Origin of the sequence: Polaromonas sp. C04, assembly GCF_002002705.1 — a bacterium.
Lineage (GTDB): Bacteria > Pseudomonadota > Gammaproteobacteria > Burkholderiales > Burkholderiaceae_C > Rhodoferax_A.
In genome coordinates this window covers 1-56,227 of record NZ_MUNS01000034.1, presented here as the reverse complement: position 1 = coordinate 56,227, position 56,227 = coordinate 1, and the positions used below count along the sequence as shown (strand labels likewise).

Below are 56,227 nucleotides of genomic sequence, written 5' to 3'. Positions count from 1 at the left end.
GGTTGGCGACGGCGCCACGGTCGCCGCCGAGCAGCTGATCGCCAGAATCGACACTGAAGGCAAAGCGGTTGCTGCCGCGCCGGCACCTATTGCCGCAGCTGCGGCAGCGGTGGCCGTGCCTGCGCCGGTCGCCACCGCAACGGGGGGCGCCATGGCGGGTGTCGCCATGCCGGCGGCTGCCAAGCTCATGGCCGACAACCAGCTGGCGGCCGGCTCCGTGCCCGGCAGCGGCAGGGACGGCCGCGTCACCAAGGGCGACGTGCTCGGCGCGGTGGCCGCAGGTGCTACAAAACCTGTAGCTGCTATCCCAATACCCACGGGGGCTCCGGTCAAATTATTGCCTCAAGTGGCGGCGCCGGCCGTGAAACTGGGAGATCGCCCCGAGCAGCGTGTGCCGATGAGCCGCCTGCGCGCGCGCGTGGCCGAGCGGCTGCTGCAGTCGCAAGCGACCAATGCCATCCTGACCACCTTCAATGAAGTCAACATGGCGCCGGTGATGGAAATGCGCAAGCGCTTCCAGGAGAAGTTCGAGAAGGAGCATGGCGTGAAGATCGGCTTCATGAGTTTCTTCGTGAAGGCGGCGGTGCACGCACTCAAGAAGTACCCCGCGATCAATGCCTCGGTCGATGGCACCGACATTGTGTACCACGGCTACTTCGATATCGGCATTGCGGTCGGTTCGCCACGTGGCCTGGTGGTGCCGATCCTGCGCGACGCCGACCAGATGAGCTTTGCCGACATCGAGAAGAAAATTGCCGAGTACGGCGCCAAGGCGCGTGACGGCAAGCTGTCGATGGAAGAGCTCACCGGCGGCACCTTCTCGATCTCCAACGGCGGCGTGTTCGGCTCCATGCTGTCCACCCCCATCATCAACCCGCCGCAATCGGCCATCCTGGGCGTGCACGCGACCAAGGACCGCGCCGTGGTCGAGAACGGCCAGGTGGTGGTGCGCCCCATGAATTACCTGGCCCTGAGCTACGACCACCGCATCATCGACGGCCGCGAGGCCGTGCTCGGTCTGGTGGCCATGAAGGAGGCGCTGGAAGATCCGGCGCGCCTGCTGTTTGACATTTGACACTCACCCCTAGGCTGCGCGCACTTCGTGTCGCTTCGCCACCCCCTGCAAGGGGGCAACACCAGCGGCCCGGCTGAGCCGGTTCCGCTGTGTTCCGCGAAGGGGTTCGTGGATATCGCACGGCGTGGCAGAAAAATGAAACGGGAAATCTCATGAGTAAACAATTTGATGTGATCGTCATCGGTGGCGGTCCCGGCGGTTATATAGCGGCGATTCGGGCTGCCCAGCTGGGCTTTAACGTGGCCTGCGTTGACGAGTGGAAGAACGCCAGGGGCGGCCCGGCACTGGGGGGCACCTGCACCAATGTGGGCTGCATCCCCAGCAAGGCGCTGCTGCAGTCTTCCGAAAACTTTGATCAGGCCGGGCATCATTTTGCCGACCACGGCATCGAGATCAAAGGCCTCGCCATGGACGTGGCGAAGATGCTGGGCCGCAAGGACGCGGTGGTCAAGCAGAACAACGACGGCATCCTGTACCTGTTCAAGAAAAACAAGGTCACGTTCTTCCACGGCCGTGGTACTTTCGTCAAAGCCTCGGATGCTGGCTACGAGATCAACGTCGCGGGCAGTACGCCGGACACGCTGGTGGGCAAGCACATCATCGTCGCCACCGGCTCCAATGCGCGCGCCTTGCCGGGCGCACCATTTGATGAAGAGATGATCCTGTCGAACGACGGCGCCTTGCGCGTCGGTGCCGTTCCCCAGAAGCTGGGCCTGATCGGCTCGGGTGTGATCGGCCTGGAAATGGGCTCGGTCTGGCGCCGGCTGGGCTCGGAGGTCACGGTGCTCGAGGCGCTGCCAACCTTCCTCGGCGCGGTGGACGAGCAGATTGCCCGGGAAGCGAAGAAGGCCTTCGACAAACAGGGCCTGAAGATCGAACTCGGCGTCAAGGTCGGCGAGATCAAAACCGGCAAGAAGGGCGTGAGCGTGGCCTGGACCAACGCTAGGGGCGAGGCGCAACTACTGGAAGTGGACAAGCTGATCGTCTCGATCGGCCGCGTGCCGAACACGATCGGCCTGGGTGCCGAGGCCGTGGGTCTGAAGCTCGACGAGCGCGGCGCCATCGTGGTCGATGACGACTGCAAGACCAGTTTGCCCAACGTCTGGGCCGTCGGTGACGTGGTGCGCGGCCCCATGCTCGCGCACAAGGCCGAGGAAGAGGGCGTCGCCGTGGCCGAGCGCATCGCGGGCCAGCACGGGCACGTCAACTTCAACACCGTGCCCTGGGTGATTTACACCAGCCCGGAGATTGCCTGGGTCGGCCAGACCGAGCAGCAACTCAAGAGCGCAGGGCGCGCCTACAAGGCCGGCACCTTCCCGTTCCTGGCGAACGGCCGCGCGCGTGCACTGGGCGATACCACCGGCATGGTGAAATTTCTGGCCGACGCCGCCACCGACGAAATCCTGGGGGTGCACATCGTCGGCCCGCAAGCCAGCGAACTGATTTCCGAAGCGGTGGTGGCCATGGAGTTCCGTGCCAGCAGCGAGGACATCGCGCGCATCTGCCACGCCCATCCGTCCTTGAGCGAGGCAACCAAGGAAGCGGCGCTGGCCGTTGACAAGCGCACCCTGAACTTCTGAGGTGGCGCCGGGTATGTCGGTGACGCATTCAGTCAGACTGGCTTACGAGACCGAACTCACGGCGCGGGGTTACAGCAGCGATCCGGCGCAGTTGCGCGCGGTCGAAGCGCTGGAGCGCTGTGCCAGCGAATGGGCCGCCTACAAGGACAAACGCTCGAACGCGCTGAAGAAACTGATCAACCATCCGGACATTCCGCGCGGTGTCTACATGTACGGCGGTGTTGGGCGCGGCAAGAGCTTCCTGATGGATTGCTTCTACAACGCCGTGCCGCTGAATCGCAAGACCCGGCTGCACTTTCACGAGTTCATGCGCGAAGTGCACCGGGAGCTGACCGAGCTGCAGGGCACGGCCAACCCGCTCGATGAGCTGGGCCGGCGCATTGCCCGGCGCTACCGGCTGATCTGTTTCGACGAATTCCATGTCTCTGACATCACCGACGCCCTGATCCTGCACCGGCTGCTCGCGGCGCTGTTCGAAAACGGTGTGGGATTCGTGACCACCTCGAACTTTCGTCCCGATGACCTTTACCCGGGAGGGCTGCACCGCGACCGCATCCTGCCCGCGATTGCGCTGCTCAATGAAAAGCTCGAAGTCATCAACGTCGACAACGGTCTTGACTACCGCCAGAGCACGTTCGGGCAGCTCAAGATGTACCACACGCCGCTCGGCGCCCAGGCCGACAAGGCGATGCGGGATGCCTTCAACCGGCTGGCCGAAACGCGCGATGAAGATCCCGTGCTGCACATCGAGGCCCGGGAAATTCGCGCCCGGCGCAAGGCCGGCGGCGTGGTCTGGTTCGACTTCAAGACGCTGTGCGGCGGCCCGCGTTCGCAGAACGATTACCTGGAGATCGCGAGCCAGTTCCATACCGTTTTGCTCAGCGACGTGCCGCACATGCCGGTTCGCATGGCCTCGGAGGCGCGTCGCTTCACCTGGCTGGTGGATGTGCTGTACGACCGGCGTGTCAAACTCATCATGTCGGCGCAGGTGCCACCCGAGGCGTTGTACACGGAGGGGCCGCTGGTGCACGAATTTCCGCGCACGGTGTCGCGCCTGACCGAGATGCAGTCCGCCGAGTTTCTTGCGCTGGAGCGCCGCAACGTGGACACCAGCCTGACATGAATCGTTTTCTAGTTACTATGATTTTTATAGCTTCCTGCGCAGCAGCGGCGGGGCAAACAGCCACTATTTCTGAGGATCAGGCGGCCGATACCGAACGCGCCGCGATCAGCGCCGAGCGCAGCCGCAGCGAGGCCGCCTACCTGCAGGAGCAAAAGGCCTGCTACCAGAAGTTTGCGGTGAACGACTGTCTGCGCGATGCCGGGGCGCGTCAGCGCAAGATCCAGGCCGATTTGCGGCGCAGGGAGATTGCCCTCAACGATGCCCAGCGCAGGCGCCAGGCGGCGCAGCAGGCGCGCAGCCGGCAGGAAAAGGCCGCGGCCGAACAGCAAAAGCAGGCCGACCAGCAATCCGAGGATCGGCGTGCCAAGGCGGCGCAGAATGTTCAACAGCGTCAGGACCGCGCCGCCAGCAGTGCGAGCGATCGCGCGAAAGCCGCGGCCGGCGAGAGCAAGAACGTGCAGGACGCCAAGGCTCGGCAGCAGCGGCACCTTGACGAGACCGCCTCTCAGGCGGCCAAGGCCGCTGCGGCCACGAAGCAGCGGGCCGAGTACGACGAAAAAATCAAGGCCGCTGCCGAGCGCAAGGCCGACCTGGAGCGGCGGCGCCAGGAAAACCCGAAACCCCCTGCCAATCCCTTGCCGATGCCGCCCTGAAGAGGGGGGGCCTGATCCGAAACGGCCCGGCGCTACGGCGCCAGCGGTTCCAGCTTGACAATCACCAGCGACATGTTGTCGCCGGCGCCGCGTGCACGGGCCCGTGCCTTGTCCACCATGAACTCAGTGGCTTCGCGCGGCGACAGGGCGGACAGCAGCGAGCCCATTTCTTCCGGACTGAAGTAATGCCAGACGCCGTCGCTGCAGGCCAGCAGCACATCGCCCGGACGCAGCTGGGGAATGAAATGCGTGCTTATCGGCGGCTCGGCTTCCGTGCCCAGGCAACCCATCAGGATGTTGGATTGGGGGTGTGAGTCGGCCTCGGCCTCGGTGATCTCGCCGCGATCGACCATCGCCTGAACCAGCGAGTGATCGATGGTTCGCTGAATCATTTTGTCGCCGCGGAAGTGGTACACGCGCGAGTCGCCCGCGTGAATCCAGTGGCAGTCGCCGCGCGGGTTGATCAGGAACGCCGCAATCGTGCTGTGCGGTTCCTGCTCGGCAGAAATGGCGGTCAGCTTGATGACAATGTGGGCCTCCTCCACCAACTGCTGGAGCATGGCAACGGCATCATCGCTCTCGGGCGCATAGCGCTCGAACAGCTGCCTGGCGGTCATCACCACCTGGTCGGAGGCTTTGCGCCCGCCGCTGCGCCCGCCCATGCCATCGGCGATCACACCCAGCAGGCAACCGGCCGCGCGCGGATGGTTCAGCAGGACGACCTGGTCCTGCTGGTATTCGCGGTCGCCCTTGTGCAGGCCTGTCGAGGCGGTAAGCCGGTAACCTTTAGCCATATTGAGTTTTTCAGGCGCGTGGGCGCTCGATTAATCGACGTTAAACACGTATTATCAGGTGAACCCGAACACAGCCCGCACGGGCTGGTATTGATTGAATTTTTGGACTCAAACCTGCATTCCCCGGAACGACGCCTGATCGAGTTGCGCATGGAGCACGCCGACCTGGACGCGCTGATCGACCGCACCAGCCACGAGACGCCGCTCGATGAACTCATGATACGCCGGCTGAAAAAGCGCCGGCTGGCGCTGCGCGACCAGATCTACCGGCTGGAGCTGGCGCTGGACCCCAAAGAGCCGGCATGAGTTTAGAAGCTATGGTTGGTGAGGCATTCGCGCCCGACGGCGTGCTGTCGCGCGCGGCCGAGCATTTCAAACCGCGCGAGGAGCAGGTGGCGATGGCGCTGGCCGTGTCGCGCACCATTGAAAATGGCGGCGCGCTGGTGGTCGAGGCGGGTACCGGCGTTGGCAAAACGTTTTCCTACCTGGTGCCTTCCCTGCTCAGCGGCGAACGCGTCCTGCTGTCCACCGCCACCAAGACACTGCAGGACCAGCTGTTCGGCCGCGATCTGCCGCGCCTGGTGCAGGCACTGGGGTTGCCCGTGCGCAGCGCCCTGCTCAAGGGCCGGGGCAGTTATCTGTGCCTGCACCGGCTGGAGCTTGCGCGCCGCGACGCGCAGTTGCCGGATCGCGGCTCGCTGCGCACCCTGGCCAAGATCGAACAATGGGCGCAGGTGACGCGCACCGGCGATTTGGCGGAATTGCCGGGGCTGGACGAGCGCTCGCCGCTGATCCCGCTGGTCACCTCGACCCGCGAAAATTGCCTGGGCGCGCAATGCCCCCAGTTCCGCGCCTGCCACGTCAACCTGGCGCGGCGCGAGGCACTGGCGGCCGACGTGGTGGTCATCAACCATCACCTGTTTTTTGCCGACCTGGCGGTGCGCGAGTCGGGCATGGCCGAGCTGCTGCCGACCGTGCGGGTGGCGATTTTCGACGAGGCGCATCAGCTCAACGAGACCGGCGTGCAGTTTCTCGGCACGCGCCTGACCACCGGGCAATTGCTCGACTTTGCGCGCGACTTGCTGGCCGCCGGCCTGCAGCACGCGCGCGGGCTGGTCGACTGGCAACACGTGGTGTCGGCGATCGAGCGGGCGGCGCGGGAACTGCGCCTGGCGGTGGGCAAGGTCTATCCGGGCAGCAAATTGCGCTGGACGGGGGCCGCGCCGGAGAACGTCTCTGCGGATGCCTGGGCCCAGGCGCTGCAGGAGTTGCATGCGGCCTGCAGCCAGGCCATGGCGGCGCTGGACACGGTCAGCGAGATGGCGCCCGATTTCGTGCGGCTGCACGAGCGTGCCTGCCAGTTCGCCGAGCGAGTGGCATGTTTTTCCGGCCAATGCGCGCTGGAATCGGTGCGCTGGGTCGACGTGGGCACGCAGCTGCGGCTGGTGGAGTCGCCGCTGGATATCGCCAAAACGGTGCAAACCAGGTTGCTGCAGGAAGACCCCGAGGCGCAGGCGCTCAAGGCCTGGATCTTCACCTCCGCCACGCTGGGCGACGATCCGCAACTGCGCTGGTTTACCGAGCCCTGCGGGCTGACCGGGGCTGAAGTTCTGCGGGTCGGCAGCCCGTTCGACTACGCGCGCCAGGCGGCCGTCTATGTGCCGCGGCATTTGCCCAAGCCGAGCGATCCTGCGCACAGCGCGCAGGTCGCCGATCTGGTGGAGGCGGCGCTGCGCCGGCTCGGTGGCCGCACCCTGGTACTGACCACCACGCTGCGCGCGCTGCGCAGCATCGGCGAGGCCTTGCAAAACCGCTTTGAAGGCGAGGGCCTCGTCGATGTTCTGGTGCAGGGCCAGATGCCCAAGCGCCGCCTGATGGAGCGATTCCGCGAGGGCGATGCCAACGGCTCACCGGGCTGTGTGCTGGTGGCCTCGGCCTCCTTCTGGGAGGGCATCGACGTGCCGGGCGACGCCTTGCAACTGGTCATCATCGACAAGCTGCCATTCCCGCCGCCCAACGACCCGCTGGTGGAAGCGCGTGCGCAGCGCCTGGAGGCGGCGGGGCGCAGTCCCTTCAATGATTATTTTGTACCCGAGGCGGCCGTGGCGCTCAAGCAGGGTGCCGGCCGGCTGATCCGGCGCGAGTCGGACCAGGGCGTGCTGGTGGTGTGCGATACGCGACTCGCCAGCATGGGTTATGGCCGGCGCCTGCTGGCGGCGCTGCCGCCGATGCGGCAACTGCAGTCCGAAGATGAATTCCTGGAGGCGCTGGAGGCCCTGAATGCCGGGCGAGTGGCGGCGGACGCTACCAGATCTTCCACCATGGATCCGAGCTGGACTTGAAGCCGCGGCTCAGGTACTCGCTTTTCGGGTAGCTTTTTTCCATCACGCGTTTGGTATCGTCGCGCAGCTGCGTCATACCCAGTGCGTCATAGGATTTCACCATGATATACAAGGCCTCTTCGAGCGCCGGAACATCGCGGTAGTCGCGCAAGGCCACCTCGGCGCGGTTGATGGCGGCCACATATGCGCCGCGCGTGTAGTAGTAGCGGGCCACATGCACTTCATAGGCGGCCAGCGAGTTGACGATATAGGTCATGCGCTGGCGGGCGTCCGGGGTGTAGCGCGAATCGGGGAAACGGGTTGCCAGTTCCTTGAACGACTCGAACGAATCCTTCGCCGCCTTCTGGTCGCGCTCCGACAGATCCTGGCGCGTCAGGAACGAGAACAGGCCCAGATCGTCGTTGAAGTTGACCAGGCCCTTGAGGTACAGCGCGTAGTCCATGGCCGGGCTGGCGGGATGCAGCTTCATGAAGCGGTCCAGCGTGGCAATCGCCTGCGCCTGCTCGCCGCCCTTGTATTGCGCGTACGCCTTGTCGATTTGCGCCTGCTGCGCCAGAGGCGTGCCGGCAGCGCGGCCTTCGAGCTTTTCAAACAGGGGAACGGCCTTGTCGTAGCCGCCCGAGTCCATATTGTCCTTGGCTTCGGCGTAAATCTTGTTCGGACTCCAGCCAGCGGTCTCGTCCTTGGTCGTGGTGGAGCAGCCCGATACGAGCGCGCCCAAGCTCACCAGCAGCAAGACGGGGACAACCGATAATTTGGCACGAAGCGTCACAGGCAACTTTCTTGAAACAAAGCCAATTGATTATATCGAGCGCCCCTGCGGGCGATGAATCGTCGCAAGCTCTGGAAGACGCCGCGGAAGCCGGGCCCGAGGTCGAACTGCGCAGCCTCGTCATGGGCCCGGCGCAGCATGGCGAGCGGCTGGACCGGGCGCTGGCGGCGCTGGTGCACGAGTTCTCGCGCAGCTACCTGCAGCAGTTGATCGAGGCGGGGGCGGTCAGCGTCAATGACAAGCTGTGCCGCAAGCCCTCCATCCGGGTCAAGGCCGGCGACCGGGGCCTGATCGAACTGCGACCCACGCCGCAAAGCCAGGCATTCAAACCCGAGGCCATCCCGATGGACGTGGTGTTCGAGGATGAACACCTGCTGGTGGTCAACAAACCCGCGGGGCTGGTGGTGCATCCGGCGCCCGGCAACTGGAGTGGCACGCTGCTCAACGGCTTGCTGGCACGCGACGAGGCGGCCCGGCTGCTGCCGCGCGCCGGCATCGTGCACCGGCTGGACAAGGACACCAGCGGCCTGATGGTCGTGGCGCGCACCCGGCCGGTGATGGATGCGCTGGTGCAGTTGATCGCGGCGCGCGAGGTGAGCCGGCAATACCTGGCACTGGCGCACCGCCGCTGGAGCGGGCCGGCCACGCGGCTGGTGGAGGCGCCCGTGGGGCGCGATCCGCGCAACCGCCTGCGCATGGCGGTCGTGGATCTGAATCAAAACGCCGGAAAGTCCGCCAGCACCATGGTGGAGCTGCTACAAAATTGTGAGTCTGGCTGCTGCGTGCGTTGTACTTTGCAAACCGGCCGCACGCACCAGATTCGGGTCCATATGGCCTCCATTGGCCATCCGCTGGTGGCGGACGAGGTGTATGGCGGCGCGCCCGCGGCGGGCCTGCAGCGCCAGGCCCTGCACGCCTTCCGGCTGGCGTTTTTGCATCCGGTGACGGGGCAGGCGCTCGAGTTCCACGCGCCCCTGCCGCCCGATATGGAACAGGCCTTGATGGCCTGGGGCCTAAGTTACAATGCTGCGTCAAGAGCCTAGTGCTCGCGCCTCGCTGACCAGCTTGAGGTGCGCGTTGCCTGAACTGCAGGTTGCCGGCAACGCTCCGAATTGAATCGTCCCTGATTTTTGCGTTTCAAGAAGCGCCTTTTCCCGGAAATTGCAATACATGAATACGGCGGATGCCAAACGCGTCCTCGAAACGGCCTTGATCTGCTCGCAGCAACCGCTGCCGGTGCGCGAGCTGCGCGTCCTGTTCAACGACGAACTGGGCGCCGACACCATCAAGTCGCTGTTACAGGATCTGCAAAACGACTGGACCCCACGCGGCGTCGAACTGGTCAGCGTGGCCACGGGCTGGCGCTTCCAGAGCCGCCCCGAACTGCGCGAGTACCTGGACCGGCTGCACCCCGAAAAGCCGCCGCGCTACAGCCGCGCCACGCTGGAGACGCTGGCCATCATTGCGTACCGGCAGCCGGTGACCCGGGGCGACATGGAAGACATTCGCGGCGTCACCATCAACTCGCTGATCCTCAAGCAGTTGGAAGACCGCGGTTGGGTGGAGGTGATCGGCCACCGCGAGACCGTTGGCCGCCCGGCACTGTTCGCCACCACCAAACAGTTTCTCGACGACCTGGGCATCGAATCGCTGGACCAGCTGCCCGTGTCGGATAACGGATCGGGGCAGGCCGGCATGCTGGACGCCTTGAACACGCTGGACGACGCATCACAGCCGGCGCTGCCGATGGCCGAGCCGCTGGCAGACGCTGTCTTGGTACCCGGTGATGCGCTCGACGCGCACGACACCGCCCACGAATCGGCGCCAGCAACCCTGCTGGCCGACACCCCAGTCGGGGATGAAACCACCCCACTCAACGGGACTCACGCATGAACGATCACAACGCCCCTGAACCGACCTCTCCAGCGGAACTGGATGATGAGGAAAAGAAGGTTCCAGCCCATACTGTGTCTTCGCAGGATGCTACTGATTTGGTAGTGCACGAGAAATGGGACGACGACGAGGACTCCGACGGGACCGATGACGGCTTGCCGGCCCAGCGCAGCAAGCCGCCAGTGAATGCCCCGCCTGTGCCGATCCGCTTCGCCGATGTGGTCTCGGGGCAGTTCGATGCCGACGAAGAGAGCGAAGAGCTGCCCAGCCTGAAGCGCGTGCTGGCCCCGCAGGCCGAGAGTCCCAAGCTGCACAAGGTGCTGGCGCAGACCGGCCTGGGTTCGCGGCTCGAGATGGAGCAGCTCATCGTGGAGGGGCGCATCTCGGTCAACAACGAGCCGGCGCACATTGGCCAGCGCATCCAGTTCGGCGACCAGGTCAAGGTCAATGGCAAGCCGATCCGCTTTCGCGTCGACCCGCCGCCGGCGCGCGTGATCGCGTACCACAAGCCCGTGGGCGAGGTGGTCACGAATGACGATCCGCAGAACCGCCCCACGGTGTTTCGCCGCCTGCCCAAGCTGGTGCAGGGCAAGTGGCAATCGGTCGGGCGACTCGACCTGAACACCGAAGGCCTGCTGCTGTTCACCAGCTCGGGCGAGCTGGCCAACAAGCTGATGCATCCGCGCTTCGGGCTGGAGCGCGAGTACGCCGTGCGCGTGCTCGGCGCGCTGAGCAATGACGAAAAGCAGCGCCTGCTGGAGGGTGTGAAGCTGGACGACGGGATGGCGCAGTTCGGCTCGATTGAAGACGGCGGCGGCGAAGGTTCCAACTGCTGGTACCGGGTGACGATTTCCGAAGGCCGCAACCGCGAAGTGCGCCGCATGCTGGAAGCGGTCGGTCACGCGGTCAGCCGCCTGATCCGCATCCGCTACGGCGCCATGGTGCTGCCGCGCGGCCTCAAGCGCGGCGCCTGGCTGGAACTGGACGAGCGTGACATCCGCGCGCTGGTGCAGGCCGCAGGCTCCGCCAACGGGCAGGGCCGTGGCGAGGCGCGCGGCCCGGGCGCCGGCGAATCGCAGGGGCGTGACGGCGCCGGCCGCGCGGGCGGGCGCAACCGGCGCCGCGGCGGACGCGGTGCGGGCCCGCGCGGCTCCGGCGAGGGGCAGCGCAATGCGGCGCCTGCCGGCGCGCCTGGAAACAACCAGGGTAAAGGTCAGGGCCAGGGCCAGCGGCGCAAGGGCGGCGAGCGCGATGACCGGCAAGGCGGCAGCGCGCAGCCCGATCCGATGAAGACCGCGTTTGGCTACATTGGCGCCGACAGCTTCACCCGCCAGCGCCAGGGACAAGGGCAGGGCCAGGGCCAACGCCGCAGCGGCGGTGGCGGAGGAGGCGGCCAGCGCCGTGGTGGGGGTGGCCGCGGCCGATAACAGGCGCCAGCCGCCGCCCGGACAGGGCGGGGCCACCGGCCCCTTGCATTGATCCTCCCTGACGCAATGCCGAAGGCGAATTCATGGTACCGGTTAAAATGCAAGGCTTTGCCCGTGGGGCGAAAATTAACATACAAGCTCAGGAAAAATACATATGGCTATCGAACGCACCCTCTCCATCATCAAACCCGATGCCGTTGCCAAAAACGTGATCGGCCAGATTTACGCCCGCTTCGAGGCCGCCGGCCTGAAAGTGATCGCCGCCCGCATGGCGCACCTGTCGCGCGCCGAGGCCGAGGCCTTCTACGCCGTGCACAAGGCACGGCCCTTCTTCAAGGACCTGGTGGACTTCATGATCTCCGGCCCGGTGATGATCCAGGTGCTGGAGGGCAAGAACGCCATCCTGAAAAATCGCGACCTGATGGGCGCCACCGACCCCAAGAAGGCCGACGCCGGCACCATCCGCGCCGACTTTGCCGACAGCATCGACGCGAATGCCGTGCATGGCTCCGACGCCGCCGAGACGGCGAAAGAAGAAATCAGCTTCTTCTTCGCGGGCATGAACGTTTACTCGCGCTGATCCATCGATTGATCATGCGATGACGGCCAACCTGCTCGACTACGACCTTGAGGGCCTGGCCGCCTTTTGCGAGCGGCACGGAGAAAAACGCTTCCGTGCCACCCAGTTGTTCCGCTGGATTCACCAAAAAGGCGCTTCCGATTTCGACCAGATGACCGATCTGGCCAAGTCGCTGCGCGAAAAACTCAAGGTGGCGGCCCATATCCAGGGCCTGCAGGTCATCTCGCAGCACGAATCATCGGACGGCACCATCAAATGGCTGTTCGATGTGGGCGCCGGCAACGCGGTCGAGGCGGTGTTTATCCCCGAAGAGGATCGCGGCACCTTGTGCGTGTCGTCCCAGGCGGGCTGCGCGGTCGGCTGCCGATTCTGCTCGACCGGGCACCAAGGCTTCAGCCGCAACCTGACCAGCGGCGAGATCACCGCGCAGCTGTGGTTTGCCGAACATTTTCTGCGCAAGCACCTGGCGCGCGACGAGCGCGTCATCTCCAACGTGGTGATGATGGGCATGGGCGAGCCGCTGCAGAACTATGCGGCGCTGATCCCCGCCCTGCGCACCATGCTCGACGACCACGGCTACGGCCTGTCGCGCCGGCGCGTGACGGTGTCGACCTCCGGCGTGGTGCCCATGATCGACCGTTTGGGGCTCGACTGCCCGGTGGCGCTCGCGGTCTCGCTGCACGCCCCGACCGACGCCTTGCGCGACAACCTGGTGCCGCTGAACCGCAAGTACCCCTTGAGCGAATTGCTCGATGCCTGCAACCGCTATCTGGCCCATGCGCCGCGCGACTTCATCACCTTCGAGTACTGCATGCTCGACGGGGTGAACGACCAGATCGAGCAGGCGCGGCAACTGGTCAGCCTGGTGCGCCAGCATCAGGGGCAGGGCATCTGGTGCAAGTTCAACCTGATTCCCTTCAACCCCTTTCCCGAATCCGGATTGCTGTGCTCGCCGCCGGAGCAGGTGGCCGCGTTTGGCAAAATTCTGAGCGATGCGGGGATCGTGACCACGGTGCGCAAGACGCGCGGGGACGACATCGATGCCGCCTGCGGCCAGCTCGCGGGCGATGTCCGGGACCGAACCGGCGTGGGCAAGCGCATCGCGCGCCAGCGCATCGTGATGTTGAAACCGGTCAAGGCAACCGCTGTTGCCACCAAGGAGATTTGAGGCATGAAGAACCCCGGTGTAGGCAAGCGGCAGGTTGTCCTGTGGCTGGCGCAGGCCTGTTTCGTGGTATCGGCGCTGGCCGGCCTGGCGGGTTGCGCGGCAAATTCAGGCACGACGGGCGCGTCTGACGCCGGTACCGACATCGCCACCGAATCGGATGCAACGCCGGCCCGCAAACGGGCGCAAATCCGGCTGGACCTCGCGGTGGACTACTTCAACCGGGGCCAGACGACGATAGCGCTCGACGAGCTCAAGCGGGCCATCGTGACGGACCCCAGCTATGGCGAGGCCTACAACCTGCGCGGCCTGGTCTACATGCGGCTGGACGACCCCAAATTGGCCGAAGACAGTTTTCGCCGCGCCATGGCCTTGAAGCCGCGCGACGGCGGCATCCTGCACAACTACGGCTGGATGCTGTGCCAGCAGCGCCGCTACCCGGAAGCGGACCAGGCCTTCAAGCAGGCGCTGGCCATCCCGCTCTATGGCGAAAAAGCCAAGACCCTGATGACGGAAGGCTTGTGCCAGATGCAAGCCGGCCACAAGGCGCAGGCGGAAGCCACGCTGTCCCAGTCGTACCAGCTCGATGCCGGCAATCCCATCACAGGCTACAACCTGGCCAGCCTGCTGTTTCAGCGCAACGAGCTCACGCGCGCCCAGTTCTACATCCGGCGCATCAACAACACCGATCTGGCCAACGCGGAATCGCTGTGGCTGGGCATCAAGGTCGAGCGCCGCATGAACAATCGCGAGGCCATGCTGCAACTGGCCGACCAGCTGCAGCGGCGTTTTCCCCAGTCGCCCGAGCTGGTGGCGTATCAGAAGGGGGCTTTTGATGAGTGAGCCCATGCAATCCACCACGGGCGGCTCGTTTTCCGCTGAGGCGGCGGCGGCGCCGGAGCTGAGCGCGGGAACGCTGCTGCGGCAGGCGCGTGAGGCCGCCGGGCTGCATATTGCCGTACTCGCGGTCTCGTTGAAGGTGCCTGTGAGGAAACTGGAGGCGCTCGAAGGGGATCAGTGGGGCGAACTTCCCGATGCAGTGTTTGCGCGGGCCCTGGCGGCGACCGTGTGCCGCATGCTCAAGATCGATCCGGCCCCGGTGCTCGCCAGGCTGCCGCAATCAACGGCGCCGCGCCTGACGCCGGACGACGAGACCATCAACGCGCCGTTTCATGCGCCGGGCGAAAACCTCCGCTCCGGGTTCTGGAACCAGCTCTCGCGCCCCGTGGTGATGGCGGTGCTCGCGCTTTTGCTGGGCGCACTGGTGCTGATCCTGCTGCCCAGCTTCACGCGTGACGCCAGTGTCGCGGACGCCGCACCCGTGACGGCCGCGCCGGTGCCTGCAGTGGCTGCGGCTGCGGCGCCCGGGCTCGCCGCCGATAAGGTGGCCGACCCGCCGGTGACGACCACGGCGGCGCCCCTGCCCATGGCGGCGCCCGGGACTGGCGCCGCGCCCACAACGGCGCCGCCGCAGCCGGCGGTAGCGGCAGCAGTGCCCACCCCGGTGGATGGAGCCCCCGGTGCCGTTGTTGTGTTCAATGCGCGGGCCGCGTCCTGGGTGCAGGTGACCGATGCAAAAGGCAAGGTGGCCTTGCGCAAGACGCTGGCGCCCGCAGAAGTGTCTGAAGTCTCCGGTGCGCTGCCCTTGTCGGTGGTGGTCGGCCGCGCCGATGCCATCCAGGTGCAGGTCAGGGGCAAGCCCCTTGATCTGGCGTCTTCGACCAAAAACAATGTTGCACGTTTTGAGGTGAAGTAATGGCCTGCGATCTCCCTATCGAATTTGCGACGCCCCGGCCGCGTCATTCCCGCCAGGCCCGTGTGGTTTGGGGTTCGCGCAGCGTGACGGTGGGCGGCGACGCGCCGGTGCGCGTCCAGTCCATGACCAACACCGACACGGCCGACGCCATCGGCACCGCGATCCAGGTCAAGGAACTGGCGCTGGCCGGCTCGGAGATGGTGCGCATCACCGTCAACACGCCCGAAGCCGCGCAGGCGGTGCCGCACATCCGCGAGCAGCTCGACCGCATGGGCATCGATGTGCCGCTGATCGGCGACTTTCACTACAACGGCCACCGGCTGCTGACCGATTTCCCGGACTGCGCGCAGACCTTGTCCAAGTACCGCATCAACCCGGGCAACGTGGGCAAGGGCAGCAAGCACGACAAGCAGTTCGGCCAGATGATCGAAGCGGCGATGCGCTGGAACAAGCCGGTGCGCATCGGCGTGAACTGGGGCAGCCTCGACCAGGAACTGCTGGCCAGCCTGATGGACCAGAACAGCCTGCGCAGCGAGCCCTGGGATGCGAGGCAGGTGATGTACGAGGCGCTCGTGAGTTCGGCCATCGACTCGGCGCGCCGGGCCGAGGAAATGGGCATGCCGGGCCACCAGATCATTCCGTCGTGCAAGGTCAGCGGTGTGCAGGATCTGATCGCGGTGTACCGTGAGCTGGCCAGGCGCTGCGACTACGCGCTGCACCTGGGCCTGACCGAGGCCGGCATGGGCGCCAAGGGCACGGTGGCGTCCAGCGTGGCCCTGTCGATCCTGCTGCAGGAAGGCATCGGCGACACGATTCGGGTCTCGCTCACACCGCAACCCGGCGAAGCACGCACCCAGGAGGTCGTCGTGGCGTCGGAGATCCTGCAGGCGCTCGGACTGCGCAGCTTCAATCCCAGCGTGACCGCCTGCCCGGGTTGCGGGCGCACCACCAGCAGCACCTTTCAGGAGCTCACCAAGCAGATCGACGACTTCCTGCGGGCGCAAATGCCGGTGTGGCGCGAGCGCTATCCGGGCGTGGAGAAACTCAAGGTGGCGGTGATGGGCTGCATCGTCAACGGTCCGGGCGAGAGCAAGCACGCCGACATCGGCATCAGCCTGCCGGGCACCGGCGAGGCGCCGGCGGCGCCGGTCTACATCGACGGCGAAAAGAACGTGACCCTGCGCGGCGAACACATCGCGCAGGAGTTCCAGGCCATCGTGGAAAACTACATCGAAAAACGCTTTGGCACCCGGCACACGGCCGAGACGGTCTGAGTCAGGTTTTCAGTTTTTGAATAAAAACAGGCTGTAGCCTGTATCAGTGCTGCGCAGGCAGCTATCACTTAAGTAGCAGACAAAAAATTCAATGGCCGAGAAGTTAACCGCCGTCAAGGGCATGAACGACATCCTGCCGCCCGAGTCGGCGCGCTGGGAGTGGTTCGAAGACAAGGTACGCGCGCTGATGCGGCGCTATGCCTACGCCAATGTGCGCACCCCCGTCGTCGAGCCGACGGCCTTGTTCGTGCGCGGCCTGGGCGAGGTCACCGATATCGTCGAGAAGGAGATGTATTCCTTCACCGACTCGATGAACGGCGACCAGCTCACGCTGCGCCCCGAGGCCACCGCCGGCATCGTGCGCGCGATGGTCGAGCACAATGCGCTGTACAACGGCCCGCTGCGCGTGTGGACCATGGGCGCCGTGTTCCGCCACGAGCGCCCGCAAAAGGGTCGCTATCGCCAGTTCCACCAGATCGACGTCGAGGCCCTGGGCTATTGCGGACCCGACGTGGACGCCGAGCAGATCCTGATGTGCCGCACGCTGTGGCACGAACTGGGCCTGGTCGAAGGCGAGGACGTGCGACTCGAGATCAACAGCCTGGGCCAGGCCGAGGAGCGCCGGCAGCACCGCGAGGCATTGATCGCCCACTTCGAGGCCCATGCGTCGGTGCTCGACGAAGACGCCAGGCGCCGCCTGCACAGCAACCCGCTGCGCATCCTCGACAGCAAGAACCCGGCGATGCAGGCGATCGTCGAATCGGCGCCGCAGCTCATGAGCTTTCTGGGCGAGGCCTCGCTGGCGCACCTGAACGCGGTGCGCGCCATCCTCGATGCCGCGGGCCTGGCCTACCGCGTGAATCCGCGCCTGGTGCGCGGCATGGACTACTACAACCTGACCGTCTTCGAATGGGTCACCGACAAGCTCGGCTCGCAAGGCACGGTCTGCGGCGGCGGCCGCTACGACGGTCTGTTCGAGCAGCTCGGCGGCAAGCCGACGCCGGCCGTCGGCTGGGGTCTGGGCGTGGAGCGCCTGCTGCTGTTGCTGGAGGCCGTGGGCCCTGTCATCGCGCCGCCCGTGCCTGACGCCTACGCCGTGATTCCCGATGCGGCGGCGCTGCCCGTGGCGATGTGCACGCTGCAGGCCCTGCGCGCGGCAGGCGTCAACGTGCAGATGCATGCCGGCACCGGCGAGGGCCGGGGCAGCATGAAGTCGCAGCTCAAGAAGGCCGATGCCAGCGGCGCCCGCCATGCCCTGATCTTCGGCGCCGACGAGCTGGCGCAAAAGCTGGTGGCCGTCAAATCCCTGCGCGACGGCAGCGGCCAGCAGGTGATGCAGCCGCTGGCCGACGTGTCCGGCTGGGCCGCCACCCTAAAACCTGCGCATGCGGATTTCAGTGAAAGCTAACAATTGCCCGTAGGGCTTGTTAGCTGTAACTACAATCGCTGACTTAAACGAATCACACACCATGGCCACACCTCTCGATCTTCAAGAACAGGAACAGCTCGATGAACTCAAGCATTACTGGAAAAAATACGGCGACCTGATCACCTGGACATTGCTGCTGGTGTTTGGTGCGCTGGCCGCCTGGAACGGCTACCAGTACTGGCAGCGCGAGCAGGCCACCAAGGCCTCGGCGCTGTACGACGAGGTCGAGCGTGCCGCGCAGGCGGGTGATACGGCCATGCTGGAGCGCGCCTTCAGTGACATGAAGGACCGATACGGCCGCACCACTTACGCACAGCAGTCGGGCCTGCTGGTGGCCAAGGTGATGGATGAAAAGGGCAATATCGACGGGGCCAAGGCGGCGCTGGCCTGGGTGGCCGACAAGGCCTCCGACGAGGGTTACCAGTCCATCGCCAAATTGCGCCTGGCGGCCGTGTTGATGCAGGCCAAGGCCTACGACGAGGCGCGCAAGCAGCTCGCCGGCTCGTTCCCGTCCGAGTTCGCGCCGCTGGTGGCGGACCGCCTGGGCGATATCGATGTGCTGCAGGGCAAGAAGGCTGATGCCGTGACGCAGTACAGCCGGGCCTACAAGGGCTTCGAGGCGCAGTCGCAATACCGGCGCGTGGTTGAAGTCAAGCTGAACGCCCTGGGCGTGGACCCGCAGGCCGGGGCTGTCTCTGCGGCGCAGGCTGGCGCATCCGCCACTGGGGAGTCCAAGTGAGTTTGAGACGTTTTGTGCCCGCAGCCCTTGCACCTCGGGCGCTGATAGCTATTGTTTTCGTAGCGTCCCTGGCGGCGTGCTCGAGCGGCTCGCCGCCGCCGAAGCCGACGCCCCTGGCCCCCAACGAGGCACTGATCGGCGTGCGCCAGGTCTGGACCGCGCATGTGGGCCCCGTCGACTTTCCGCTCGATGTCAACGTGAATGGCAACACGGTGACGCTGGCCGGCGCAGGCGGCACCGTGGCGGCGATCGATGCGCGCACCGGGCGCGACCTGTGGCGTACCTCGGTGCGCACGCCGATCGCCGCCGGTGTCGGCAGCGACGGCAAGCTGGCCGCAGTGGTGACGACGGGCAACGAGCTGGTCGCGCTGCAGGGCGGGCGCGAGCTGTGGCGCCAGAAGCTGCAGGCGCAGGCCTATACCGCACCCCTGGTGGCTGGCGCGCGCGTCTTCGTACTCGCGGCGGACCGCTCGGTGAGCGCCTACGATGGCCAGTCCGGGCGCCGCCTGTGGCTGCAAAAGCCGCCCAGTGAGCCGCTGATCCTGCGCCAGGGCGGCGTCCTGCTGGCGGTCGGCGACACGCTGGTGGTGGGCTTGTCGGGCCGCATGGTGGGGCTCAATCCCCTGAACGGCAGCCTGCGCTGGGAGGCGCCGATCGCGTCCCCGCGCGGCACCAACGATATCGAGCGGCTGGCCGATCTGGTGAGTCCAGTGAGTCGGGTGGGCAATGAAGTCTGCGCGCGGGCATTCCAGACGGCGGTCGGCTGCGTCGATGCCGTGCGCGGCGCCGTGCTGTGGACCCGGCCGGCGAATGGCGCGCAGGGGCTGCAGGGCGATGACCGGCTCCTGTTCGGCACCGAGATGGACGGCAAGGTTGTGGCCTGGCGACGCGCCAATGGCGAGCAGGCCTGGAGCACCGACAGCCTGAAATACCGCGGCCTGAGCGCGCCCTTGGCGCTGGGGCGCTCGGTGGTGGTTGGCGACAGCGCCGGCTTCGTTCACTTGCTGTCGCGCGAAGACGGCTCCTTGCTGACCCGGCTGACGACCGACGGCTCGGCTGTGGTGGCGGCACCCGTGGCGGCCGGCAATACCCTCGTCGTGGTGACACGCAACGGGGGTGTGTATGGCTTCCAGCCGGAATGACCCGCTAGGCGGCCGCGCGTGAAGCCTGTCCTGGCCCTGGTCGGCCGACCCAATGTCGGCAAGTCCACCCTGTTCAACCGGCTCACCAGGTCGCGCGATGCCATCGTGGCCGACTTTGCGGGCCTGACGCGCGACCGGCACTACGGCAACGGGCGCCAGGGCCCGCACGAATTCATCGCGATCGACACCGGCGGCTTCGAGCCGGATGCGGCCAGCGGCATTTACAAGGAAATGGCGAAACAGACGCGCCAGGCGGTGGCCGAGGCGGATGTGGTCATTTTCGTGGTGGACGCGCGCGCCGGCCTGTCGGCCCAGGATCACGACATTGCCAACTACCTGAGGCGTCTGGGCAAACCCACGGTGCTGGCCGCGAACAAGGCCGAAGGCATGCAGGCGGGCGCGCAGCTGTCCGAGTTTTATGAGCTGGGCCTGGGCGAGGTGTACCCGATCTCGGCCTCGCACGGCCAGGGCATCCGCGGCCTGGTGGAGCTGGCGCTGGAGCCGCTGCATCTGCCGGAGCCGGACGACAGCGCCGCGGAAGTCGACAGCGGCGTCATCAAGCTGGCAGTCGCGGGTCGCCCCAATGTGGGCAAATCGACCCTGATCAACACCTGGCTGGGCGAGGAGCGGCTGGTGGCATTCGACCTGCCCGGCACCACGCGCGACGCGATCACCGTGCCGTTCGAGCGCAACGGCCAGCGCTTCGAGCTGATCGACACCGCGGGCCTGCGCCGCAAGGGCAAGGTGTTTGAAGCCATCGAGAAATTCTCGGTGGTGAAGACGCTGCAGGCCATTGAAACCGCCAACGTGGTGCTGCTGCTGCTCGATGCGACGCAGGGCGTGACCGACCAGGACGCGCACATCGCGGGCTACATCCTGGAGAGCGGCCGCGCCGTGGTGCTGGCGGTCAACAAGTGGGATGCGATCGATGCCTACCAGCGCGAGCTGGTGCAGCGTTCCATCGAGACGCGCCTGCCGTTTCTCAAATTTGCCGCGGTGCACTTCATCTCCGCCCAGAAGCGCCAGGGTTTGGGGCCGGTCTGGCTGTCCATCATTCAGGCCCACAAGGCGGCCAACTGCAAGATGTCCACGCCGGTGCTGACGCGCCTGCTGCTGGAGGCGGTGCAGTTCCAGAGTCCCAAGCGTGCCGGCATGTTCCGGCCCAAGCTGCGCTACGCACACCAGGGCGGCATGAATCCACCGGTCATCGTGATCCACGGCAACTCGCTGGAACACATCACCGACGCCTACAAACGCTTCCTGGAAGGGCGCTTCCGCAAGGAATTCAACCTGGTTGGCACGCCGCTGCGCATCGAGATGAAAACCTCGCACAACCCGTACGCCGACAAGGAGTAGGCCGGCGCCCGGTCACTGCCCCATTTTTTCTTGTGGAATTGCGCTTTGGGGCCGTCGCACCGGTGCGGCGCTGTGGTAAGGTTCCAGTTCCTACAACAACTTCTGAACACGGAGAATATCGTGAGCAATAAAGGGCAGCTACTTCAGGACCCCTTCCTCAACGCCTTGCGCCGCGAGCATGTACCGGTGTCCATCTATCTGGTGAACGGCATCAAGCTGCAGGGCCAGGTGGAGTCATTCGATCAATACGTTGTGCTGCTTCGCAACACCGTGACGCAAATGGTGTACAAGCACGCCATTTCGACCATCGTGCCGGGGCGCGCCGTCAACTTCTCGGCCGTCGAGAGCGCAGCCGCAACCGCCGCGGACGCACCCTGATTCCGCAGGCCAGCATCCGGTCAACGTTGTGCCGACACTGCAACAACCCCTGATCCGCTGATCCAGATTTGTCCGATTCACCCGACCGCCAATTTGCCCCGACCGTCCTGGTCGGGGTGGACTTTGGCTTGCCTCATTTCGACGGCGAGCTGGAAGAGCTCGGGCTGCTGGCCGAGACCGCGGGCTTGAGGCCCGTGGCGCGCATCACCTGCAAGCGCAAGGCGCCCGATGCGGCGCTGTTTGTGGGCAGCGGCAAGGCCGATGAAATCAAGTTCATGGCGGAACAGCTCGGGGCCACCGAGGTGTTGTTCGACCAGAGCCTGAGCCCGGCGCAGCAGCGCAACCTGGAGCGGCATCTGGGCTTGCCCGTGAACGACCGCACCTTGCTGATCCTGGAAATCTTCGGCCAGCGCGCACGCAGCCACGAGGGCAAGCTGCAGGTCGAACTGGCGCGCCTGCAGTACCTGAGCACGCGTCTGGTGCGGCGCTGGTCGCACCTGGAGCGCCAGCGCGGCGGCATCGGCGCGCGCGGCGGCCCCGGCGAGGCCCAGATCGAGCTGGACCGGCGCATGATCGGCGAATCCATCAAGCGCACCTCGGCCCGGCTGGAAAAGGTCAAGCGACAGCGTCACACGCAGCGCCGCCAGCGCGAACGGCGCGACGCCTTCAATATCTCGCTGGTGGGCTATACCAACGCGGGCAAATCGACGCTGTTCAATGCGCTGGTGAAGGCGCGTGCCTACACCGCCGACCAGTTGTTCGCCACGCTGGACACCACCACACGGCAGCTTTATCTCGGCGAAGCGGGGCGCTCCGTCTCGCTGTCGGATACGGTCGGCTTCATCCGCGACCTGCCGCACGGGCTGGTCGACGCCTTTCAGGCAACCTTGCAGGAGGCCGTGGATGCCGACCTGCTGCTGCATGTGGTGGATGCTGCGCGGCCGGATTTTCCCGAGCAAATGGCCGAGGTGCAGCGCGTGCTGGCGGAGATCGGCGCGGCGCGCGTGCCGCAGCTTCTCGTCTTCAACAAGCTCGATGCCCTTGAAAAAGAGCAATGGCCGCTGCAGCTGAGCGATACGTTCGAAGTCGACGGCAGCCGTGTCCCGCGTTTGTTCGTCAGCGCACGCACGGGCGAAGGACTGCCGGGGCTGCGTCAGCAATTGGCCAGCATGGTGGCGGGCAGGGCGGGAGCCGATGCGGCCTGTGCGCAAGCCCCCGAATTTCATGAGGCTGCTCCCTGATTGGGCACAATCGGGGACAACACAAGAAGAGAATTTGCGCATGAATCTGAAATTACGAGTCCCAGGGTGGACTGCACTGCAAGGCCGCATCAGGGGCATGTTCAATCTGAACGACCCGCGCTGGGGGCGTGGCGACGACAAGCCGTCCGACAACACCCGGGCGGATGCACCCCGGCCCGAGGGCGAGCCGCCAGCGCCGCCGCCGCAATCCGGCAACGGCCGCGGACAAGGCCCGAACCAGGGCCCGCCCGATCTCGATGAGCTGTGGCGTGACTTCAACCGCAAGCTGGGCGGGCTGTTCGGTGGCCGCAAGAACGGCGGTTCCGGCAACAACAGCGGCGGCTTCGGTGGCCGCGGGCCGGGCGGCGGTGGCTTTCAGCCGGATGGCAAAAGTGCCGGGATCGGTGCGGGGCTGATTGCCGGTGTCATTGTCCTGATCTGGCTCGGCTCGGGATTTTTCATCGTGCAGGAAGGCCAGCAGGCCGTGATCACGCAATTCGGCAAGTACCGCGCCACGGTCGGGGCCGGTTTCAACTGGCGCCTGCCGTACCCGATCCAGCGCGATGAGCGGGTGTTCGTGACGCAGATCCGCTCGGTCGATATCGGCCGCGACAACATCATCAAGGCCACCGGTCTGCGCGACTCGGGCATGCTGACCGCCGACGAGAACATTGTCGAGATCAAGTTCGCGGTGCAATACCGCCTGAAGGACGCGCGCGCCTATCTGTTTGCCAGCCGGGACCCGGCCGGCGCCGTGGTGCAGGCGGCCGAGTCGGCGGTGCGTGAAGTCGTGGGCAAGATGCCCATGGACGCCGCCCTGGGCGAAGACCGCGACAAGATTTCGCCGCAGGTTCGCACGCTGATGCAAACCATTCTGGACCGCTACGACGTCGGCATCGAAGTCGTCAACATCAACCTGCAGCAGGGCGGGGTGCGCCCGCCCGAGCAGGTGCAGGCCGCGTTCGACGATGTGCTCAAGGCCGGGCAGGAGCGCGAGCGCACCAAGAACGAAGCCCAGGCCTATGCCAACGACGTGATTCCGCGTGCCGTGGGGACGGCCTCGCGCCTGAAGGAAGAGTCCGACGGCTACAAGGCCCGCATCGTGGCGCAGGCCGAAGGGGATGCACAGCGCTTCAGCTCGGTGCTGACCGAGTACCAGAAGGCGCCGCAGGTCACGCGCGACCGCATGTACCTCGACTCCATGCAGCAGATCTACAGCAACGTTACCAAGGTGCTGGTGGATTCGCGCCAGAACTCGAATCTGCTGTACCTGCCGCTCGACAAGATCATGCAGATGACCGGCCAGAGCGCACCTGCGGCGGCAGCAGACACGTCCACGCCACCGGCGCCTGCCGGCGCGGTGGTGCCTGCGGTGCCGTCCGGTTTGTCCAATGATGATGCGCGCGGCCGTGACGGCGCGCGCTCGCGCGACCGCGAAACACGCTAGGAGCACCCTGTGAACAGAGTCGGTTTTATTGTTTCTTCACTGCTGGTGGTGCTTGCGGTGCTCAGCTCCATGCTGTTCGTGGTCGATCAGCGCCAGTTCGGCATTGTCTATGCGCTCGGGCAGATCAAGGAAGTCATCACCCAGCCGGGGCTCAACTTCAAGCTGCCGCCGCCATTCCAGAACGTGTCCTATCTGGACAAGCGCCTGCTCACGCTCGACAGCACCGACGCGGAGCCGGTCTACACCGCGGAAAAGCAGCGCGTCGTGATCGACTGGTACGTGCGCTGGCGTGTGACCGATCCAACCGAATACATCCGCAACGTCGGGCTGGACGAAAACGCGGGCGCGAACCAGCTCAACCGCGTGGTGCGCAACGCGTTCCAGGGCGAGATCAACAAGTACACGGTCAAGGAACTGCTGTCTGCCAAGCGCGAAGCCTTGATGTCGGCCGTCAAGAGCCAGGTGCTGGCCACGGTGCGCGGCGCCAAGCCGTGGGGTGTGGATGTGGTGGACGTGCGCATCACGCGCGTCGACTATGTGAGCGACATCACCGATTCCGTGTACCGGCGCATGGAGGCCGAGCGCAAGCGCGTGGCCAACGAGTTGCGCTCCACCGGCGTGGCCGAGGGCGAAAAAATCCGCGCCGATGCCGATCGCCAGCGCGAGGTGACGGTGGCCAACGCCTACCGCGAGGCCCAGAAAATCAAGGGTGCCGGCGACGCGCAGGCCACCCGCATCTACGCCGAATCGTTCGGCCGCGATCCCCAGTTTGCGCAGTTTTACCGCAGCCTGGACGCCTACAAGTCCAGCTTCAACAAGAAGAGCGACGTGATGGTGATCGACGAATCGTCGGAGTTCTTCAAGGCGATGCGCGGCTCCGGTGGCAGCACCAGCGCAGCTCCTGCCGCCAGGCCGGCCAAGAAGTAAGCCGCGGACGCCCGGGCCTTGGACAGCGGTACGTTCTGGGTGGCGCTTGCCCTGGTGCTGGTCATCGAGGGCTTGCTGCCGTTGACGTCGCCCGCGGCGTGGCGGCGCATGTTCACGCAAATCCTGCAACTGCGCGATGGGCAGCTGCGTTTTTTCGGCCTGTGCAGCATCGTCGCGGGACTTTTCATGCTCTGGCTGCTGACATGAAGCGGGACTGGCCGGCAAGCCCGGTAAAATCCCTGTTTTAACAGCCTCCCAAAATATTCATGTCCGCTTGGGTCCTGCCGGATTACATCGCCGATGTTCTGCCTTCCGAGGCCCGGCACATCGAAGAGCTGCGCCGCTCTCTGCTCGACACGGCTCGCGGCTACGGCTACGAGCTGGTGATGCCGCCGCTCCTGGAGCATCTCGAATCACTGCTCACCGGCACCGGCGAAGCACTCGATCTGCAAACCTTCAAGCTGGTGGACCAGCTGTCGGGGCGCATGATGGGGCTGCGCGCCGACACCACATCGCAGGTGGCGCGCATCGACGCGCATCTGCTGAACCGCAGCGGCGTGACCCGTCTGTGCTATTGCGGTCCGGTGCTGCACACCCGGCCCGACCGGCCGCATGCCACGCGCGAACCGCTGCAGTTCGGCGCCGAAATCTACGGCCACGCGGGCCTGGAAGCGGACCTGGAAATTTTGCTGCTGTCGCTGGACTGCCTGAAGGCGGCGCAGGTGCAGGGCGTCAGCGTTGACATGGCCGACGCCCGGATCGTGCGTTCGCTGCTCGCGGACGTGCCGCTCGACGCCGCCGGCTCGGCCCGGGTGCATGCGGCGCTGGCGGCCAAGGACGCCAGCGAACTGGCGGCGCTGACCAAAACCTTTCCGGCCGCGTCGCGCGAAGGCCTGCTGGCGCTGGTGCAGCTGTATGGCGATGAACGCGTGCTGATTGAAGCTGAAAAGACCCTCAAGCCCTCGCCGGCTCTACGCGAGGCGCTATCAAATCTGAAATGGCTTGCGAGCCACCTGGCGGGCACGCACGTCACGTTCGATCTCGCCGACCTGCGCGGCTACGCCTATTACAGCGGCGCGCGCTTTGCCATCTATGCGCAGCATGCCAGCGACGCGCTGGTGCGCGGCGGTCGCTATGACGAGGTCGGCGCCGTGTTCGGCCGCAACCGGCCGGCCGTGGGCTTCAGCCTGGATGTGAAGCAACTGGTGGCGGCCGTGGCCCCGCGCGCGCTGCGTGCGGCCATCCGCGCCCCATGGGGTGATGCGCCCGAGTTGCGCGCGGCCATCGCGGCCCTGCGCGGTCGGGGCGAAACCGTGGTCTGCGTGTTGCCGGGCCATGAGAGCGGCGTCGATGAATTCCACTGCGACCGCGAACTGGTCCAGGCCGCGGGGCAGTGGATTGTGCAAGCTATTTGAGAAACATCCGAGATGAATACAAGCAAAGTACAGGCGCCAGGACGCAACGTGGTCGTGGTCGGCACCCAATGGGGCGACGAAGGCAAGGGCAAGCTGGTCGACTGGCTGACCGAGAGCGCCCAGGGCGTGGTGCGCTTCCAGGGCGGCCACAACGCCGGCCACACGCTGGTGATCAATGGCGTGAAGACCGCGCTGAACCTGATCCCGAGCGGCATCATGCGACCCGGCGTGAAGTGCTACATCGGCAACGGCGTGGTGCTCTCGACCGATCATTTGTTCAAGGAGATCGAGCGGCTCGAGGCGGTGGGCGTGGAGGTGCGTTCGCGCCTGCGCATCAGCGAAGCCTGCCCGCTGATCCTGCCGTTCCATGCGGCGCTCGATGTGGCGCGCGAAGCCGTGCGCGAGCAGGGCGGCAGCGAGAAGATCGGCACCACGGGCAAGGGCATCGGTCCGGCCTACGAAGACAAGATTGCGCGCCGTGCGCTGCGTGTGCAGGACCTGAAATACCCCGAGCGCTTTGCCGCCAAGCTGCGCGAATTGCTGGCGCTGCACAACTTCGTATTGACGCAATACCTGCATGCGCCCGCGATCGAGTTCGACGCGGTTTATGAGCAGGCCATGAGTCATGCCGAAATGTTGAAGCCGATGATGGCCGACGTTTCGCGCGAGCTCAACGACGCGCACCGTGATGGCGCCAATTTGCTGTTCGAGGGTGCGCAGGGCACGCTGCTCGACGTCGACCACGGCACCTACCCGTACGTCACGTCCAGCAACTGCGTGGCCGGCAATGCCGCGGCCGGTTCGGGCGTGGGCCCCGGCCTGCTGCACTACATCCTGGGCATCACCAAGGCCTATTGCACCCGCGTGGGAGGTGGCCCGTTCCCGACCGAGCTCGACTGGCAAACGCCCGGCACGCCGGGCTACCACATGAGCACCGTGGGCGCCGAAAAGGGTGTGGTCACGGGGCGCAGCCGGCGCTGCGGCTGGTTCGACGCGGCGCTGCTCAAGCGCTCGGCGCAGGTCAATGGCCTGTCCGGCCTGTGCATCACCAAGCTCGACGTGCTCGACGGCCTGGACCAGCTGGAGTTGTGCACCGGCTACACGCTCGACGGCGAACTGATCGACATCCTGCCCATGGCGGCCGAAGAAATCGCGCGCTGCGTGCCGGTGTACGAGACCATCGCCGGCTGGAGCGACTCCACCGTGGGTGTCACGCAATACGACCAGTTGCCGGCCAATGCGCGCCTGTATCTGAAGCGGATTGAGGAGGTGACCGGCGTGCCGATCGCCATGATTTCCACCAGCCCGGATCGTGACCACACCATCCTGCTGCGCCACCCGTATGCACCGGCTTGAGTCCTTCGACCTGGAATGAAAATGGCTTCAAACCCTTATGTGAAGTTCGCCTCTAGCTATTAATTCAGGAGCAGATCCCCATGTTGACGGAAGACGGCAAACACCTGTACGTGAGCTACGACGAGTACCACAACCTGATCGAAAAACTGGCCATCAAGGTGCACCAGTCGGGCTGGCAGTTCGACACCATCCTGTGCCTGGCGCGCGGCGGCATGCGCCCCGGCGACATCCTCTCGCGCATCTTCGACAAGCCGCTGGCCATCATGTCCACCAGCTCGTACCGCGCCGAAGCGGGCACACAGCAGGGCAAGCTCGACATCGCGCACTACATCACCACGCCCCGGGGCGAGATTGCCGGCAAGGTGTTGCTGGTGGACGATCTGGCGGACACCGGCCATACGCTGAACGTTGTGATCCACCAGCTCAAAAACAATTACAAACCGATCACCGAGCTGCGCAGCGCGGTGATTTGGGCCAAAGGCGTGTCGAGCTTCACGCCCGACTACGCGGTCGAATTCTTGCCGACCAATCCGTGGATTCACCAGCCGTTTGAAAGCTACGACACCATGAGCCCCGAGCAGCTCCAGGCCAAGTGGATTGTTTAGCCTGGCTCCCGTTTTTGTTTCGGCACTACCATTTGCAGATGAGCGAAATTTCCACCCGGCTGATTCATCATCCCTATTCCCCCCCAGCAGGCTTTGCCGCGCCGCAGCCGGGCATCCACAAGGCCTCCACGGTGTTTTTCGCGAATGTCGCGGCCATGCGCACGCGCGAGTGGAAAGACAAGTCGGGCTACACCTACGGCCTGCACGGAACGCCCACCACGTTTTTGCTGGAAGAGCGCCTGTGCACGCTCGAAGGCGGCCTGCAATGCCTGCTCGTGCCCAGCGGCCTGGCGGCGATTGCCAACGTGGCGCTGGCGCTGCTCAAAACCGGCGACGAGGTGCTGATCCCCGACAACGCCTATGGCCCCAACAAGACACTGGCCGAAGGCGAGCTGATGGCCTGGGGCATCACGCACCAGTTTTATGACGCGATGAACCCGGCCGACCTGGCGCAAAAAATCAGCGACAAGACCAAACTCGTCTGGCTGGAGGCCGCCGGGTCGGTAACCCTGGAATTCCCGGATCTGAAGGAGCAGGTGCGCATCTGCCGCCAGCACAAGGTGACGGCGGCGCTGGACAACACCTGGGGCGCGGGCCTGGCGTTTCGGCCCTTCGATCTGGGCGGCGACGGGAGCGGCCGCCTGGCGGTCGACATCTCGGTGCAGGCGCTGACCAAATACCCCAGCGGCGGCGGGGACGTGCTGATGGGCAGCATCGTCACGCGCGAGCCCACGCTGCACATGAAAATCAAGCTGACCCACATGCGGCTGGGGCTGGGTGTGGCGGCCAACGACACCGAGACGGTGCTGCGCTCGCTGCCCAGCATCGAGTTGCGCTACGGGGCGCAGGACGCGGCGGCGCGCGAACTGGCACTCTGGTGCCAGGCCCGCCCCGAGTTCGCACAGGTGCTTCACCCGGCGCTGCCGGGCAGTCCGGGGCACGAGCACTGGCGTGCGCTGTGCCGCCATGAAGCTGGCGGCGCCGCCAGCCTGTTCAGCGTGCTGTTCGACGCGCGCTACGGCAGCGCCCAGGTGGACGCCTTTTGCGATGCGCTCCAGCTGTTCAAGCTGGGCTACAGCTGGGGCGGACCGATCAGCCTGGTGGTGCCTTACGAGCTGGAGAGCATGCGCACCGCGTGGCCGGCCCATCTGGCGCGCGGCACGCTGGTGCGTTTTGCCATCGGACTGGAGGCCGTGGCCGATCTGCGGGCCGATCTGGCGCAGGCCCTGCAGGCGATGGCTTGAAATATCCGGCCCGTGCGTTCATGCTTGCACTTCAAGCTGTTAAAGTGACACCCACCTATTGAAAGAGAACCTTGGCTACACCTAATTACGGATACGAAAAGCGCCAGAAAGAGCTGGCCAAAAAGCGCAAGAAAGAAGACAAGCTCAAGGCCAAGGCTGGCCGCAAGGCCGGCGACCCTGCGCAAGGCGATGCGCAGCAGGATGATTCAACTTCGTCCAGCGACGCGACCGGCCAAACGCCGGGCACGCCGGCCCGGTCCTGAGTCTTTTCTGCGTCTTGACGAGCCCCTGTTTGAGCGACTGGCTCAAGCCGCTCGTTCATGTGCTCTCCGCCAGGATCTTGCGAGCCAATTGACCCATGGCCCCCGCAGAGCGGTCGCTGGCCGCTATCTTTTTTGAAGTTCCGTACTGGCTGAAGTTGCGCTGTATCGAGCGCGCATAGCCCGGGTCGTAATGCGTCGTGAGTAGTTCACGCACCACGGCTTCGATCTGGCCGGTGTGCACTTTGCCCTTCCAGGCCTGCACCAGGGCCTTGCCGCGCAGCTCGACCAGGGCGTCCAGCCGGTCGCAAAACAGGGCCGTGTCCTGCACGAAGAAATCGTAGTCTTCCAGCAGCAGCGCGACGCGCTCGTCGTCGGACAGCTGCAGGTCCAGGCAGGGGCTGGCGCGCATGGCCAGCATCAGGCTGTCGGGGATGGCCAGGTTGCCGACCTTCTTGCTTTCGCTCTCGACAAACACCGGGCGTGCCGCCTCAAAACGGCGCAGCGCATCCCATACCAGGTTGTCAAAGCGCTTTTGCGATGGCTGGGGCTGGCCCGGAATCTGTCCCAGCACCGAGCTGCGGTGGCTGGCCAGCGCTTCGAGGTCCAGCACCTGCGCACCGGCCTGGGCCAGCGCCTGCAGCAACCGCGTCTTGCCGGATCCCGTGGGGCCACAAATCACGCGATACGACAGGTTGGCAGCCAGACCGGGCAGACTGGCCAGCACGGCACCGCGAAAGGCCTTGTAGCCGCCTTCGATCACCGCCACGCGCAGGCCGATCTCGCCCAGCACCAGCGCCAGGGCGTTGCTGCGCTTGCCGCCGCGCCAGCAATAGATCAGCGGCTGCCAGGTCTTGGGCTTGTCCAGCAGCTCGCGCTCGATATGGCGCGCGATATTCGCCGCCACCAGCGCCGCACCGCGCTTTTTTGCCTCGAACGGATTGACCTGCGTGTAAATGGTGCCGATCAGCCGGCGCTCTTCGTTGTTGAGCGAAGGCCAGTTCACGGCGCCGGGCAAATGGTCCTCCAGGTATTCGTCTTCGCTGCGCGCATCGATCACGGCGCTGTAGGCGTTGAGCTGGGCGATGGCGTCAGTCGCCGATACGTGTTTGACGTTCACTTGAGCAACTTCTTCAGTTCGGGCCAAACGTTGTTCAGCAGGGTCGGGTGGGCCGCGGCGATGGGGTGGATGCGGTCGCTCTGGAACAGCTGCGCGGCATTGGGCGCGTCGGCAACGCCCTTGAGCAAAAACGGCACCAGCGCCGCCTTGTTGGCCCGGGCGACCTGGCCAAAGGTCGCGGCAAAGTGGTTGGCGTAGTCGCTGCCGTAGTTCGGCGGCACCTGCATGCCGAGCAGCAGCACCTTCGCACCGGCCTTTTGCGCGGCCTGCGTCATCTGGTTCAGGTTGTCCTGCGTCATGGCCAGCGGCAGGCCACGCAGCGCATCGTTGGCGCCGAGCTCCAGAATCACGACGGCGGGCTTGTCGGCGGCGAGCAGCGCGGCCAGCCGCGAGCGCCCGCCCGAGGTGGTCTCGCCGCTGATGCTGGCGTTTTGCACGGTTGCCGGGATTTTTTCAGCCGCCAGGCGCTTTTGCAGCAGGGCGACCCAGCCGCTGCCGCGCGGCAGGCCATACTCGGCGCTCAGGCTGTCGCCCAGCACCAGAATGGTCTTGGGTGTGGCACCATGTGCGGCCGGCCCGCGCGGCTTGTTCTGGGCGGCCCAAGCCCCCATGGCCCAGAGCCCGCCGGCCGCCGCGATAAAGTGTCTTCGAATCAAAACTTCAAATCCTTCATGTCCACCTTGTCCGGCTCCGCCATTATTTCCGTCGAGCATCTCTTCAAATCAGTGACTGACTCGACCGGCACACTCGACATTTTGCGCGATATTGATTTCTCGCTGGCACCGCGCGAGACCGCAGCAATTGTCGGCGCCTCGGGCTCGGGCAAGAGCACGCTTCTGTCCATCATCGCCGGCCTGGATACGCCCACGCGCGGCACCGTGCGGCTGGACGGGCAGGACCTGTTTGCGCTGGACGAGGACGAGCGCGCCGCGCTGCGTGCGCAAAAGGCCGGCTTTGTATTCCAGAGCTTTCAGTTGATGGGCAACCTGTCGGCGCTGGAAAACGTGATGCTGCCGCTGGAACTGGCCGGGCGCAGAGACTCGCGCCGTGCCGCCACCGAGATGCTGGCGCGCGTGGGCCTGTCGCAGCGCCTGGGCCACTATCCCAAGGTCCTGAGCGGCGGCGAGCAGCAGCGCGTGGCGCTGGCCCGTGCCTTCGTGGTGCAGCCCGCGGTGCTGCTGGCCGACGAGCCCACCGGCAGCCTGGACTTCGCCACCGGCGAGACCATCATGGCGTTGATGTTCGACCTGAACCGTGAATTGGGCACGACGCTGGTGCTGGTCACGCACGACCGCGCCATTGCCGAGCGCTGCGAGCGGCGCATCAATATTGAAGCCGGGCGGATGGTGCCCGCAGAGGAGGAGGTCCGGTCGCTGGCCGGCTGATCCTGAGGGACTGTTGTGCCGCAGGCCCGCGGCGTGTCCCGTGTCGAGGCTTGTGCGGTGTGTGCTCACGCAAAATGGCGGCGGGATGGGATGGATGTTTGCAATCGTGCGATGTTGATGTCGATCAAGCAATGTGCGAGGGTTGTTGACCAGGATCAGACCGGCAACGGGACCGCCAGGGGAGAATTTTGTCTCATGAGATACCGTCCCCTCTTCCTCCCGCTTTCCTGCGCGGCGCTTTGTGCCTGTTCCTCGCTGTTGCCGCGAGCCAGCACCGATACACCCGCGGGTTTCGCCAGTTTCGAAGAAGCTGCAGCGGCGGCACAGCGGATCATGGCTCTGCAGACGCGCACCTCTGAACTCAAGAACATCGGGTTCGACCCGGTCGACGGGCGCAATGTCACGCTGATTCCCTACCCCGAGATTGTCGGGCGGCTGGTGCCCAATCCGGGCGTACCCCTCGCCAAACTCGACCCCGGCATCCGCCAGTGCATCGAGGCGCAAACCACCTGCCGTGGCTACCAGTTTCATTTTGAGCGGCAACATCGCCAGCGCGAAGGCAGTTTCTGGCTGGACTTTTTGAACGTGCGCCGTACCACGAAGGTGACCGGGTGGTGGTTTGACGCATTGATTGTGATCAGCGGCGATACCGTGCTGTTTCGCAACTTTGCGGGGCAAGCCTATACCGACCGGATCGAGCAACAGAACAATCCGCTCGGCCCGTTGCAGTCGGGTGCGGATGCCGCCGCTGTCGCGGTGCATTAAGGCTATTCATGGGACTCGCCCAGTGGCGCGCTCGCAACGCGCACTGCCGCGGTTACTGGGCAACTGGGCAACTGGGGGCGAGCTCTCAAATCCCCGCATTCCGGCGAGGGGCAAAAACAACCTTATTGCTTGCGCCGGCGTATTGCGGCAATCCCCAGAATGCCCAAACCCAGCAAAGCCAAAGAGCCCGGTTCGGGGACACTGTTGCCCGCCGGCAAGGTTGCGGTCCAATAGCCGGCAGTAGGATAGCCCGCGTAAGCGCTGCCATTATTGAGTGCGTTGAACTGATCTTTAACAGCGTTCGACACCGGGTTGTCGAATGTGATCGACAGAAAAGTGGTCGCGTCGTTGATGAAAGCACCCGCAAAAGCGATCAGTGCCAGCCCTTGCTGATCGTCGTGGAAAACAAGGGCACCCGTAACCGGATTGACATAGGCACCAAAGTCAAAACCAGTTGTGCTCACCACGGAATTGTTGAATGTCAGTCCAGGATAAAAAAGCTGGATATTTGAAATATCGTTCGCGGTTATTTTTCCGCTCTGCACAGCGCTTAGGCTTGCGTCAAATGTAGCCAACGACGGCTGGCCCACATGTGGTCCATAACCCTGACTCGTCGTCGTCCAGGTGTAAGTAACAACGGGATCCGCCTTTGCCTGCAGAGAAAACAAGCTCCCGGAAAAGGCCAAAACAATTGCTACGACACGGATGCTTTTTAATGAAAACATGGTTCCAATCCAGGGCTAAGTTGTTAGGGCAGTCTTGAAAACTTCATGCTTCAAACTGAACTATTTGTTACAAAGCAACTTTGGTGCCTATTGAATTTATTTAATGAAATCAATGTGCTGAATTCATTTCGTAAAGAATGGCCTCCGCTTTGTAAAAGATTCCGACACTTAAGTCGGCGGCGATCTCGCCTGTACGGGTTTCAATGCCGCTACAGTCGTTCGGCCTCAGTTGGCGAGCGAAGATTGCTATCTATTTGATAGCACCCTCCCAGCATCGATAATCTCGGCATGTCGTCCCCCAAAGTACTCTTCGGCTTCCACGCTGTCGGCGTGCGCCTCAAGACCGCGCCGCAATCCATCATCGAGATTTTTTACGAGCCGACGCGCCGCGACGCGCGCATGCGCCAGTTTCTGGAGCGCGCCACCGAGGCCGGGGCGCGGCTGATCGAGGCCGATGGCCTGCGGCTGGCCAAGCTGGCGGGCAGCCACGGGCATCAGGGCGTGGCGGCGCGGGTGCAGCCGCTGGCGCAGGTGCATTCGCTCGACGACCTGCTCGATCAGATCGAAGGACCGCCGCTGCTGCTGGTGCTCGACGGCGTGACGGATCCGCACAACCTGGGCGCCTGCCTGCGCGTGGCCGACGGCGCCGGCGCGCACGCCGTGATCGCGCCCAAGGACCACGCGGCCGGCATCAACGCCACCGTGGCCAAGGTCGCCAGCGGCGCGGCCGAGACCGTGCCGTACTTCATGGTGACGAATCTCGCGCGCACGCTGGGCGAGCTGAAGGAGCGCAGCATCTGGTGCATCGGCACCAGCGACGACGCGCCCAAGTCCATCTACCAGGTGGACCTCAAGGGCCCGGTAGCGCTGGTATTGGGCGCCGAGGGCGACGGGATGCGCCAGCTCACGCGCAAGACCTGCGACGAGCTGGTGAACATCCCGATGCGCGGGGCGGTGGAGAGCCTGAACGTGTCGGTGGCCAGTGGCGTGTGCCTGTACGAGGCGCTGCGCCAGCGCAGCCTCTAAATCGGGACGGTCAAACCAGCCCCAGCGCGCCCAGCAGCGCGCCGGCGGCCAGCAGCCACAGCAGGTGGATGCGGGTTTTCCAGACCACCAGCGCCGAGACGACCGTCAATAGCCACAGCGGCCAGTCCTGCGCTGGGTGGTTGTGTGCTGCCGTCAGCACCCAGCCGGTGGAAATCAGCAGTGCGATCACGATCGGCGCCACGCCTTGCTTGAAGGCACGCACGGCCCGCAGTTCGCGGTTGCGGTGGCCCCAGCGCGCCGCGAAGAAGGTCAGGGTAGCACTGGGCAGCATGATGCCCAGCATCGCGACAACCATGCCCGCGAGCGCCCAGCCCCAACCGGCCGCACCCGCACCGAGGCCGCCGCCGGCGTTGAGTCCCACATTCCAGCCGACCAGCGCCACGAACAGAACATTGGGGCCGGGCGCGGCCTGCGCCAGCGCGATGGATGAATTGAACTGCGCGTCGGTCAGCCAAAGCCGGTCGACCACTAGGTAGCGTTGCATCTCGGGCGCGGTCGTGATGGCGCCACCGATGGACAGCAGCGACAGGATGAGGAAGTGAGTGAACAAGGCGAGCCAATCGGCTTGCGTCATCACGACGTGCAAGGGCGAATGGCTCATGCCTGCGCTCCGAGCGCCTTGATCGCGCCGAGCTGACGCCAGGCCCACAGGCTGGCCAGGCTGCCCAATACCAGAAGGACCCACAACAGTCGCACACGTAGCAGCGCAATGGCAATGAAGGTTAGCGCGGCGACCGCCCAGCAGGTGCGCATGCCCATCACGTTTTCTTTCAGTGCCGCAATCAGTTTCAGGCCAGTGGCGGTAATCAGGCCCGCCGCGACGGCACCCAGGCCGCGCAGTGCGCCCTGCGCCGCCGGCACGTCGGCGATGCCGGCAAACACGATCGCCATGATCAGCACCACCAGCAATGGCACCGTCAGCATGCCGGCCAGCGCGACCAGTGCGCCACGCAGGCCGAAGTAGCGGTCGCCGATCATCATCGACAGGTTCACCACATTGGGGCCAGGCAGGATCTGCGCCACGGCCCAGTCCTCGACAAACTCCTCGCGCGAGAGCCACTTTTTCTTCTCGACCAGCTCGCGCTGCACCACGGCCAGCACGCCGCCAAAACCCTGCAGAGCCAGCAGGGTAAAGGACATGAACAGGTCGCTCAGGGATTGCGGTTGCGGATGGTCTTTGGCGGGCAGGGGGCTCATGGCCCGATTATCACAGCCGCAGTTCCCAGGTTTCCCCGACCAGGTCGTGCCCGAAGCCATGGTAGGGCTCGCTTTTGACCAGCTTGAAGCCGCGCCGGGCATAGATGTTGCGCGCGGCAGTGAGGCAGCTGTTGGTCCACAGCAGCATTTTTTTGTAGCCCTGGGCGCGTGCAAAAGCCATGCATTCATCCGTGAGCCGGGCGCCCAGGCCCAGGCCACGCGCCTGCGGCGCGAGGATCAGCAGGCGCAACTGGGCCACGGTCTTGCTCTTGCGCATGACAAAGATCGAGCCCACGCGCTCGCCGTCCAACTCGGCGATCCAGCAGCGCTCCCATCCGGGTTGGTAGTCCTTGATGAACCCGGCCACGATGCCGGCGACGAGGCCCTCGAACTCGCTGTTCCACCCATATTCGCGCGCGTAGAGCTCGCCGTGTTGCTGCACCACCCAGCCCATGTCGCCGGGCCGCATATCGCGCAGCAGGACAGTGCGCGTGGGCGGTGTTGCCTGGCTCGTATCGAGCAGCCGCTGCACCGTGGCCATCGCCTCGATCAACTGGCGCTGGCCCGCTGCGGGCAGGGCGCCGAGCAATGCGGCCGCCTGGTCGCGCGACTTCTGCTGCAGCGGGGCAAAAGCATGGTGGCCGGCGTCGGTGAGCTTGAGCAGGCTTTGCCGCGCGTCGGCCGGCGACGCGACCCGCGCCAGCCAGCCCCTGGTCTCGAAGCTGCGCAGAATGCGGCTCAGATAGCCCGCGTCCAGCGCCAGGTCGCGGCCCAGCTCGGCGGCGGTGGGTTGGTCGCGGTGCGCCAGCTCGTAGAGCACGCGCACCTGTGTCAAGGCAAACTCGCTGCCCAGGTAAGGGTCGAGTACGCCGATGCGCTGGGTATAGAAGCGGTTGAAGGCGCGGACGGCCTTGACGTCTTCCTTCGAAGCGGTGGTGGTAGGGATGTTCATGGTTGATATAGTCAACCATATAAATGACGAAGTCAAATATCTTCGTTCTTTCAAAAGCATGCGCGAACCGGCTTGACAGTCGCGCCGTGCACGCGCACGCTCGCGTTCCGTGATGATCCACCCGACGCCCGCCCTGCTCCTGGAGCAGATCGCTTTCCCCGAATCGCCGCGCTGGCACGACGGCGCATTCTGGTTTTCGGACTTCTACACGCACCGTGTGCTGCGCGTGGGCTCGGACGGCGTGCCGGAGACCGTGGTGCAAGTGCCGGGTCAACCCTCGGGGCTGGGCTGGCTGCCTGATGGCCGTCTGCTGGTCGTGTCGATGATGGACCGGCGCCTGCTGCGCCTGGACGGGATGCGTCTGAGCGAAGTGGCCGATCTCTCCAGCCTCGCGCCCTTTCATTGCAACGACATGGTGGTGGACGCGCAGGGCCGCGCCTACATCGGCAACTTCGGCTTCGACATGCCGGCGCGCGAGGCGCCCCGGCCCACCGTGCTGATCATGGTCACGCCGGATGGCGCGGCCAGGGTGGTGGCCGATGAGCTGCATTTTCCCAATGGCACGGTGATCACGCCCGATGGCGGCACGCTGATCATTGGCGAGAGCTACAAAGCGCGGCTCACGGCGTTCGACATCGCGGCGGACGGCGCGCTGCGCAACCGGCGCGTCTGGGCGCAGCTTGAGGGCGCCGCGCCCGACGGCATCTGCCTGGACGCGCAGGGCGCGATCTGGGTGGCGTCGCCGATCAGCAGGGAGGTGTTGCGCGTGCTCGAAGGCGGCACGGTCACGCACCGCATTCCCGTGCCGGCAGCGGCCGTGGCGTGCATGCTCGGTGGCGAAGACCGCCGCACGCTCTATATATTGACCGGCAAGGTGATGACGACACCCGAACAATCGCGCGCCGCGATGTCCGGTAAGGTCTACACGCTGCGCGTGGATGTGCCCGGGACGGGATCGCCCTGAGTCGGGGGGCGCTTCAATACACCGGCTGGTGTTTGCGGATCGTGTCCTTGACTTGTGCCGTCAACGCAAAGCCGGGGCCGAACTTGGCCGCCAGCGCATCGGCGCGCTGCACAAAGGCGTCGACCCCCATGCTGTAGATGAACTGCATGGCGCCGCCGGTCCAGGCCGGGAAACCAATGCCGAAGATGGAGCCGATGTTGGCCTCGAACACCGTGGTCAGCACGTTCTCGGACAGGCAGCGTGCGGTCTCGACTGCCTGACGGTATAGCAGGCGGTCCTTGACTTCTTCGATGTCCCAGGCGGTGTCCGGCTTTTCAAACAGGGCTTTGAGCTGCGGCCACAGGCTCTTGCGGGCGCCTTTCTCGGCCGGGTAGTCGTAGAAGCCGCTGCCCGCCGCGCGGCCGTTGCGGTCGAACTCCTTGACCATGCGCTCCACCAGCAGTTCGCCGGGCGTGGCGAGGTAGGTTTTGCCCTCAAAGCGGTAGTCGGCGCGGGTCTGGTCCAGCACGTGAACGGAGAGTGATAGCGCGGTCTCGTCCAGTACCGCCAGCGGTCCCACCGGCATGCCGCACTGGATGCCGGCGTTTTCAATCACGGGCGCGGGGATGCCTTCACCCAGCATGGCCGCGCCTTCCATCACGAAGGTGCCGAAGGTGCGGCTGGTGTAGAAGCCGCGCGAGTCGTTCACCACGATCGGGATCTTGCCGAGCGACTGCACGTAGTCGAAGGCGCGCGCCACGGTTTCCTCGTCGGTCTGCTGGCCGCGGATGATTTCCACCAGCTTCATCTTGTCCACCGGGCTGAAGAAATGGATGCCGATGAATTTGGCCGGGCGCTCGCTGGCCATGGCCAGGCCGCTGATGGGCAGCGTGGAGGTGTTGGAGGCAAAGAAGCCGCCCGCGGCCAACATCGGCTCGGCCTCCTTCGTGACGGCGGCCTTGAGCGCGCGCTGTTCGAACACCGCCTCGATGATCAGGTCGCAACCCTTGAGGTCGGCCGCCTTGTCGGTGGGTGTGATGCGATCCAGCAGGGCCTTCTGGTCGTGCGGGCTCATGCGGCCTTTGTCGACGCGCGGCTGGGTCAGGCGGGCGCTGTAGGCCTTGCCGTGCTCGGCCTTTTCCAGGCTCACGTCTTTCAGCACCGTGGCAATGCCCCGGCTGGCCTGCACATAGGCGATGCCCGCGCCCATCATGCCGGCGCCGAGGACGCCGACCCTGGCCGGTTTGTATTTGGGCACGTCCTTGGGCCGCGACTGCCCGCTCTTGATCGCGTTCAGGTTGAAGAAGAACGTGTTGATCATGTTCTTCGCCACCGGACTCACGATCAGCCGGGCGAGATACCGGCTCTCGATGCGCAGCGCGGTGTCGAAGTCCACCTGCGCGCCCTCGGCCATCGCGGCCAGCGCGTATTCGGGGGCCGGGTACAGGCCGCGCGTGGTCTTCTTGAGCATGGCGGGTGCGACCGTCAGCGCGCCGGCAATTTTTGGGTTGGCTGGTGTGCCGCCGGGAATTTTGTAGTCCTTGGCGTCCCAGGGCTGCTGCGACACCGGGTTGGCGGCGATCCAGGCCAGCGCCTTCTCGCGCAGCTGCGCGGCGTCGCTCACCAGCTCGTGCACCAGGCCCAACTCCAGCGCCTCGCGCGGGCCGAACAATTTGCTTTCCAGGATATAGGGCTGCGCCCCCAGCAGGCCCAGCAGGCGCGTCATCTTGGTGATGCCGCTGGCGCCCGGAATCAGGCCGAGCGTGATCTCGGGCAGACCGAACTGGATCTTTTTGTCGTCCATGGCAACGCGGTGGTGGCCCACCAGCGCCACCTCCCAGCCGCCGCCCAGCGCCGTGCCGTTCAGGCAGGCCACCACCGGCTTGCCGAGGGTCTCCAGCGTGCGGAAGTTCTTTTTGGTTTGCTCGATCTCCGTGAACACCCGGCCCGCGTCCGACGCTTTGAGCCGCATGGTGCCCTTGAGGTCGGCGCCCGCAAAAAACGTGGTCTTGGCGGAGGCCAGGATGATGCCCTTGATCGCGTCCTTGTCCTGGACCACCTGCGCGGTGACCTCGGTCAGGTCGTGCTGCCATTGCTGGCACATGGTGTTGACGGGCGAGCCTGGCTCGTCGAAGGTGAGGGTGGCGATGCCATCGGCGAGTTCGTATCGAATGGTTTTCATGGGTGTCCGTTTACTATGAAATTGGTAGCATCCTGTCATTGCCACATAGGGGCTTCAGGCCGAAATGGCTTAAATCCGCTCGACAATGGTCGCAATCCCCATGCCGCCACCCACGCACAGCGTGGCCAGCCCGTAGCGCAGTTGGCGCCGGTGCAACTCGTCGATCAACGTGTTCAGGATCATCGCGCCGGTGGCCCCCAGCGGGTGGCCCATGGAGATGGCGCCGCCGTTGACGTTGACCTTGTCGTGCGGCACGTTCATTTCCTGCATGAATTTCATGGGCACCGCGGCAAACGCCTCGTTCACCTCGAACAGATCGATCTGGTCAATGGTCATGCCGGCCTTGGCCAGCGCCTTGCGTGCGGCGGGCATCGGGCCGGTCAGCATGATGGTCGGGTCGGCGCCGCTGAGCGCGGCCGCCACGATGCGTGCGCGCGGCGTGAAGCCATGCGTCTTGCCGGCCGCCTCGGAGCCGATCAGCACCGCCGCCGCGCCGTCCACGATGCCGGATGAATTGCCGGCATGGTGCACGTGGTGAATGCGCGCTACCTGCGGGTAGCGCGTGAGCGCGACTTGATCGAACCCCATGGCGCCGAGCTGCTCGAAGGCGGGGCGCAGCCCGGCCAGGCCTTCCATCGTCGTGCGCGGCTTGATGAATTCGTCCTCGCCCAGAATGATCTGGTCCAGCGCGTCCTTCACCGGGACGACCGAGCGCGCGAACAGGCCGCTATCGCGTGCCCTGGCGGCGCGCTGCTGGCTCTCCATGGCGAAGGCATCCACGTCGTCGCGCGTGAAGCCCGAGAGCGTGGCGATCAGGTCGGCGCCGATGCCTTGCGGCACGAAGGCGGTGGCGCTGTTGGTTTCGGGGTCCTGCGCCCAGGCACCGCCGTCGGAGCCGATCGGCACGCGGCTCATGCTCTCGACGCCGCCAGCCACCACCAGGTCTTCCCAGCCCGAGCGCACTTTCTGCGCCGCCAGGTTCACGGCCTCCAGGCCCGAGGCGCAAAAGCGGTTGATCTGCACGCCCGAGCAGCGAAAGTCCCAGCCCGCCTTGAGCGCGGCCACCTTGGCAATCACCGAGCCCTGCTCGCCGATGGGCGAGACCACGCCCATCACCACGTCGTCCACCTGCGCGGTGTCGAAGTCGTTGCGGCGCTGCAATTCTGATAGCACACCGGCCAGTAAATTCACCGGCTTGACCTCGTAGAGGCTTCCATCCTTCTTGCCCTTGCCGCGCGGGGTGCGAATGGCGTCATACACAAATGCTTCAGTCATGGCCTATCCTCAAAGTAGTCCTTGCAGTATATTCATTTCACCAAGCAATTGCTCTGCAAAAATAGCGGTGCCCAGTCCAACCCGCGACACCCTCCAAGGCCCACCATGATTGAGCGCACCCTGTTTACTCCCGACCACGAAGCCTTTCGCGACAGTTTCCGCCGCTTCTGCGACAAGGAAATCGCGCCCCACCATGAAGCCTGGGAGGAGCAGGGCTATGTCGATCGCGAGGTCTGGCGCAAGGCCGGCGCCAACGGCTTCCTGTGCATGACCATGCCCGAAGAATATGGTGGCTCGGGTGCCGACAAGCTGTACTCCGTGGTGCAGATGGAAGAGCTGTGGCGCGGCGGCTTCAGCGGCATAGGCTTCGGGCTGCACAGCGAAATCGTGGCACCGTACATCCTGCACTACGGCACCGAAGCGCAAACGAAAAAGTACCTGCCACGGCTGGCCAGCGGCGAGATGGTGGGCGCCATCGCCATGAGCGAGCCCGCCGCGGGAAGCGACCTGCAGGGCATCAAGTCCACGGCCCTCAAGCAACCCGACGGCAGCTACCTGCTGAGCGGCAGCAAGACCTTCATCACCAACGGCTGGCATGCGGACCTGGTGATCGTGGTGGCCAAGACCAACCCCGCGGCGGGGGCCAAGGGCACCAGCCTGCTGCTGGTCGAGCGCGGCATGCCGGGCTTCGAGACAGGCAAGCGCCTCAAGAAGCTGGGCCTGAAGGCCCAGGACACGAGCGAGCTGTTCTTCGACAACGTGCGCGTGCCGGCCGACAACCTGCTGGGCGGCGCCGCGTTTGAAAACAGGGGCTTCATCTGCCTGATGGAGCAACTGCCCTGGGAGCGCATGCAAATTGCCATCACCGCCGTGGCCGCGGCGCAGGCGGCGATCGACGGCACCGTGGCCTATGTGAAAGAGCGCAAGGTGTTCGGCCAGCCCGTGGCCGCGTTCCAGAACACGCGCTACCGCCTGGCCGAGTTGCAGACCGAGGTGCAGATCGCTCAGGTGTTCGTGGACAAATGCACCGAACTGGTGTGCCAGGACAAACTTGACACCGCCACCGCCAGCATGGCCAAGTACTGGTGCTCGGACCTGCAGTGCAAGGTGATGGACGAGTGCGTGCAGCTGTTCGGCGGCTACGGCTACATGTGGGAGTACCCGATCACCCGTGCCTACGCAGATGCGCGCGTGCAGCGCATTTATGGCGGAACCAACGAGATCATGAAAGAGGTGATTACGCGGGCCATGGGGCTGGGGGGAAAGTAGCGCTCATTGGGCAGGCGGATCCCTTGCGGTTGTGCTGTCCTCCGCGTAGGTGGGCAGGTGCCAGTGATATTGCAGCGAGAAGTAGCGCAGGCCGAAGCACACCGCCATGGCGAGCCAGGGGCTCCAGTCGGTGGCCCAGCCGATAGTCTCTGCGCCCACCTCGATCACCGCGCCCGCCAGTGCCGCAGACGCATAGATTTCCCGTTGCAGGATGACGGGAACCCGGGTCAGCAGCACGTCGCGAATCACGCCGCCGCCGACCGCGGTGGTCGTCCCGAGCAGGATGGCGACCTCGGCGTTGTGGCCATACAGCAGCGCCTTTTGCGCGCCGGACACGGCAAACAGGCCCAGCCCCACGGCGTCGAACAGCAGCACGGGCTGGTTCAGGCGCTGCACCTGCGAGTAGGCGCCAAGCGTGACCAATACGGCCGCGAGGGCCACCACCAGATAGCGCCAGTTGGCCAATCCTGCCGGTGGAATGGCGCCAATGCACAGGTCGCGCACGATGCCGCCGCCGCACGCCACGCTGTAGGCAATGACGACGATGCCGAACAGGTCCAGGTTGCGCTGCTTGGCGGCAACGGCGCCGCTGAGGGCAAAGGCAAAGGTGCCGGTCAGATCGAGCAGGGTAAACAGTGTGTGTCCGTTCATGCTGCTGTTATGGATTCATCCTTCAAGGGGTCGGCCATCATAAACTCCGGATTTATCGATCGCATGCCGGAGGAGGACATGATGTCCTATGAACTGTATTACTGGCCCACGATCCAGGGCCGCGGCGAATTCGTGCGGCTGGCGCTCGAAGCGGCAGGGGCGGACTACGTGGACGTGGCGCGCGGCAGCGCGGCTGAAGGACAGGGCGTGCCGGCACTGCTGCGCTTTCTGGCTGACGGCGGGCAAAACGCCGGCCTCGTACGGCCACCGTTCGCGCCGCCGTTTCTCAAGCACGGCAGGCTTGTCATCGGGCAGACCGCCGCGATCCTGCTCTACCTCGGACCGCGTCTGGGCCTGGTCGGCAAGGGCGAGGCCGCTCGCCTGTGGACGCACCAGCTCCAGCTCACCATGGCCGATATGCTGACGGAGGCGCATGACACGCATCACCCGATCGCCAGTTCGCTTTATTACGAAGACCAGAAGCCCGAGGCGTTGCGGCGCGCGCAAGACTTTCGCAAGACGCGGCTACCCAAATTCCTGGCCTGGTTCGAGGGGGTGCTGGAAAGCAACCCCGCGGGCGGTGCGCGTGGCGGGCCGTACCTGGTGGGCGGGCGCCTGAGCTATGCCGATTTGTCGCTGTTTCAGCTGGTGCAAGGTTTGCGGTACGCGTTCCCCAAGGCGATGAAGCGGGCCCTCAAAAACGCCCCCCGCGTGGCCGCGCTGCACGATGGTGTGGCACGGCGGCCGCGCATTGCCGCCTACCTGGACAGCGAGCGGCGCATCGCCTTCAACGAGGACGGTATCTTCCGGCGTTATCCGGAGCTGGACGGCTGAGCCTTTGCATCGAAGGTGCGTGGACTCAGTCGGGCATGTTGATGACGCGCTCGTGGTCCTCGTCAAACTCTATGCCTTCGGGCGGCACCAGGCCTTCGTCGGGCTCTACCGGCAACTCGTCGGGTTCCTGGTCCGGTGGCAGGGTCGGAACTGAATCGGGTTTTGATCTTGGCATGAGGGAACTCCTGGTTAGCCGTGATCTTCGTGTGGCTGCCCTCACTGGCGGGACAGGTGAAACGCAGTTTCTTTGTGGGAGCCCGCTGACAGGCGCTGCCTGCCCGGACTCGCCCTACACTCCATGTGTGAAGGTGTCTTTTTGAATTCTAGTCCGCTCCAGGCTCCCATGGAACCGCTTCTGATCAGCTGGACCGAGGCGGGCCAAACCCGCTGTGCCCGCTGGCGTTCCGAAAGCGGTTCGCCCGCGCCACGCCGCGTGGTGCTGGCCGACGATACGCTAACGGCCGACGCCGCCTACCGGCTGGCCTGCGAAGGCACGGCCATGCTGTGGCGCGGCGATTTCCAGAACGCACGCCAGTTGTTGCAGGCGCTGGCGCGCCGGGTCGACCGCAAGCCGCGCAAGCATCGCCAAGCGCCCGCATCGCCGCCGGCGCCGGTGTCGCCCGCGCATGCCTTCAACCTGTACCGGCTGGCACGCTCGCAACGCGCCCGCACGCTGGGCATGCTGCTGCTGCCGTTCGACGCGGGTCACAACCTGCCTTTGCGGCGCGCGCCCGATGTGCGCCGCGCCTGCACCGAGGCATATGGCCCGGCACCCGAGCCGTACGTGACTTCGTTGCGGGAGTTGCTGGGCCTGATCGGTGCGCACGAGTGGCGCAAGAAGGGTGTCGAGATTGCGGCGCTGGCCGACCCCACGCCCCAGCGTATCTATCCGCACTACGGCGTGTATTCGCCGGTGCGTGGCGAGTACGTGGGTCTGGTGGCGAGCGCACCATTGCCGGCCTTGATGGATGAGAACAGTCTTGCTTTCGACATCGGCACCGGCACCGGTGTGCTCGCGGCGGTGCTGGCCCGTCGCGGCGTGGCGCGCATCGTCGCCACCGACCAGGACCCGCGCGCGCTGGCCTGTGCCCGCGAGAACCTGGCGCAACTGGGACTTGCTGCCCGGGTGGACGTGGTGCAGGCCGACCTGTTTCCGCCGGGGCGCGCAGCATTGATCGTTTGCAACCCGCCATGGGTTCCGGCGCGGCCCAGTTCGCCCATTGAACATGCGGTGTACGACCCCGAGAGCCGCATGCTGCGCGGATTCTTGGGCGGACTGGCGGCGCACCTGGAGCCCGGCGGCGAAGGCTGGCTGATCCTGTCCGATCTGGCCGAACATCTCGGCCTGCGCTCGCGCGATGAACTGTCGGCGTGGATCGGGGCGGCGAACCTGCAAGTGCTGGGGCGCATGGATGTGCGCCCCGTGCATCCCAAGGCCTTGGATGACACCGACCCGTTGCACGCTGCGCGCGCGGCCGAGGTGACTTCGCTGTGGCGGCTGGCGCCGAAGTAGCAAACAGACCGGGAGGCTATTACCATTGCGCCACCCCTTGTTTAACCAGGAGCCATTGATCATGAACTACCGCCCTTCGATTCGCACGGTTTTCGCAGCCGCGGCAGTCGTATTTGCCGTTGCCGGTTGCAGCGTGCTGCGGCCCAATGCCAACCTCGCCGCCTTCAGCACCACCATGACGGGCGCCAACGAGGTGCCGCCGGTCATGACGAATGCGACCGGGACAGTCTACGCACAGCTCAACACCGATACCCGGTTGCTGAAGTGGAAGGTGTCTTACACCGGCCTGAGCGGCCCCGCGACCATGGCGCACTTTCATGGGCCCGCCGCGATTGGCGCGAACGCGAAAGTCACGCTGCCGTTCCGGCCCCCGGTCACGAGTCCGTTCGAAGGCCAGGCCATACTGACGCCCGAGCAGGTTGCGGATTTGATGGCCGGCAAGTGGTATGCGAATGTCCACTCGGCCGCCCACCCCGGCGGTGAAATCCGCGGGCAGATGATTTTGCGCCAATAGCGCGCGTCACCCGGCTCCGAGCAGCCGCGCGCGCCGCAGGCGCCACTCGCCGTCGCGCTCACCGTCGTACACGTCTTCCAGCGTCGTACCGGTCTCCTGCAGATGGGTATCGAGGGCGATGCGGTTGTCGAATACAAAGCATTCGCCTTCCCAGTCCTTGTCGGCGTCCGGCATCTCGATGAAGTAGTTGAGGATGCCGCCTTCCAGCTGGTACACCGGCAAGCCCAGATCCAGCATCCATGCGCTGGTCTTCTCGCAGCGGATGCCGCCGGTGCAGTACATCGCCACTCGTTTACCCTCCATCTTCCAGTCTTGGATGTGGTCCTTCACGTAGTTGGGAAAGTCTCGGAAGTTGGCCACCTGCGGGTTGATGGAGTTCTTGAAGCGGCCCAGCCGGTGTTCAAAACTGTTGCGGTTGTCGATCACGACCACATCGTCTTCGTGAATCAGTTTTTGCCAGTCGGCCGGGCTCACGTTGATGCCGGTGCGGCAGGTGGCATCGATTCCCTCAATGCCCAGCGGTACGATTTCGGCTTTGCGGTGGATCTTGAGCTTGTTGAAGGGCTTGGTGATGCACGGGCTGCGTTTGAAATGCATGCCGGCGAATTTGCCCTGAAAGCGGAGGTCTTGTGTGAGCGTTGCCCGAAACGTGTTCAGGGCTTGCTCGGACCCTGCCAGCATGCCGTTGATACCCTCGCTGGCGACCAGCACGCTACCCAGCAGATTCTGGGTGATACCCCGCAAATGGGTGACCAGGGCGTCCGGGTCCTCAATGGTCACGAACTTGTAAAAAGCGTCGTGACAGGTGTCCAAAGCGGCGGGCACGGCGGCGTGGGAAGGCAGGTCAGGGTTCATGGCCTTGACTTTATCAGCTGATTCCCGCTACGCAGGCAATTTAGGGTGCGCAGACCAGAAGGAACCCTTACACTGGCCGGTTATCCGCAAACCTATGAACGCCCCGATCGACGTCTCCTTTTTCGCGCGCGCCGCCAAGCCGCTGACCAGCTACCGCAAGTACTGGGCGGCCCGCTTTGGCACGGCCAAGTTCCTGCCCATGAGCCGCGCCGAGATGGACGTGCTGGGCTGGGACAGCTGCGACATCATCATCGTTACCGGCGACGCGTACGTGGACCACCCGAGCTTCGGCATGGCGGTGATCGGCCGCATGCTCGAAGCGCAGGGTTTTCGCGTCGGCATCATCGCCCAGCCCGACTGGCAAAGCGCCGATCCGTTCAAGGTACTGGGCAAGCCGAACCTGTTCTTCGGCGTGACCGCCGGCAACATGGACTCGATGATCAACCGCTACACGGCCGATCGCAAGATCCGCAGCGACGACGCCTACACCCCCGGCGACGTGGGCGGCAAGCGGCCCGACCGCGCTGCGATCGTGTACAGCCAGCGCTGCCGCGAAGCCTACAAGGACGTGCCCATCGTGCTCGGCGGCATCGAAGGCTCGCTGCGCCGCATCGCGCATTACGACTACTGGTCCGACAAGGTGCGCCGCTCGATCCTGGTGGACGCCAAGTGCGATCTGCTGCTGTACGGCAATGCCGAGCGCGCGATTGTCGAGATCGCGCACCGCCTCGCCGCCAGGGAGCCGGTGGCGGACATCACCGACGTGCGCGGCACCTCGTTCATCCGCCGCGGCACGCCGCCCGGCTGGTTCGAGATCGACTCGACCTCGGTGGACACGCCGGGCCGTGTCGAGTCGCACATCAACCCGTACCAGAACACCTCGGAGCAGGCGGCCGGGCAGGGCGCCACCTGTGCGAAGGAAGATGCCGATGCGGCCGCAGCGAGGCGTGGCGCTTTACTCCCTCTCCCTCTGGGAGAGAGAGGAAAACCAGGGGACGAGGCAGCGAAACGACGGCCGCCGCCACGCGATCACACCGTCATTCGCCTGCCGTCGTACGAACAGGTCAAGAGCGATCCGGTGCTGTACGCCCATGCCAACCGCGTGCTGCACCTCGAAACCAACCCCGGCAACGCGCGCGCGCTGGTGCAGGCGCATGGCGAGGGCGCGACGGCGCGCGAGGTGTGGCTGACACCGCCGCCGATTCCTCTGACCACCGCGGAGATGGACTTTGTGTTCGACCTGCCGTACGCGCGCTCGCCACACCCGGCCTACGCGGACGAGCGCGGCAGCCATGACGGCGCGACCAAGATCCCGGCGTGGGAGATGATCCGCTTTTCCGTCAACATCATGCGCGGCTGCTTTGGTGGCTGCACCTTCTGCTCCATTACCGAGCACGAGGGCCGCGTGATCCAGAGCCGCTCGGAAGACTCGGTGATCCGCGAAATCGAAGACATCCGCGACAAGGTGGCGGGCTTTACCGGCACCATTTCCGACCTGGGCGGGCCGACCGCCAACATGTACCGCATCGGCTGCAAGTCGCCCGAGATCGAGGCCGCCTGCCGCAAGCCGTCGTGCGTGTACCCCGACGTGTGCCAGAACCTCAACACCGACCATGCGCCGCTGATCAGGATGTACCGGCGCGCGCGCTCCCTCAAGGGCGTCAAGAAGATTTTGATCAGCTCCGGGCTGCGCTATGACCTGGCGATCAAATCGCCCGAGTACGTGAAGGAGCTGGTGACGCACCACGTGGGCGGCTACCTCAAGATCGCGCCCGAGCACACCGAACAGGGGCCCTTGTCGAAGATGATGAAGCCCGGCATCGGCAACTACGACAAGTTCAAGACGCTGTTCGAGAAATACAGCCTCGAGGCCGGCAAAAAGCAGTACCTGATTCCCTACTTCATCGCGGCGCATCCCGGCACCAGCGACGAAGACATGATGAACCTGGCCGTGTGGCTGAAGAAAAACGGCTTTCGCGCCGACCAGGTGCAGACCTTCTATCCGTCTCCGATGGCCACGGCCACGGCGATGTACCACACCAGCAAGAATCCGCTGCGCAAGATCACGCGTGACAGCGAGACGGTGGACATCGTGCGCGGCGAGCGGCGCCGGCGCCTGCACAAGGCGTTTTTGCGCTACCACGACCCGAACAACTGGCCGCTTCTGCGTGAAGCGCTCAAAGCCATGGGCCGCGCCGATTTGATCGGCAACGGCAAGCAGCACCTGATCCCGACCTTCCAGCCTTTGAGCGACGGTGGCTATACGAGCGCGCGGCGCAAGAATTCGACGGTTGCCCCGAACCAGGTGGCGCTGGGCCGGGTCCAGCCCGGCCGCGGCAAGCTGCTGACGCAGCACACCGGCCTGCCGCCGCGCGCCACGGGCGCGGTGAAGTCCGCCGGAAATCTAAACAAAAAGACCCGCTAGCCCTTGATGGGTATTGGCAGTTTGCTATTGAACAAATAGCAACCGACGGTATCGTGCGGCGCGCTTCGGGGGGAATCTCTTTGTGCCATCGCGGGCCACGCCGGGGCCGCTCGCCCTTGCGCGCGCGGTCTCTCGCGAACGCGATTGATGGTAATGAATATAATTGGCATATCATCTATTGATATGCCATGCATATGAGTGATCCAGACCCGGCACGTATCGACCACGTCCACAAGGGCTTCATGTCCCTGATGGCGCACATCAATCGGCAATGGCGGCGCGTCATCGATCGTCGGCTCCAGCCTCTAGGGTTGACGCAGGCGACCTGGCTGCCACTGCTGCATCTGGCGCGTGCTGCGCAAGCGATGCGCCAGAAAGACCTGGCCGCGTCCCTGTCGCTGGACAGCTCCTCGGTGGTGCGCCTGCTGGACGGGCTGGAGTCCGCCGGCCTGGTCGAGCGCTGCGAGGGCACGGACCGGCGCGCCAAAACAATCCACCTGACCGCTCTCGGCCTGAGCACGGTCAAACGCGTCGAGGAACTGGTGGGCGAAAGCCGGGAGGACATTCTTGCCGGTGTGCCGGCGCACGACCTGGAGAAGGCGTTTGGTGTGCTCGAACAAGTCGCCGAGGCACTTGCGCTGGCGCAGGAGGAAACCCCCGCGTGAAGCCGCCGGACACCGCCGGCCAAAGAGCCCCGCTGTGGCTGCTGGTCCTGATCACCATCAGCGGCACCCTGGCGATGCACATGTTCGTTCCGGCATTGCCGACCGTCGCGCACGATTTTGGCGCCAGCATTGCCGCGATGCAGATGACCATCAGCGTGTACATCCTGGGGCTCGCCGGCGGACAACTGGTCTATGGCCCGCTGTCCGACAGTTTTGGGCGCCGGCCGCTGCTGATCGTGGGGCTGGCCCTCTACGTCGTGGCGGGGCTGGCGGCGGCGCTGGCGACCGGCGTGCATACGCTGGTCGCGGCCCGGCTGTTCCAGGCGCTGGGCGGCTGTGCCGGCCTGGTGCTCGGGCGCGCCATCGTGCGCGATACGGCGGCGGCCGGCGAGGCCGTCCGGGATCTGGCCCTGCTCAACCTCGTCATGATGATCGGGCCCGGCCTGGCGCCCTTGCTCGGGTCGGCATTGGCGGTGAGCTTTGGCTGGCGTTCCATCTTCGTGGTGCTGGCCTTGCTCGGCGCCGTCACCTTCGTTTTCACCTGGCGCCTTCTGCCGGAGACCGGGCGCCCGACGGGAAGCGTCGGGGCGGCCTCGCTGCTGCGCGACTACCGGCTGCTGCTGCGCTCGCCGTCCTTCGCGGGCTTTGCCATGGGCGGCGGTTGCTCGACGACGTCCATCTTTGCCTTCATCACCGCGGCGCCGTTTATCGTGGCCTCGGAGCTGCATCGCCCCCTGCATGAAGTCGGGTTCTATCTCGCCCTGCTGATGCTGGGCATGGCGCTGGGCAATGCCATCACACGTTTTCTTGTTCGCAGGGTAGCGCTGGAGCGCCTGTTGATCGGCGCCAACGCCGTGAGTGTCCTGAGTGCCGTGTCGCTGCTGGGGGTTGTCCTGCTGGGGCAACTGACGGTCGCCAGCGCGGTGGGGCTCATGTTTTTGTTTGCGGTCGGCGCGGGGGCGACGAGCCCGGCCGCACTGACAAAAGCCTTGAGCGTCGACGCAAGGCTGGTTGGCTCGGCCGCGGGCCTGTACGGATTCACGCAGATGGCGGTGGGCGCGCTTTGTACCTCGCTGGTGGGGATCGGCCACAGTGCCGCGCTGGCGTCTGCCGTCGTCTTGAGCGTGGCGGCGGCTCTGGGGCAAGCCGGTTTCTGGGTCGGCTTGCGCTGGGAGCGTGCTGTGGCCGGTTCACTGGGGCACGGCGGCCTCATACCTGATGAAGTTTCGTGAGAGTGCAGCGCGTGATCCGGTGAGGGCGGGGCTCTCGACGTTCTGAACAACCCCTCAAGAGGGCGACCCGGGTTTTAGATGGAAAACAGGCTGTAGCCCTTACCTGTTCTTCGCAAACAGCTATTAAAACAGGAGTGATCGGGTCGGTGCTAGAAAATTGGGGGATACATCCTGCTACTGGATGGTCACCTGCGCATCCTTGACGAGCTTGGCGAACTTCTCGGTGTCGGCTTTGATCTGCAGTGCCATCTGGTCGGCGCTGTTGCCGATCGGCTCAGCACCGAGTTCGCCCATGCGCTTGCGGAACTCCGGCGATCGGATGACCTTGACCATCTCGACATTGAGCCGGGCCACGATGTCCTTGGGCGTGGCCGCTGGGGCGAGCACGCCGAACCAGGTTCCGATGTCGAAGCCTTTGAGTCCGGCTTCGTCCAGCGTCGGCACGTCCGGCAGCGCGGACGAGCGTTTGCCCGTGGTGACCGCGAGGGCCCGCATCTTGCCGCTCCTGATGAACGGAAGGACGGGCGTCACGGTGTCGAATGCCAGCGTGATCTGGCCGCCCAGCAGATCGATGTCCATCGGGCCGCTGCCCTTGTACGGGACGTGGACCAGCGTGGTACCGGTGAGATTCTGGAACTCTGTGCCAATGAGATGCTGCGCCGTGCCGTTCCCATTGGAGCCGTAGGTCAACTTGCCCGGTTGCGCCTTGGCCAGCGCGACCAACTCGGCGACGTTCCTGGCCGGCGTACTGGCATTCACGACCAGCACGTTTGGCACCAGCGCGATGGTGGTGATCGGCGCGAAGTCCTTCTGAAAGTCGTAGGGCAGGTTCTTGTAGACGCTGGTGGCGATCGTGTGGTGAATGGCCCCGATGAGCAGGGTGTAGCCGTCCGGCCTGGACTTGGCCACATAGTCTGCGCCCAGCGTGGCGCCGGCGCCGGGCCTGCTTTCCACGACCACAGCCTGGCCGAGACTCTGCGACAGCTTGTCGCCGAGCGTGCGGGCCAGCACGTCGGTGGTACCTCCTGGGGGGAATGGCACGATCAGGCGGATCGGCTTGCTCGGCCAGGCTTGTGCCATGGCACTGCCGCCCGATATCGCAACGGCCAGCGTGATGGCCTGCACCAGGCGGCGACGGGTGATGGTGTGAATGTTTTTCATGTTTGTCTCCAGGTTGCGCTCATTGAGCGCAGGCTGCCCGAACTGTACGAGCCGGGCATGCATCCGAATCATCTTCAAAGTGAATCCGGTATTAACTTCATTTCAACAATTTCGCGGTCGTCAGGCGGCTTTGCGCTGGGAGTCGGCGAGCAGCTGGCCGCACACGGCCTGCGTGACGTCTGCCGTGGTGGCTTTTCCGCCCAGGTCGCGGGTGTGCAACGCCGGGTTGGCAGTGACCTGCTCGATGGCGCGCATCACGCGCCCGGCAGCCTCGGTCTCGCCCAAGTGTTCAAGCAGCATCACGACGGACCAGAAGGTGCCAACCGGATTGGCCAGGCCTTTGCCCATGATGTCGAAGGCCGAACCGTGGATCGGCTCGAACATCGACGGGTAACGATGCTCGGGGTCGATGTTGCCGGTGGGCGCGATGCCCAGACTGCCCGCAAGGGCCGCGGCCAGATCGCTCAGGATGTCGGCATGCAGATTGGTCGCGACGATGGTGTCGAGCGAGACCGGGTTGTTGATCATGCGTGCCGTCGAAGCATCGACGAGTTCCTTGTCCCAGGTGACGTCCGGGAACTCCTTGCTGATCTGCAGCGCGATTTCGTCCCACATCACCATCGCGTGGCGCTGGGCGTTGCTCTTGGTGATGACGGTCAGCAGCTTGCGCGGTCGCGACTGCGCCAGCTTGAAGGCGAACCGCATGATGCGCTCGACACCCACGCGGGTCATTATCGAGACGTCGGTGGCGGCCTCGATCGGATGGCCCTGATGGACGCGACCGCCTACGCCCGAATACTCGCCTTCAGAGTTTTCGCGCACGATGACCCAGTCCAGGTCTTCGGTCTTGCAGCGCTTGAGCGGGCCGTCGATGCCAGGCAGGATGCGGGTGGGGCGCACGTTGGCGTACTGGTCGAAGCCCTGGCAGATCTTCAGACGCAGGCCCCACAGCGTGATGTGGTCGGGGATGTGCGGGTCGCCGGCCGAGCCGAACAGGATGGCGTCCTTGTCGCGCAGCGCGTCCAGGCCATCCTCCGGCATCATCACACCGTGCTCGCGGAAGTAGTCGCCGCCCCAGTCGAAGTTTTCAAATTCGAAGCGAAAAGAGTTGCTGGCCTCAGCGAGCGCTTCCAGCACTTGCTGGCCGGCAGGTACGACTTCCTTGCCGATCCCGTCTCCGGGAATCGTGGCGATGCGATAGGTCTTCATGGGGTGTCTCCGTGGGTGGGGGGTGAAGAATATCGATACTCTAGGCGCTGGACAGGCCTCCCACACGCCGCTAAAGTGAATCCATCGTTAACTTGAATTCACTAGTGGAGTGAACATGGCGGGTGATATTCAGCCGGCAGATCTTGGTTTTTTTTCCACGCTCGCCAGTGCCGGCAGCCTGAGTGCTGCAGCGCGGGAGCTTGGCGTCACGACGCCCGCCGTGAGCAAACATCTGGCGCTGATGGAGTCACGCGTCGGTGTATCGCTGATCAACAGGACGACGCGACGCATGGGCCTGACGCCCGAAGGCGAGCTGTACCTGGAGCATGCGCGCCGTATCCTGGGTGAGATTAACGACATGGAAGAGTTGATTGGTGTGGCCAAGGCTGTGCCGAAAGGCCTGCTCAGGGTGAATGCGACGCTTGGGTTCGGGCGCAGTCACGTGGCGCCGCTCATCTCCAGGTTCGTCCGCAAGCACCCACAGGTCGAGGTGCAGTTGCAGCTGTCGGTCAATCCACCCCCTCTGACGGACGACTCGTTCGATGTCTGCATTCGGTTTGGCGCCCCGCCGGACGCGCGCGTGATCGCGAGGCATATCGCACCGAACCGCAGGCTGCTCTGTGCCTCGCCGGCCTATCTTGCCAAACATGGAACACCCAAAGTTCCAAACGACCTGACCCGGCACAACTGCATCGGCATCCGGCAGGGCGAGGAGGCGTATGGTGTGTGGCGCTTGACAAGCGGTCGTGGCAAAACCGTGGCCACCGAGGCGATCAAAACCCGAGGAAACCTGACAACCAACGATGGCGAGATCGCCGTCAACTGGGCGCTCGACGGCCACGGCATCCTGATGCGCGCCGAATGGGATGTCGAGCGCTACTTGCGCAATGGGCGCCTTGTGCAGGTGCTGCCTCAGTACCACACGCCCGATGCGGACATCTACGCGGTCTATCCGCAGCGTCACCAGCTTGCCGCACGGGTCCGGACATTTGTCGACCTTGTTGCGTTGTCTTTTGCGCAGCAGGCGGCATCTGGCAAATCGTGACCATGACAGTGACTCCTTAGGCGCGATGCGCTTTGTAGATAGAAAAGAGGCTGTAGCCTATACGGGCTCTTCACGAGCAGCTATTAAAACAGGAGCGATCGGGTTGCTGCATCTGCTGCGGCCCGCCCCGCTTATAGTGGGAGCGACAAGAGCGGCACCACGCAGACCCGATGCAGCAAGACGAGCAAATCACCCTGATCCGGCGCGCGCTGTCGCTGATCGATACCCATGGCAGCGAGCGCGGCGAGCCGGCGTGCTTTTGTGTGCCCGTACCACAGCTCGGCCTATGGCCTGGACGGCGCGCTGCGTGGGCGCCCGCATGGTGAAGATTTTCCACACGCACCTGCCAGGGACTGCGCCCTGGCGCGCGTCCCCACGGCCGAGGCGCTGGGCCTGGTCTGGGCCATCCCGCGTGTGGTGAAGGAGGGCGAAGATCCGCAACTGGACCTCACCGCCTGGCTCGGCCGCTTTGGCGCCGACCTGCGCCACTGGGGTTACGACGGCTGGGTGCCGGTTCATCAGCGCGAGTTTGCCAACGCCGCCAACTGGAAGATTCCGTTCGAAGGCAATCTGGAAACCTATCACTTCCAGTACGCGCACCGCAACACCATTGCCGGATTGTTCTACGACAACCTGTTGATGGCCGACCACGACCGTCAGCACCAGCGCATCTTTCTGCCCAAGCGCAGCATCGAAATCCTGCGCGAGCGGCCGCCAGGTGAATGGCCGGTGGGCTCGCACGCGAACATCATTTACTTCTTCTTTCCGGGCACCCTCATCCTGCACGAGGGCGACCACGCCAACGCCTTCACCGTGCTGCCCGAGGCCGTGGACAAAAGCCGCGTGCTCGCCACCACGCTGGTCCCCGAAATGCCGAAGACGGAGAAGTCCATCAACTACTGGAAGAAGAATGTCGAGTCGTTCTGGGGCGCGCTCGACGAGGACTTCGCGCTGGGCGTCTCGGCCCAGTCAACCTTCGCCAGCGGCGCCAACCGTGTGCTGCACTTTGGCGCGACGGAGTGGTGTGCGGCAAAGTTTCATGAGGATGTGGAGGGAATGATTCGATGAAGGGGGGCGGCTACCGACCCATACCGGCCCCCCCAGAGTGACTATTCATTGCACCGCGAAGCTGCCACTTGCCGAATTGCACCGAGGCTCAAAGTGCCTTCACCAACTCCGGCACGGCAGTAAACAGATCGGCCACCAGCCCATAGTCGGCCACCGAGAAGATCGGCGCCTCCTCATCCTTGTTGATCGCCACGATCACCTTGGAATCCTTCATGCCCGCCA

The 56,227-nt window shown here is 65.0% G+C and carries 56 protein-coding genes and 1 pseudogene (1 of these 57 cut by a window edge); 41 read left to right on the top strand and 16 right to left on the bottom strand.

Going from position 1 to position 56,227, the window contains the following annotated elements; translation table 11 throughout:
• The 4 genes from odhB to B0E49_RS13555 form a co-directional block, all read left to right on the top strand.
• Positions 1-1,075, top strand: the 3' portion of a protein-coding gene (gene odhB, locus B0E49_RS13570) for a 2-oxoglutarate dehydrogenase complex dihydrolipoyllysine-residue succinyltransferase (RefSeq protein WP_077562736.1). The gene continues 182 nt to the left of window position 1, outside the view; the window shows 1,075 of its 1,257 coding nt (coding positions 183-1,257); its start codon lies off the left edge, out of view; its stop codon occupies positions 1,073-1,075.
• Between the two features lie 152 nt (positions 1,076-1,227).
• The gene (gene lpdA, locus B0E49_RS13565; RefSeq protein ID WP_077562735.1) at positions 1,228-2,655 is read left to right on the top strand and encodes a dihydrolipoyl dehydrogenase; all 1,428 of its coding nucleotides are present in this window, start codon (positions 1,228-1,230) and stop codon (positions 2,653-2,655) included.
• A 13-nt stretch (positions 2,656-2,668) separates the two neighbouring features.
• Positions 2,669-3,778, top strand: coding sequence for a cell division protein ZapE (gene zapE / locus B0E49_RS13560; RefSeq protein ID WP_077562734.1), 1,110 nt, complete (start codon positions 2,669-2,671; stop codon positions 3,776-3,778).
• A complete protein-coding gene (locus B0E49_RS13555) occupies positions 3,775-4,431 on the top strand; it encodes a hypothetical protein (protein WP_144264564.1) in 657 nt (218 codons plus the stop codon). Before zapE ends, B0E49_RS13555 begins: the two co-directional genes overlap by 4 nt.
• Before the next feature lie 32 nt (positions 4,432-4,463).
• Here B0E49_RS13555 and B0E49_RS13550 read toward each other — a convergent pair whose 3' ends face one another.
• The gene (locus B0E49_RS13550; protein ID WP_077562732.1) at positions 4,464-5,225 is read right to left on the bottom strand and encodes a PP2C family protein-serine/threonine phosphatase; all 762 of its coding nucleotides are present in this window, start codon (positions 5,223-5,225) and stop codon (positions 4,464-4,466) included.
• 102 nt (positions 5,226-5,327) lie between these two features.
• Between B0E49_RS13550 and B0E49_RS13545 the strand changes: the two genes are divergently transcribed.
• Positions 5,328-5,531 (top strand): YdcH family protein, encoded by a 204-nt coding sequence (locus B0E49_RS13545; protein ID WP_077562731.1) that lies wholly within the window; start codon positions 5,328-5,330, stop codon positions 5,529-5,531.
• The gene (yoaA, locus tag B0E49_RS13540) at positions 5,528-7,567 is read left to right on the top strand and encodes a DNA repair helicase YoaA (protein ID WP_077562730.1); all 2,040 of its coding nucleotides are present in this window, start codon (positions 5,528-5,530) and stop codon (positions 7,565-7,567) included. Before B0E49_RS13545 ends, yoaA begins: the two co-directional genes overlap by 4 nt.
• Here yoaA and B0E49_RS13535 read toward each other — a convergent pair.
• Positions 7,530-8,303 (bottom strand): outer membrane protein assembly factor BamD, encoded by a 774-nt coding sequence (locus tag B0E49_RS13535; protein ID WP_502688708.1) that lies wholly within the window; start codon positions 8,301-8,303, stop codon positions 7,530-7,532. The genes yoaA and B0E49_RS13535 overlap by 38 nt on opposite strands.
• A 47-nt stretch (positions 8,304-8,350) precedes the next feature.
• Between B0E49_RS13535 and B0E49_RS13530 the strand changes: the two genes are divergently transcribed.
• The 22 genes from B0E49_RS13530 to B0E49_RS13425 all read left to right on the top strand — a co-directional run bounded on the left by B0E49_RS13530 (position 8,351) and on the right by B0E49_RS13425 (position 29,976).
• Positions 8,351-9,382, top strand: a complete 1,032-nt coding sequence (locus B0E49_RS13530; protein ID WP_077562728.1) for an RluA family pseudouridine synthase — start codon at positions 8,351-8,353, stop codon at positions 9,380-9,382.
• A gap of 127 nt (positions 9,383-9,509) precedes the next feature.
• The gene (gene scpB / locus B0E49_RS13525) at positions 9,510-10,232 is read left to right on the top strand and encodes an SMC-Scp complex subunit ScpB (RefSeq protein WP_077562727.1); all 723 of its coding nucleotides are present in this window, start codon (positions 9,510-9,512) and stop codon (positions 10,230-10,232) included.
• Positions 10,229-11,659, top strand: a complete 1,431-nt coding sequence (locus B0E49_RS13520) for a pseudouridine synthase (protein WP_077562726.1) — start codon at positions 10,229-10,231, stop codon at positions 11,657-11,659. Before scpB ends, B0E49_RS13520 begins: the two co-directional genes overlap by 4 nt.
• A gap of 154 nt (positions 11,660-11,813) precedes the next feature.
• On the top strand, positions 11,814-12,239 hold the full coding sequence (ndk, locus tag B0E49_RS13515) for a nucleoside-diphosphate kinase (protein ID WP_077562725.1): 426 nt from the start codon (positions 11,814-11,816) through the stop codon (positions 12,237-12,239).
• Between the two features lie 19 nt (positions 12,240-12,258).
• Positions 12,259-13,407 (top strand): dual-specificity RNA methyltransferase RlmN, encoded by a 1,149-nt coding sequence (gene rlmN, locus B0E49_RS13510; RefSeq protein ID WP_077562724.1) that lies wholly within the window; start codon positions 12,259-12,261, stop codon positions 13,405-13,407.
• A gap of 3 nt (positions 13,408-13,410) precedes the next feature.
• Entirely contained in the window at positions 13,411-14,247 is an 837-nt protein-coding gene (gene pilW / locus B0E49_RS13505; RefSeq protein ID WP_077562723.1) for a type IV pilus biogenesis/stability protein PilW, read from the top strand.
• A gap of 4 nt (positions 14,248-14,251) precedes the next feature.
• Positions 14,252-15,160: a helix-turn-helix domain-containing protein gene (locus B0E49_RS13500; RefSeq protein WP_168175057.1), complete on the top strand. Its 909-nt coding sequence runs from the start codon at positions 14,252-14,254 to the stop codon at positions 15,158-15,160.
• A complete protein-coding gene (gene ispG / locus B0E49_RS13495) occupies positions 15,160-16,434 on the top strand; it encodes a flavodoxin-dependent (E)-4-hydroxy-3-methylbut-2-enyl-diphosphate synthase (protein WP_077562721.1) in 1,275 nt (424 codons plus the stop codon). The genes B0E49_RS13500 and ispG overlap by 1 nt, the downstream gene beginning before the upstream one ends.
• Before the next feature lie 91 nt (positions 16,435-16,525).
• Entirely contained in the window at positions 16,526-17,842 is a 1,317-nt protein-coding gene (hisS, locus tag B0E49_RS13490) for a histidine--tRNA ligase (RefSeq protein WP_077562720.1), read from the top strand.
• Positions 17,843-17,903: 61 nt separating this feature from the next.
• On the top strand, positions 17,904-18,602 hold the full coding sequence (locus tag B0E49_RS13485) for a YfgM family protein (protein WP_077562719.1): 699 nt from the start codon (positions 17,904-17,906) through the stop codon (positions 18,600-18,602).
• Positions 18,599-19,744, top strand: coding sequence for an outer membrane protein assembly factor BamB (gene bamB / locus B0E49_RS13480; protein WP_077562718.1), 1,146 nt, complete (start codon positions 18,599-18,601; stop codon positions 19,742-19,744). The genes B0E49_RS13485 and bamB overlap by 4 nt, the downstream gene beginning before the upstream one ends.
• 18 nt (positions 19,745-19,762) lie before the next feature.
• A complete protein-coding gene (der, locus tag B0E49_RS13475) occupies positions 19,763-21,100 on the top strand; it encodes a ribosome biogenesis GTPase Der (RefSeq protein WP_077562717.1) in 1,338 nt (445 codons plus the stop codon).
• 120 nt (positions 21,101-21,220) lie between these two features.
• Positions 21,221-21,478: an RNA chaperone Hfq gene (gene hfq, locus B0E49_RS13470; RefSeq protein ID WP_077562716.1), complete on the top strand. Its 258-nt coding sequence runs from the start codon at positions 21,221-21,223 to the stop codon at positions 21,476-21,478.
• Positions 21,479-21,546: 68 nt separating this feature from the next.
• Positions 21,547-22,719, top strand: a complete 1,173-nt coding sequence (gene hflX / locus B0E49_RS13465) for a GTPase HflX (protein ID WP_077562715.1) — start codon at positions 21,547-21,549, stop codon at positions 22,717-22,719.
• Between the two features lie 40 nt (positions 22,720-22,759).
• Positions 22,760-24,166, top strand: a complete 1,407-nt coding sequence (gene hflK / locus B0E49_RS13460; protein ID WP_077562714.1) for an FtsH protease activity modulator HflK — start codon at positions 22,760-22,762, stop codon at positions 24,164-24,166.
• A gap of 9 nt (positions 24,167-24,175) precedes the next feature.
• Positions 24,176-25,093: a protease modulator HflC gene (gene hflC, locus B0E49_RS13455; RefSeq protein ID WP_077562713.1), complete on the top strand. Its 918-nt coding sequence runs from the start codon at positions 24,176-24,178 to the stop codon at positions 25,091-25,093.
• 18 nt (positions 25,094-25,111) lie between these two features.
• Positions 25,112-25,300 carry a DUF2065 domain-containing protein gene (locus B0E49_RS13450; protein ID WP_077562712.1) on the top strand — a complete coding sequence of 63 codons (189 nt, stop codon included), beginning with the start codon at positions 25,112-25,114 and terminating at the stop codon, positions 25,298-25,300.
• 59 nt (positions 25,301-25,359) lie between these two features.
• The gene (locus tag B0E49_RS13445) at positions 25,360-26,508 is read left to right on the top strand and encodes an ATP phosphoribosyltransferase regulatory subunit (protein ID WP_077562711.1); all 1,149 of its coding nucleotides are present in this window, start codon (positions 25,360-25,362) and stop codon (positions 26,506-26,508) included.
• A gap of 12 nt (positions 26,509-26,520) precedes the next feature.
• Positions 26,521-27,864, top strand: coding sequence for an adenylosuccinate synthase (locus B0E49_RS13440; RefSeq protein WP_077562710.1), 1,344 nt, complete (start codon positions 26,521-26,523; stop codon positions 27,862-27,864).
• Positions 27,865-27,944: 80 nt separating this feature from the next.
• Positions 27,945-28,469, top strand: a complete 525-nt coding sequence (locus tag B0E49_RS13435) for a phosphoribosyltransferase (RefSeq protein WP_077562709.1) — start codon at positions 27,945-27,947, stop codon at positions 28,467-28,469.
• Between the two features lie 38 nt (positions 28,470-28,507).
• Positions 28,508-29,713 (top strand): PLP-dependent transferase, encoded by a 1,206-nt coding sequence (locus tag B0E49_RS13430; RefSeq protein WP_077562708.1) that lies wholly within the window; start codon positions 28,508-28,510, stop codon positions 29,711-29,713.
• Positions 29,714-29,784: 71 nt separating this feature from the next.
• Positions 29,785-29,976 carry a hypothetical protein gene (locus tag B0E49_RS13425; RefSeq protein ID WP_077562707.1) on the top strand — a complete coding sequence of 64 codons (192 nt, stop codon included), beginning with the start codon at positions 29,785-29,787 and terminating at the stop codon, positions 29,974-29,976.
• Between the two features lie 55 nt (positions 29,977-30,031).
• Here B0E49_RS13425 and mnmH read toward each other — a convergent pair whose 3' ends face one another.
• Together mnmH and B0E49_RS13415 are read right to left on the bottom strand one after the other, a co-directional pair.
• Positions 30,032-31,093 carry a tRNA 2-selenouridine(34) synthase MnmH gene (mnmH, locus tag B0E49_RS13420; protein WP_077562706.1) on the bottom strand — a complete coding sequence of 354 codons (1,062 nt, stop codon included), beginning with the start codon at positions 31,091-31,093 and terminating at the stop codon, positions 30,032-30,034.
• Positions 31,090-31,704 carry an arylesterase gene (locus B0E49_RS13415; RefSeq protein ID WP_144264568.1) on the bottom strand — a complete coding sequence of 205 codons (615 nt, stop codon included), beginning with the start codon at positions 31,702-31,704 and terminating at the stop codon, positions 31,090-31,092. The genes mnmH and B0E49_RS13415 overlap by 4 nt, the downstream gene beginning before the upstream one ends.
• Positions 31,705-31,764: 60 nt before the next feature.
• On the opposite strand from B0E49_RS13415, the gene B0E49_RS13410 reads away from it, so the two are divergent.
• Positions 31,765-32,478 carry an ABC transporter ATP-binding protein gene (locus tag B0E49_RS13410; RefSeq protein ID WP_077562832.1) on the top strand — a complete coding sequence of 238 codons (714 nt, stop codon included), beginning with the start codon at positions 31,765-31,767 and terminating at the stop codon, positions 32,476-32,478.
• A 111-nt stretch (positions 32,479-32,589) separates the two neighbouring features.
• On the top strand, positions 32,590-33,243 hold the full coding sequence (locus B0E49_RS13405; RefSeq protein ID WP_144264562.1) for a hypothetical protein: 654 nt from the start codon (positions 32,590-32,592) through the stop codon (positions 33,241-33,243).
• Between the two features lie 122 nt (positions 33,244-33,365).
• On the opposite strand, the gene B0E49_RS13400 is transcribed toward B0E49_RS13405, so the two are convergent.
• Positions 33,366-33,968: a PEP-CTERM sorting domain-containing protein gene (locus tag B0E49_RS13400; protein WP_077562704.1), complete on the bottom strand. Its 603-nt coding sequence runs from the start codon at positions 33,966-33,968 to the stop codon at positions 33,366-33,368.
• 288 nt (positions 33,969-34,256) lie between these two features.
• On the opposite strand from B0E49_RS13400, the gene rlmB reads away from it, so the two are divergent.
• Entirely contained in the window at positions 34,257-34,994 is a 738-nt protein-coding gene (gene rlmB, locus B0E49_RS13395; protein WP_077562703.1) for a 23S rRNA (guanosine(2251)-2'-O)-methyltransferase RlmB, read from the top strand.
• Between the two features lie 10 nt (positions 34,995-35,004).
• Here rlmB and B0E49_RS13390 read toward each other — a convergent pair whose 3' ends face one another.
• Genes B0E49_RS13390 through B0E49_RS13380 form a run of 3 tightly spaced genes read right to left on the bottom strand, consistent with a single transcriptional unit; the run spans position 35,005 to position 37,164 of the window.
• Entirely contained in the window at positions 35,005-35,616 is a 612-nt protein-coding gene (locus B0E49_RS13390; protein WP_077562702.1) for a chromate transporter, read from the bottom strand.
• Positions 35,613-36,212, bottom strand: coding sequence for a chromate transporter (locus tag B0E49_RS13385; RefSeq protein ID WP_077562701.1), 600 nt, complete (start codon positions 36,210-36,212; stop codon positions 35,613-35,615). Before B0E49_RS13385 ends, B0E49_RS13390 begins: the two co-directional genes overlap by 4 nt.
• A gap of 10 nt (positions 36,213-36,222) precedes the next feature.
• Positions 36,223-37,164 carry a bifunctional helix-turn-helix transcriptional regulator/GNAT family N-acetyltransferase gene (locus B0E49_RS13380; RefSeq protein WP_077562700.1) on the bottom strand — a complete coding sequence of 314 codons (942 nt, stop codon included), beginning with the start codon at positions 37,162-37,164 and terminating at the stop codon, positions 36,223-36,225.
• Positions 37,165-37,276: 112 nt separating this feature from the next.
• On the opposite strand from B0E49_RS13380, the gene B0E49_RS13375 reads away from it, so the two are divergent.
• Positions 37,277-38,128 carry an SMP-30/gluconolactonase/LRE family protein gene (locus B0E49_RS13375; RefSeq protein WP_077562699.1) on the top strand — a complete coding sequence of 284 codons (852 nt, stop codon included), beginning with the start codon at positions 37,277-37,279 and terminating at the stop codon, positions 38,126-38,128.
• Between the two features lie 13 nt (positions 38,129-38,141).
• Here B0E49_RS13375 and B0E49_RS13370 read toward each other — a convergent pair whose 3' ends face one another.
• Positions 38,142-40,289 carry a 3-hydroxyacyl-CoA dehydrogenase NAD-binding domain-containing protein gene (locus B0E49_RS13370; protein WP_077562698.1) on the bottom strand — a complete coding sequence of 716 codons (2,148 nt, stop codon included), beginning with the start codon at positions 40,287-40,289 and terminating at the stop codon, positions 38,142-38,144.
• Between the two features lie 69 nt (positions 40,290-40,358).
• Positions 40,359-41,564: an acetyl-CoA C-acetyltransferase gene (locus tag B0E49_RS13365; RefSeq protein ID WP_077562697.1), complete on the bottom strand. Its 1,206-nt coding sequence runs from the start codon at positions 41,562-41,564 to the stop codon at positions 40,359-40,361.
• 105 nt (positions 41,565-41,669) lie between these two features.
• On the opposite strand from B0E49_RS13365, the gene B0E49_RS13360 reads away from it, so the two are divergent.
• A complete protein-coding gene (locus tag B0E49_RS13360; RefSeq protein ID WP_077562696.1) occupies positions 41,670-42,833 on the top strand; it encodes an acyl-CoA dehydrogenase family protein in 1,164 nt (387 codons plus the stop codon).
• Positions 42,834-42,836: 3 nt separating this feature from the next.
• Here B0E49_RS13360 and B0E49_RS13355 read toward each other — a convergent pair whose 3' ends face one another.
• A complete protein-coding gene (locus tag B0E49_RS13355) occupies positions 42,837-43,484 on the bottom strand; it encodes a trimeric intracellular cation channel family protein (RefSeq protein WP_077562695.1) in 648 nt (215 codons plus the stop codon).
• A gap of 81 nt (positions 43,485-43,565) precedes the next feature.
• Between B0E49_RS13355 and B0E49_RS13350 the strand changes: the two genes are divergently transcribed.
• Entirely contained in the window at positions 43,566-44,318 is a 753-nt protein-coding gene (locus B0E49_RS13350) for a glutathione S-transferase (RefSeq protein ID WP_077562830.1), read from the top strand.
• 25 nt (positions 44,319-44,343) lie between these two features.
• On the opposite strand, the gene B0E49_RS20550 is transcribed toward B0E49_RS13350, so the two are convergent.
• Positions 44,344-44,493, bottom strand: coding sequence for a hypothetical protein (locus B0E49_RS20550; protein WP_168175056.1), 150 nt, complete (start codon positions 44,491-44,493; stop codon positions 44,344-44,346).
• A gap of 168 nt (positions 44,494-44,661) precedes the next feature.
• Between B0E49_RS20550 and B0E49_RS13345 the strand changes: the two genes are divergently transcribed.
• Together B0E49_RS13345 and B0E49_RS13340 are read left to right on the top strand one after the other, a co-directional pair.
• Positions 44,662-45,831, top strand: coding sequence for a methyltransferase (locus B0E49_RS13345; protein WP_077562694.1), 1,170 nt, complete (start codon positions 44,662-44,664; stop codon positions 45,829-45,831).
• A 61-nt stretch (positions 45,832-45,892) separates the two neighbouring features.
• Positions 45,893-46,345, top strand: a complete 453-nt coding sequence (locus B0E49_RS13340) for a CHRD domain-containing protein (RefSeq protein WP_077562693.1) — start codon at positions 45,893-45,895, stop codon at positions 46,343-46,345.
• Between the two features lie 6 nt (positions 46,346-46,351).
• Here B0E49_RS13340 and trhO read toward each other — a convergent pair whose 3' ends face one another.
• The gene (gene trhO / locus B0E49_RS13335) at positions 46,352-47,200 is read right to left on the bottom strand and encodes an oxygen-dependent tRNA uridine(34) hydroxylase TrhO (RefSeq protein ID WP_077562692.1); all 849 of its coding nucleotides are present in this window, start codon (positions 47,198-47,200) and stop codon (positions 46,352-46,354) included.
• A gap of 94 nt (positions 47,201-47,294) precedes the next feature.
• On the opposite strand from trhO, the gene B0E49_RS13330 reads away from it, so the two are divergent.
• The 3 genes from B0E49_RS13330 (at position 47,295) to B0E49_RS13320 (ending at position 51,522) form a co-directional block, all read left to right on the top strand.
• Positions 47,295-49,625 (top strand): YgiQ family radical SAM protein, encoded by a 2,331-nt coding sequence (locus B0E49_RS13330; protein ID WP_077562691.1) that lies wholly within the window; start codon positions 47,295-47,297, stop codon positions 49,623-49,625.
• Positions 49,626-49,819: 194 nt separating this feature from the next.
• Entirely contained in the window at positions 49,820-50,290 is a 471-nt protein-coding gene (locus B0E49_RS13325) for a MarR family transcriptional regulator (RefSeq protein ID WP_077562829.1), read from the top strand.
• The gene (locus B0E49_RS13320; RefSeq protein ID WP_077562690.1) at positions 50,287-51,522 is read left to right on the top strand and encodes a multidrug effflux MFS transporter; all 1,236 of its coding nucleotides are present in this window, start codon (positions 50,287-50,289) and stop codon (positions 51,520-51,522) included. The genes B0E49_RS13325 and B0E49_RS13320 overlap by 4 nt, the downstream gene beginning before the upstream one ends.
• 174 nt (positions 51,523-51,696) lie before the next feature.
• Here B0E49_RS13320 and B0E49_RS13315 read toward each other — a convergent pair whose 3' ends face one another.
• Both B0E49_RS13315 and B0E49_RS13310 read right to left on the bottom strand, forming a co-directional pair.
• A complete protein-coding gene (locus B0E49_RS13315; RefSeq protein ID WP_077562828.1) occupies positions 51,697-52,683 on the bottom strand; it encodes a Bug family tripartite tricarboxylate transporter substrate binding protein in 987 nt (328 codons plus the stop codon).
• Between the two features lie 120 nt (positions 52,684-52,803).
• Positions 52,804-53,892 carry a tartrate dehydrogenase gene (locus B0E49_RS13310; protein ID WP_077562689.1) on the bottom strand — a complete coding sequence of 363 codons (1,089 nt, stop codon included), beginning with the start codon at positions 53,890-53,892 and terminating at the stop codon, positions 52,804-52,806.
• A gap of 115 nt (positions 53,893-54,007) precedes the next feature.
• Here B0E49_RS13310 and B0E49_RS13305 point away from each other — a divergent pair, with 115 nt between their 5' ends.
• Positions 54,008-54,937, top strand: a complete 930-nt coding sequence (locus B0E49_RS13305) for a LysR family transcriptional regulator (protein WP_077562688.1) — start codon at positions 54,008-54,010, stop codon at positions 54,935-54,937.
• Between the two features lie 228 nt (positions 54,938-55,165).
• A complete protein-coding gene (locus tag B0E49_RS13300; protein WP_077562687.1) occupies positions 55,166-56,005 on the top strand; it encodes an SRPBCC family protein in 840 nt (279 codons plus the stop codon).
• Between the two features lie 88 nt (positions 56,006-56,093).
• On the opposite strand, the pseudogene B0E49_RS20255 reads toward B0E49_RS13300, so the two are convergent.
• Positions 56,094-56,227 (bottom strand): annotated as a pseudogene (locus B0E49_RS20255) (electron transfer flavoprotein subunit alpha/FixB family protein); the annotation flags it as partial.

Coding starts and splice junctions, on each gene's coding strand:
- lpdA (WP_077562735.1), top strand. CDS start 1,228: ATGAGTAAACAATTTGATGTGATCGTCATCGGTGGCGGTCCCGGCGGT.
- zapE (WP_077562734.1), top strand. CDS start 2,669: ATGTCGGTGACGCATTCAGTCAGACTGGCTTACGAGACCGAACTCACG.
- B0E49_RS13555 (WP_144264564.1), top strand. CDS start 3,775: ATGAATCGTTTTCTAGTTACTATGATTTTTATAGCTTCCTGCGCAGCA.
- B0E49_RS13550 (WP_077562732.1), bottom strand. CDS start 5,225: ATGGCTAAAGGTTACCGGCTTACCGCCTCGACAGGCCTGCACAAGGGC.
- yoaA (WP_077562730.1), top strand. CDS start 5,528: ATGAGTTTAGAAGCTATGGTTGGTGAGGCATTCGCGCCCGACGGCGTG.
- scpB (WP_077562727.1), top strand. CDS start 9,510: ATGAATACGGCGGATGCCAAACGCGTCCTCGAAACGGCCTTGATCTGC.
- B0E49_RS13520 (WP_077562726.1), top strand. CDS start 10,229: ATGAACGATCACAACGCCCCTGAACCGACCTCTCCAGCGGAACTGGAT.
- ndk (WP_077562725.1), top strand. CDS start 11,814: ATGGCTATCGAACGCACCCTCTCCATCATCAAACCCGATGCCGTTGCC.
- rlmN (WP_077562724.1), top strand. CDS start 12,259: ATGACGGCCAACCTGCTCGACTACGACCTTGAGGGCCTGGCCGCCTTT.
- pilW (WP_077562723.1), top strand. CDS start 13,411: ATGAAGAACCCCGGTGTAGGCAAGCGGCAGGTTGTCCTGTGGCTGGCG.
- B0E49_RS13500 (WP_168175057.1), top strand. CDS start 14,252: ATGCAATCCACCACGGGCGGCTCGTTTTCCGCTGAGGCGGCGGCGGCG.
- ispG (WP_077562721.1), top strand. CDS start 15,160: ATGGCCTGCGATCTCCCTATCGAATTTGCGACGCCCCGGCCGCGTCAT.
- hisS (WP_077562720.1), top strand. CDS start 16,526: ATGGCCGAGAAGTTAACCGCCGTCAAGGGCATGAACGACATCCTGCCG.
- B0E49_RS13485 (WP_077562719.1), top strand. CDS start 17,904: ATGGCCACACCTCTCGATCTTCAAGAACAGGAACAGCTCGATGAACTC.
- hflK (WP_077562714.1), top strand. CDS start 22,760: ATGAATCTGAAATTACGAGTCCCAGGGTGGACTGCACTGCAAGGCCGC.
- B0E49_RS13445 (WP_077562711.1), top strand. CDS start 25,360: ATGTCCGCTTGGGTCCTGCCGGATTACATCGCCGATGTTCTGCCTTCC.
- B0E49_RS13440 (WP_077562710.1), top strand. CDS start 26,521: ATGAATACAAGCAAAGTACAGGCGCCAGGACGCAACGTGGTCGTGGTC.
- B0E49_RS13435 (WP_077562709.1), top strand. CDS start 27,945: ATGTTGACGGAAGACGGCAAACACCTGTACGTGAGCTACGACGAGTAC.
- B0E49_RS13430 (WP_077562708.1), top strand. CDS start 28,508: ATGAGCGAAATTTCCACCCGGCTGATTCATCATCCCTATTCCCCCCCA.
- B0E49_RS13415 (WP_144264568.1), bottom strand. CDS start 31,704: ATGGGGGCTTGGGCCGCCCAGAACAAGCCGCGCGGGCCGGCCGCACAT.
- B0E49_RS13410 (WP_077562832.1), top strand. CDS start 31,765: ATGTCCACCTTGTCCGGCTCCGCCATTATTTCCGTCGAGCATCTCTTC.
- B0E49_RS13405 (WP_144264562.1), top strand. CDS start 32,590: ATGTTGATGTCGATCAAGCAATGTGCGAGGGTTGTTGACCAGGATCAG.
- B0E49_RS13400 (WP_077562704.1), bottom strand. CDS start 33,968: ATGTTTTCATTAAAAAGCATCCGTGTCGTAGCAATTGTTTTGGCCTTT.
- rlmB (WP_077562703.1), top strand. CDS start 34,257: ATGTCGTCCCCCAAAGTACTCTTCGGCTTCCACGCTGTCGGCGTGCGC.
- B0E49_RS13390 (WP_077562702.1), bottom strand. CDS start 35,616: ATGAGCCATTCGCCCTTGCACGTCGTGATGACGCAAGCCGATTGGCTC.
- B0E49_RS13385 (WP_077562701.1), bottom strand. CDS start 36,212: ATGAGCCCCCTGCCCGCCAAAGACCATCCGCAACCGCAATCCCTGAGC.
- B0E49_RS13380 (WP_077562700.1), bottom strand. CDS start 37,164: ATGAACATCCCTACCACCACCGCTTCGAAGGAAGACGTCAAGGCCGTC.
- B0E49_RS13375 (WP_077562699.1), top strand. CDS start 37,277: ATGATCCACCCGACGCCCGCCCTGCTCCTGGAGCAGATCGCTTTCCCC.
- B0E49_RS13370 (WP_077562698.1), bottom strand. CDS start 40,289: ATGAAAACCATTCGATACGAACTCGCCGATGGCATCGCCACCCTCACC.
- B0E49_RS13365 (WP_077562697.1), bottom strand. CDS start 41,564: ATGACTGAAGCATTTGTGTATGACGCCATTCGCACCCCGCGCGGCAAG.
- B0E49_RS13360 (WP_077562696.1), top strand. CDS start 41,670: ATGATTGAGCGCACCCTGTTTACTCCCGACCACGAAGCCTTTCGCGAC.
- B0E49_RS13355 (WP_077562695.1), bottom strand. CDS start 43,484: ATGAACGGACACACACTGTTTACCCTGCTCGATCTGACCGGCACCTTT.
- B0E49_RS13350 (WP_077562830.1), top strand. CDS start 43,566: ATGTCCTATGAACTGTATTACTGGCCCACGATCCAGGGCCGCGGCGAA.
- B0E49_RS20550 (WP_168175056.1), bottom strand. CDS start 44,493: ATGCCAAGATCAAAACCCGATTCAGTTCCGACCCTGCCACCGGACCAG.
- B0E49_RS13345 (WP_077562694.1), top strand. CDS start 44,662: ATGGAACCGCTTCTGATCAGCTGGACCGAGGCGGGCCAAACCCGCTGT.
- B0E49_RS13340 (WP_077562693.1), top strand. CDS start 45,893: ATGAACTACCGCCCTTCGATTCGCACGGTTTTCGCAGCCGCGGCAGTC.
- trhO (WP_077562692.1), bottom strand. CDS start 47,200: ATGAACCCTGACCTGCCTTCCCACGCCGCCGTGCCCGCCGCTTTGGAC.
- B0E49_RS13330 (WP_077562691.1), top strand. CDS start 47,295: ATGAACGCCCCGATCGACGTCTCCTTTTTCGCGCGCGCCGCCAAGCCG.
- B0E49_RS13325 (WP_077562829.1), top strand. CDS start 49,820: ATGAGTGATCCAGACCCGGCACGTATCGACCACGTCCACAAGGGCTTC.
- B0E49_RS13315 (WP_077562828.1), bottom strand. CDS start 52,683: ATGAAAAACATTCACACCATCACCCGTCGCCGCCTGGTGCAGGCCATC.
- B0E49_RS13310 (WP_077562689.1), bottom strand. CDS start 53,892: ATGAAGACCTATCGCATCGCCACGATTCCCGGAGACGGGATCGGCAAG.
- B0E49_RS13305 (WP_077562688.1), top strand. CDS start 54,008: ATGGCGGGTGATATTCAGCCGGCAGATCTTGGTTTTTTTTCCACGCTC.
- B0E49_RS13300 (WP_077562687.1), top strand. CDS start 55,166: ATGGCAGCGAGCGCGGCGAGCCGGCGTGCTTTTGTGTGCCCGTACCAC.